The sequence below is a fragment of the Clostridium amazonense genome, from assembly GCF_056431285.1.
The window spans coordinates 1-57,671 of sequence record NZ_JBWKMH010000023.1 but is presented as its reverse complement, the minus strand read 5'-3'; the positions used below and the strand labels follow the sequence as shown (position 1 = coordinate 57,671).

The following is a 57,671-nucleotide window of genomic DNA, read 5'->3' as shown; positions in this document are numbered from 1 at the left end:
CAATTAAATAATTTAATTATTTTTTAATAGCAGTGAGTGCTCCATGTTGCCATATTACCACCTTTATTTTCTTTGTGTTTCACTTCAATAGTTAATTTTGTAGTATGACAATTTTTATTATCTGCTTGAATATCTAAGTTAAAATCGTTATATTTAGGCATTGTATCTCCTCCCTTCTAGTAGATTATACTAACTAATTTTTCTCTTTATTCTTATTAACTTATAAAATTCAAACAATATTTATAATTTTGAGTATCAAAGCAAAATTTGAATTAATTTTTATCTTAATTATTTTTATAAACTATTTAATCATTATATGTCTCATCCAATAATCTCTATTAGGTTCTAAATATGTCATTAATGCTAAGACCGTACCTAATGAACCTTCAAGAAAAGTATGATCATCTTGATAAGTTAATTGTAGATTTTCTTCATTAAAAGGTTTATCTCTTTCTATAGTGTAATTATAAAAACCAAATAATGAATTATTATCAAAGGAATCTATAATGATATCAGTTAACTTTTCAATGCAACTTTCATATTTTTTATTTTTATTATCCTTATTCATAGCCTCCATTATAGCTAATGCTCCACCATATCCATGACAAATATGTGAACATTGTAGCATCCATGAATCTATGTTCATTTCTGATATTCCTTCTAAAATTTCATTTGAAAACTTTAAAATATCCTGATTTTTAATTGCATTTCCTGCTATATAAAGTGATCTAGCAATGCCGATTGTTCCATAACACCAACTTTGTCTATTTGTATTAATTTCATTTTCTTCACCTGTTATATAATCATCAAAGCTTATTATTCCAGTCCAATATATATTTTCAAATTCATCTTTATGGCTAAACCTTAATAATTCATCTATAATATTTTTAATAGCTTCTTTTTGTCCTTCAATCTCTATTCCTTCATTTAATGATAATGACATAAATACTAATGGACCACATATTCCATGAGATAACGCCTCATTAAAATTGCCATTTTTATATTGCTCTTTACTTTTATCATCAAATAATTTTTCTGCTGGAATATACCATCCTGGTACCTTATAACCTTTGACTTCTATATTCATAGTCATATTTACAAATAATTTTATAATTCTTTTTAAAGCATTTAGAATATTTTCATCTTCTTTAAACATTAAAAGATATCCACCAATTCCTGCAAAACCATAAATAGTATCATAGTCTGTTGAATACATATTTCCTACATTATTCTCAGCTATATCTAATAAATTATTTAATTCTTCTACTATATAACTATTTAATGTATTTAAAAATTTGCCATAATATCCTGTTTTCTTGTATACACTATAGATGCTATATCCAATGTCACTTAGCCCATTAAATAGTGATATTGATATATTAGGTAAATACTTTTCCACACCATCTTTTATCCTCATCATATATTCATATATAATATCATCCCAATTTTCATTTTTAGGAAGTATTTCATAAAACTCACCTAAGATTAAAAGCGGTCCAACATATTCTAAAAACATCTCATCATTTCTTGCTTTAAAAACTAACTTTACTCGTTTCTGAAATTCTTCAGGACTTTTACATACATTTATAAATTTATCAAAACATTTTAATATTTCTTTTTTCTTAGATTCACATATTTCCATTTTTATCATCTCCTAAATAGCACTTTTAGTTATTATAAATTTATTTATAAATTCAATATGTATTTGTAATCATACATAACTAAATTTATTTTATATAAAATTACAAATGCATACTGAGAAAGGAACTGTACTAATTTTGCTTTTTATTTATAAAAATATACTACAGTTTCTTTCTCTCTTATTATGCTTTGGATAATATAAATTCCCAGATTTATTTTTTCTGTTTTAGTATAAATTTCAACTTACAATTCTATTGACAATCTTCAATATTCTCTGAAAGTCTACATATATATTGACAACTCTTTACTGGTCCATATGTCCTAGCTATATTAGCTTGTATTGTTTTGTCCTTAATCTCATTAGTTATAACTTTCTTATTTGTCAAATCTAAATCAAAATCTTTGTAATTTGGCATTACCTCACCTCCTTTCATAAAAATATTTTATATCTTTTTTAGATATCATTTATAAGTTTGAAATGCTTTCATCTAAATTTTGCATGTTATATAAGTAAGCATAATATCCATCTTTATTCATAAGCTTTTCATGAGTTCCATTTTCTACTATTTCTCCATTTTTTAATACTACTATTTCTGCTGCCATTCTTTTAATACTAAAAAGCCTGTGAGTTATAAATATTCCCATCTTATCTTTTATAAGCTCACAACATTTACAAAGCATATTGTATTCAGATATAGGATCTAACGCTGAACTAGGCTCGTCCAATATATAGATATCCGAATCCCTAAAAAAAGCTCTACTTAGTGCAAGTTTTTGCCATTGTCCTCCTGAAAGTTGAACACCATCATCAAACCATACTCCTAATTGGCTATCTAATCCTTCTGATACATTTTCTAAGATATCACTGCCATCTGAATTTTCTATAGCATTCACTATTTTTAAATCCTCATTTATTTTCTCTATATCTCCAGATGCTATATTTTCTCTTAATGATAATTCATACCTACTATAATCTTGAAATACTATTCCCATTTTTCTTCTATAGCTTTCTAAGTCTAGTTCTTTTAAATTTATACCATTAATTAAAATATCACCTTCATAATTATCATAAAAACCACATATTATTTTAATTAATGTTGTTTTTCCTGAACCATTATGACCGACTAAAGCTATTTTGCTATCTTTATCTAATTTCAAATTTATATTTTTTATAGCATAACTACTTCTTTTTTCATACTTGTAACTTACATTTATAAGCTCTATATTCTCTATTTTTTCAATTTTTCTTCCTTCATAAATTTTCTTATGTTTAACCTCTAAATTTATAAATTCAAAAAACATATTTATATAAAGATTATTTTGATATAAACTTACTAAGCTCCATAATAGTGCTGATGTATTGCTTTGAACATTAGATATACACCTTATATAAGCAATTACATTTCCTATAAGAATCTCTCCTACGTATCCTGCTCTTATTATTAGAAACATAACGAACGCCCCAATAACTTGATCTAATACTTCAAATATAAAATTCATTTTTGTTCTTCTATTTAATATATTTTTATCTTGTTTTATAAATATTTTATTTATAAATTTAAATTTATCTAAAAAATAAGATGATAAACTATATAATTTTATTTCCTTAAATGAAATGTCATTAGTCAATAAATAGGTCAAATACCATGATTTTCTGGAATCTTGAGCTCTTTCTTTTTGAATCTTGTATTGCAAATTTCCTATTTTAATTGAGTATATAGACGATAATATAGGAACTATTAATATTATTATTACAATCCACCATTTCCACATTATTAAAAGTGCTGCTGTTGAAACTAGTGTTATAATTTGAGCAAGCAACTCTAACATTTTAGAAAATACTTCATAAAGTCTATCACCATTTTCCCCTTGTGCTCTCCTTATCATGTCATATATATCTGAATTTTCAAAATGTTCAAGTTCTAAAGTAGTTGATTTTTCTAAAACTATTACACTAGTTTTATAAGAAAGCTTTAACCTAAATACAGACTCTAAGTATCCTTTTACTTGTCCAATTATAGATGCTAAAAAATTTATACCAATAAAGAATAAAAATGTAGCTACTAAACCCTTCTGTTTTTGAGTCATTTTAAACTGAATTTCATTAATTAAATTTTGAGTAGCAACTATAGTAATACTAGGTAAAAATCCTTGCACTATACTTAAAAAAAATATTATAACTAAATATTTATTGTCTATACTTTTTATAAACTTAAAAACTTGAGGCCAACACTTGAAAGAAGAAAATATTTCTTTTATCGAAATTTTTTCATATTCATTATCCATTATTTCTAATCTCCACTATTTTTCTTTCTTAAATATTCTATTGCATGTAACGAATGTCTTATAAGATGCATGATTTCTTCTTCTATCATATTGTTTCCTATAAGTCTATTACAGTGCATATGTGTTAAACTAAATAAAATACTATCCTTTGAGTTCCAAAGTTGTTTTTTACTGTCTAACTCTTCTAATTTTGTTTTAAAATTTTCTAATGCTTCTCTATTTATTTCAAATAAATTATATAAAGTTTCTCCATTTTCTATTTTTCTTAAGCTTTCCCAGTTATTTTGTGAATTAATTAAAGACATAAATTTTTTTCTATCTTTTTTAAATATATCTCTATACTTACTTTGATCAAATCTATTTTCAAATACTTGCTTTTGTAATTCATAATCTAGCCCTAAGCCTTCTAATATATTAACAATGTTAACCATAGCTATATGAACTATATCCATATCTAATTTTCCTACTCTAAGCAAGTTAATTAAATTTAGAATTAGTAAACTATCTTTATAAAAAACATCTTCTGCTAGTTCTATAAGTTCTTCTCCACCATATCTTTCAACTTCTTTAAAGTAAGTATCAAAAACTACTTTAGTTAAAAGTCCCTCGTCCCTTAAATGTTTAAACCACTTGTTCAATATATTTATAAAATCTTCATCTACTTTTTTACACTTTAATCTAAGTCTTATATGACTTTGAGGATCTGCATATCTTAAAAAGAAAAACTTATCTATTAAATTTTCTTCTTTTAAACTATTGCAAAAATCTAAAAGTTCAAATCCTAAAAATTCATCTATTCTCTTGTAATTGCCATAAAGTTTAAGATATATCCATTCATCACCTATAAATACTTGTCTTTTATCATTTAATGTATTTAATTTAGCATGATTTTTAACATAATCATATTTTGTAGTTAATACATCTTCTTTACTTGATTTATTTTCAATATATTTTTCTTTATTTAAAATAAGTGGAAATACAAACTCAGAAAAATATCCTCCATTCTCACCTTTTAATAAAAGATTATCTATATCTACTTCAACTTCATTTAAAATTACATAAGCATTTCCCCTAGCTTTTAATATATTAAATAATTCCTCTACATGAAGTGGATTATTTAAATTTAAAAGCAATCTATTATCACTATCCTTTTCATATACATAACTAGGAACATTATACTCTTTTCGCCAATTCTCTATAATAATTTTGAATTTTTCTAGTGAACTTGTTTTAGTAATGCCTAATCCATCTAAAGATATCCTCCAAGTTGCTGGCATAATAATTGTTCTATTATATACAATCCTTGGTATATAACTAAAATTTTCTAGTCCATTTTCATATATTCTTTGAAAAACTTCTATAGTGTCGTACTGAGATATTTCTCTAAGAAATCTGTAAATATTACTACCTGACATAATATTTAACATATGACTTGATGCTGCTATAATTCGTTTGTTTAAGCTCTTGCTCCTTATATAAAATTTATTAGTAATTCCATCTATACCTATATATAAATCTTTTATTTCTAATTTCTTTTTATTTTCGCTGTAATTATCAGCTATGACCATCTCATAATCTTTAGTATTCCAGTTTAATGTTACATTAGAAACTCTTCCGCTTTGAGGTAACTCAACAATTTCTGCTATAACATAGTCATTTCCTAATAATTTTTTTTCTTCTTCATTTATTATTTTCATATTTTCATGTATATCATCACCTAATATATCAATAAACCTACCAAAAGTTCTTCCTGCTCCAGCAATACCTGGATTAGGACTTATAGACATTCTAAAATTTCCACTATTAAGCTCCTCATAATTTTTAGCACTTAAAAATGTATAATAGTCTATTGACTTAGGCATTTCATGAAATTTTATGTCTTCTATATTTCTGCCACCCATAAGCTTTAAATTTTCTTTTTTAAGTACAACTTCTTTATCTCCTTTTAAAATACACCTTTCTACTTCTCTAATAATAAATTTATAAAATTTCTCATCTTCTTGAAGTTTTCTTGTCTTTTGTACTTGCTTTGAACTAAACGGTGTTGTATAAGTAGCTGGAGCACCTAATCCTTTATCTTCATCAAGAAGTTCTAATACTGGAACTTCTCTATCCATTCCATAAAACTCCATAAATTCTTCTTTATAAGATTTTATATATTCTTGTTCTCCATTTAAAGTAGACATACTTATTAAAAATTCTATAGTATCAATTATTTCTTCTTTAATTTTTTCACATAAAACTATATTTTCTTTATCTATAGCTAAATCTACTTGTAAGTAATTATCACATTCAAATATTTCTTTCATTAACTTAGTTAAATCTTTATATTCATTTATTCCTTTTCCAATAGGTAGCTTATTGTAATTATCTATTAATGTTTTTATGTTTAAAAGTTTATTGTATATTTCACTAGCTTGTTCAATATTTTTAATTTTTTCTATTACGTAACTTAAGGGATCTTTGTTTATAAGTGGTGTTCTTATATCAGTTATTAAATATTCATTTTCTAATAACTGATTAATAAAGTTTTCTACAATGTTTTCATTTATTCCAGGATTGGCTTCTAAAATTTTTTTAAATAGCTTTTCAAATGGTATTAATTCCTTTGCTTCATTCATAACTAGTTTAACAGGAGATGTAAATCTTATAGATGCACTAAGACTACTTTCTTCTAAATCTTTTTTTATTTGTCCATAATTACTTATATAAGGCATGTCCAATCTTATTCCATTATCTAAACAAAGTGTATTTGATTTAAGTTTCAATTTACGAAGAATACTTTGATTTTGTTCTATGATCTTCATTATTCCATAAAGCCACTCCATATCTGGTCTTGCTCTCTTTTTATGAAATATTACATTATTTATTTTAAGACTTGTCCTATCTCCAAAAGTTCCTGTAGTTACCCCTGAAAATAATCCATATGGAGTTGTTCTTGATGTCATTCTTATAAAATATTTTAAAATTGAACTTATTATTTGTTCTTTCTTAGCTATATTTTTCTCACTATTTAATCTATCTATAGCCTCATTTAATGATGTGCTTGAAATAAGAATTGCTTCATGAATTATAGGATCTTTAGAAATTGAAATTAATTTTTCTATAAATTCTTCTCTTGATATATCAGCACAAAATATATCTTTATAATTTTCAAAAGATAAAATTGGATTTCTCATCATAAAAAAATCTAAACTTTTATAATAGGCTTTATTCATTTTAATTACCTCTCCAATAATTATAGCTACAACTTTAGACACATATTGTAACTGTAGCTTGTATTTATTGTAAAAAATTTACTTGTATCATTCAATAGTTTTTCCTATATTTTACAATTACTTAATATAAAATTAATTTATTATCAGATATAAAAAAGAATTTTTCTATGAGATTTACAGATTTTAAAATAGCATTAAAATGGTATGATACTTATAATATATTATCTTCTACACATCTATGCTAAACAAAAAGATGGCTAGTAATATTAAAACTTCTATCCATCTGCGTTAATTTTTATCTTTTTATATTCATAATGCATCTTTTTCCTGGGGTGTTATAACACATATTACAAGATACACATTTAGGTTTCTTTTTATTATCTGTGTTTTTCCATTTATTTATTAAGTCAGGTTCTGCTGTTAGTGGTCTTGATAATGTAAAATATTCTATTTTAGTTTCATTTAATAATTCTTCCATCACTTCAAAGTGTCTATTCCCACCGACTAATATTACTGGTACATTTACTTTTTCCGCAAGTTCAGTAGCATAGTCTTTAAAATAGGATTCCCTCTCTTTAGAAGTAACTACTTTAGTTCTTGCCGCCCCTAGATTATTATCTACAACTTCTTTAATAGATTCATTTCCACCTGTAACTTCTATGGCATCTATACCCATTTCTGAAAGTTTTGTAGCTACAAACAAGCTATCTTCTTTAGTTAAACCACCTTCTTTTACATAATCTGAAGAATTTAACTTTATAAGTATCGGAAAATCTTTTCCCACTTTTTTTCTTATAGCCTCATATATTTCAAATATAATTCTTCCTCTATTTTCAATACAACCACCATATTCATCAGTTCTTTTATTATAATATGGTGATAAGAATTGGCTTAGTAAATATCCATGACCACTATGAATTTCTACTCCATCAAAGCCTGACCTTTTCACTCTATTTGCTGCTTCTGCATAAGCATCCACTAAGTATTTTATTTCATCTTTTGTCATCTCCTTTGCTAAAGTTTTAGTAACTTCATTTTGCATAGTAGATGGTCCCCATATAGTTCTTTTTCCCACATTATAATTTGTCATAAAACCACCGTAAACTATTTGCATTATGATATTAGCACCATAGGAATGTATCTTATCTGTAAAGCATTTATATTCTTCTATAAAAGAATCATCATATATTCCCATCATTCCTTCATTAGGTTGTTCACCCTTTGTTACAAATGCATATCCTGTAATTATAGTTCCTACTCCTCCTTTAGCTAATTCTTCATATACATCTGATAATTCCTTTGTCAAATGACCATCATTAGATGCCAATGCTTCCCATAATGCCCCTCTTATAAATCTATTTTTCATTTCCATATCTAGTAATTTTGTTTTATCAAAAAGTGATTTCATAAAATACCTCCAAAGTTTATCTAATTTTTATGTTAACTTAATGCTATTTTCTTTTATGAACATAGTATATTCTTTAAAATCTTTCATAACAATTATGCACTTTTTAGTAACTGGCTTTAAAACTTTTAGTATTGCTTTTTCGTATGTGAATATTGTTGTACTATAAAGATTAATACTATAATAAATCTATAATTTATGATCTGTTTACAAGGTAGGTGCAATTTATGGTCACTAATAAAGGAAAAACTTATGTATGTTTATTGGATTTAGCAATGGACTTAATTCGTGGAAAATGGAAAGCTGTTTTGTTATGCCATATGTATGATGGTCCTCAAAGATTTTTAGAACTTCAACGTATAACTAATGGCGTAAGTCATAAAGTTTTAACTGAAAAATTAAAAGAGCTTGAAGATGACAATCTTATTGTACGAACTGATTATTTTGAAAATCCACCTAGAGTAGAATATTCTTTAACAACCATGGGCAAAGAATTAACTTCAACAATAAAAGAAATAGAAAATTGGGCAAAAAAGTACTTTTAATTAATAAATTACTACAGGTTTTCAAGTTCTATTTTGCAAATAATGTTAAGTAGTTGCCTAAAAAAGGGTGTTTTTCAGATATACTGAAAAACACATATATTCCCATAGAATTTATATATTTTAAAACAATGTGTAATTCTAATAATGATATTAAAGATTAGTTAAATAAAAAGAATGCTGTATAAATACATTTTACCTTATTTATATAGCATTCTTTTTATTAATTTAAATTATATATGTAATTCTAAAAATTTATTTATCATCTTTCTATGACTTTTTACAACATTATCTGGTAATTCGCTAATATGAAAATAATTAAATCCTAATGATTCACTTTCATCAATATTTAAAATTCCTTTTACTTCTTTTGTATAATATGCAACAGTAACTGAATGAAATTCATCACCATTGGCAATTTTTATAAAATTTCCTGGTCCTGAAAACACATCTATAAGATTTAACTTTCCAACTTTTAACCCTGTTTCTTCAAATACTTCTCTTCTAGCTGTGTCTTCTATAGATTCACCTAATTCCATGAGTCCTCCTGGTAATCCCCATCTTCCATATGCTGTAGTTTTACGTTTTTGCAATAATATTTTATTCTCATCATTTATAATAATTGTAGTAGCTCCCACTAAAATAAGTGGTCTATGTCCAACTAACTTTCTTAATTCTGATACATAATTACTCATATTTTCTTCCCTTTCTAACAATTATTTTATAACTTAAGTAGCAATAAAATAATTGAAGACAAACTTAAACATATGCTTATTAATGATATAAATACAACAACTTGCTTTGGCTTTAATCCAGTTGCTAATAATCTATGGTGAATCTGACTTGCATCTGCTGCATAAATAGGTTTGCCCTTCAAAGCTCTTTTTATAACTACATATATATTATCAAATATAGGAACACCTAAAACTAAAATAGGTATGCCAATTGATATTACTGTAGCTTGTTTGAATGCACCATCAAGAGCAATTATTGCTAATATAAACCCTGTAAAATTAGCTCCTGAATCACCCATATAAATCTTGGCTGGATATTTATTATATTTTAAAAATCCAATTAATGATCCAACTAATAGTATAGACATCATTGCAGAATCAGTCTGATTTTTTGCAAGTGCAACTATAAATAATGTTGTACCTGCAATAGATGATAATGTTCCCGCAAGTCCATCTACTCCATCTGACCAATTTATAACAGTTGTTACTCCTAAAATCCAAGTAATAGTCAAAATAAAGCTTATTTCTTTAGGAAGCATACTGTATTCATTTCTAAATGGGTCTGTATATCCTTTAAATGCAATTCCCCCATAATATATAATAATAGCTGCTACAATTTGAATTATTAACCTAGGTAAAACGCCAAATTCTTTACCCTTGGTTTTATACCAATCATCAATTATTCCAATTCCAAAAATCAACAATGATGCTATTAAAATATGTATTACTTCCTTTTCTAATGGTCTTATAAATATAAAACACCCACAAAAGAAAGCTATATAAAATCCAACACCTCCTAATAAAGGAACTGCTTTTTCTTGTTTTTTTCTTTTTGTTGGTTTATCTAAAAAATCAATTTTATTTGCAAGCTTTATTAAAATAGGTGTCAATACATATACTATAAAAAATACTGTTAACGCAGCATAAAAATAGTTCATAACCTATCCTCCTTTTTGTACTAATATGATTAAATAATTATATTTTTATAATGTTTTATAAAATCATCTATTATACATCTTATAGGTGGACTTATTTTTTTAGGTATATTATCTATTTCAAAAAACCTCGCATCCTTTCCTTCACTTTTATCAACTACAATTTCCCCCTCAAAATCTTTACATATATATGTAGCTGTTACATTATATACTTCATTTCCATCTGGATATTTATAATAAAGCTTCTTACCAGAATAAATATTGAAAATATTTAGCCCTTTGCATAAGAGTCCAACTTCTTCTTTTACTTCTCGTATAGCTGTATCTTCTAATGATTCTTTAAGTTCCATTGCACCACCAGGCAATCCCCACATATCATTGTCAATTCTATTATGTAATAATATTCTATTATTTTTATCTAATATAATTACATTTGCTCCACACATTATTATAGGTCTTGTTCCTATTATTTTTCTTAAATCTTCAATATAATTAGGCATAATTCTTCTCCTTCGTCTACTGAATTTTGCGAATTATTTATTATTTCTACATAACTAACTAAATCCCTTTAATTTAGCAATACAAAAAAAGATGACTAGTAATATTAGAATTTCTATCCATCTTCTTTTTATATTATACTTTTTATTTTTCAAATTAGCTTTTATCTATTCTAATACATTATTACCTAATATGTTTAATAACATTGCCTTAGCTTCTTCCGGTAACTCACCATATGTTATTACTTTACTTTCACCTAAATTCATTACTTCTACTTTTTCATATGATTTTTCTTTTTCTTTTATTTCATCGATTTTCTTACTACTTTCATTTAGTAATTCTATAAGTGTTTTTTGTTTTTTAGGTTTTTCATTTTCTGCTAATGGTGTTTCATATCTAACACCATCTATTACAATCCACCTACATCTCTCATCTTTTCCTAACTCCATTACATTATTAGATAATGGAGGCGTTAAAGCCGCTGATTGTATTTTATTAAAATCACCTCGTCCTACTTTAACCATGCCTTTTAAAACTGGAGTAAGTCCACCAGTTCCATTGCTTACCCAATTATTCTTATCTTGTGCATAACTACTCGCCTCTGAACTTATCTCTATAATATCTTTATATTCCTTACTTAAATCAACTTTAGAATCATTTTCAGTATTATTTATTTTATTAAAATTATCACTTATTTTATTAACTTGAAAATTATTTCCAATTTTATCTATCATATCTACCACCTCTATTAAATAACATCGTGATTTATCTAATAAACTATATAGCGATTTTAAATTAGATACCCTTTCTTAATAAAATATGATTATAAAATGCTATATTTTTATAATCCTCTATTTCTGAAACTTTCATTTCCAGTTGAAACATTTTTTCTTTCCAACTCTCTTCATACTTTATTTCATTATTTTGACCTAATCCAAAAAACGTCCTAATTCCAAATGTTTTTTCAACGTTAATATCCATGTCAGAACACCAATTTTTTATGTCATTTACATTATAATAATTTATATTTCCAAAATAAGCAGCATTAGCTTCTTCACCATTAAATATTGAAATCGCCTCATCTATATTATTTTCAAAAATTGCCTTTTGCATTATACGTCCATTATGATTATGTTTTACAATAGATATTAATCCATTTGGTTTAAGTATCCTATAAAATTCTTTAAATATATCTTCTCTTTCTTTTGCATACTCAAAAACATTATGACATAATATAACATCAAAATAATTATCAGATTGGTTTGTAAGTTTTTCTATACCACCAATAATTTGGTTATAATTATTCTCACACAATCGTGTCTTTACCATATCCATATCCGGTTCAATTGCCATTACATCATTATTAATTGCTAAATAATTTGAAGTAATTCCAAGCCCACTTCCAAAATCAAGCACCTTGCAATTCTCTATTTTAGGTAACTGCTCCCAAAGCATTTTATAGAACAATTCATTCCACGGTTTTTTTGTATTTTCCACGTATATTTTAAAATCATTATTCATTTCTCCATCCCCCAAATTTTTATAAGAATATAAATTAAAATTATTCATATTTCAATTAAGAATTTAAATCTAGATTTTCTAAATTGACATATTACAATATAGGGTTCCAAGTTCATCTTCATAATTATTAGTTCCAAAACTTGGATACCCTTAAGAGTGAGACTAGCTCGGAATCATTTTATAGTAAGTATTTCTTTTGAAAGCAATATATTTACAACTTAAAAAATAGTTTTAAATTCGAGCTTGTTTCCCTATAATATTGTAAAAAATCGAAACCCCAATTACACTATTTTAAACTCTTAATTTATATATAATCGAATATTGATAATTGAACATTTTCTGATTGATTTAATTTTTCTTTCATTGGTTTTGTATAGCTACTTGAAAGATTATATTTATCCCTTAACTCATTTATCATTAAATACAAGTCATTTTTGTATTCTTTATTAGCTCCTCCATTTTTATATAACGCCCCAAAATCATCATATAATTCAGAAAACTCTTCTTTTATAAAATTAAAAAACAATACTCTTGTATTCCCTCTTAAATACAGTGTTCCTGGAAGTACATAGTCCACTTTGCATTCACTTGCAATTTTAAACATCTCATCAAAATTCTCATACTTATCTGTTATATATGGAATTATGGGCATAACATGTAATCCAGTACTTACATTAGTCTTTCTAAATTCTTGTAAAACTTCAAACCTTTCTAAGCTTTTAGCACCAAATGGCTCTATCTTTTTTCTAATATTTTCATCCATAGTGGTTATTGTTTCTGCCACATTAACATAAGTTAACCTTGATAATTCATCTATTAAATCATAATCTCTTAAAATAAGTTTTGATTTAGTAGAAATTATAGCAGGTGTTTTATATTTTATAAGTAATTTTAATATTTCTGGCATAATTTTATATTTGTTTTCAATTGGTTGATAACTATCTGTTACACCTCCAATATTTATAATCTCTCTCTTCCAACTATTACTTTTAAGTTCCTTTTCAAGCTCATCTACTATATTAGTTTTTATATGAATATCATTAAAAAATTCTGATGAATTCATGTATTTATGTGAATACATAGCAAAACAGTATTTACAGCCATGCTGACATCCCCTATAAATATTTAAATCCCAGCCATAAGGATTTTTTCTTTTCAATTTATTTAAAGCATTTTTGCACATCTCTTCCGTAATCTTTATATCATTCATCGTATATTTCCTTTTATTAAATTATTATTTTTACAAAAATTAAAATGGTAGCATAACTTATACTACCATTTTAATTCCTATTTAGATAATACCACAATTAGCTAATGAAGTTCCTATTATACATATACTCTCCATTACTAACATAAATAAAGCCAAAATGCTTCCACCTTTAGCTAGGTAATCATCTTTATGTTTAAATCCTAAAATTACTGCAGCAATTAAAAAAATTGTTGATATAATAACATGAGGAAATGGTATTCCTATAAATTCGAAAAAATATCGTCCTATTTCTTTACCACCTATGCTACTAAATGAAAATAAAATAGCAAATAAGGAAAATGGCACTGTCAAACTCCCGATTCCCCATTTCTTAGTATTTAATGCTTTTTCCATAACATCACCACCTAAATTTTAAACTTTTCTTTGTAATTATATAACAAAAATTAACATTATTCAAATTTATTTCATTTTTTAGATAATTATAGGATAAAAATTAAAAATATCTACTTACATTATTCAAAACTTTATTTGAATTATATACTACATGATTTATAAATACTATAATAGCAATTTCTATTTTCATATTATTAACTATATTTCTTTATAATATTTTCAATTCCTTTAAAATAGAAAAATCATATCAAAATAGTATAAATTATTTTGATATGATTTATATTTTATTCTATACTTTTAAATATTTTCTAATTGATATTAAACTTCCAAGAATCCCAATTCCACTACCTATTAAAATCATTATAGGTACTAATAGAATTAAAAGACTGCTTAAACTTGGCATAACGAATCCACTTATCATTTGACTAAGAACATTGGTTATAGTTCCTGTTGCACTATAGTATATTATGGATATTACTCCTGCACTTAAAAGCGCTCCTATAGTTCCAATTAAAAATCCTTCCATTATAAATGGCAATCGTATGTAATTATTAGTTGCTCCTATGTACTTAATTATACTAATTTCTTTTTTTCTCACAAAAATTGCTACTTTAATACTATTAGATATTAAAAGTACTGATGCAACAACTAATCCAATTATAAAAGCTCCACCTATAATCTTAGTATACTTACTAAACTTTTGTAAAAAGCTTGTTATTACACTACTATCATTAACCTTATATATAGCTTCCAAGGAATCTACATTTTCCTTTACTTCCTCATTTTTAGTAGGCTCTACAGTTTTTATAGAAAAACTTGCTGGTATTGGATTTTTGGTTTCTTCCACTACTTCATTAAGAATTTGAGCCATTTCTGTGTCACCTTGTGTAGATAAGCTTTCATTGTATTCTTTAAGTCCCTCTTCTGATGAAACATATTCTACACTTTTAACATTATCCATATTCTCTATTTCTTTTTGCAATGATGCTACTTCACTTTTTTCTATATTTTCATCTAAAAAAGCAACTACTTCAACTTCACCTTGCATATTATTAATGTTTTCATTAACTATATTTATAAACATGTATACTATTCCAAATATACTTAATGATATAAAAACTGTACTAATAGCTACAATAGAAACTAGCCTATTTTTTAGCATATTATAAAATCCTTCTTTAAATAATCCTGTTGCAGTTTTAAGCTTCAATTATATACTCACCATCCTCATTATCACTAATAATTACTCCTTTGCTCATACTAATTACTCTCTTTTTCAAAGAGTTAACAATATTAGTATCATGGGTAGCCATAATTACAGTTGTACCACGATTATTTATATCAACTAATAAATCCACAATTTCTTTTGCTGTAATTGGATCTAAATTTCCTGTAGGCTCATCTGCAAGTAATATTTTAGGTTCATTTATAATTGCCCTTGCTACTGCAACTCTTTGTTGTTCTCCACCCGATAATTCATGAGGATAACAATTTGCTTTCTTATGAAGTCCTACTAATTTTAATATTTGAGGAACTTTTTTATTTATATCATTTTCCTCTGCTTCAACTACTTTCATTGCATATTCAACATTTTGATATACTGTTTTTTGTGGTAGTAATCTAAAATCTTGAAATACTACACCAATTTTTCTTCTAAAATAAGGCATGTCCTTTTCTTTAATTGAAAAAATATTACAATTATCAACATTAATTATACCTTTTGTTGCTTTTGTTTCTCCTAATATCATTTTTATTACAGAAGATTTCCCTGAACCAGATAATCCAACTAAAAAAACAAACTCTCCTGAACTAACTTTCATATTTATATTATTTACTGCTACATTTTTATCATTATAATTTTTTGTAACATTTTTAAAGTTTATCATTAATAAGCCTCCATTTACTTTTGTAAATAACCCATTGGATCCACAAATGAACCATTTAATTGCACTCCAAAATGACTATGATTACCTGTAGAATTTCCTGTTGTTCCTACAGTTGCTATATTTTGTCCTTTTGAAACCTTTTGACCTACACTAACTAAAAGTGAAGTATTATGTGCATAATAAGTAAGTAATCCGCCACCATGATCTATTATAACTAAATTTCCATAAGATGAGCTGTAACTAGATGTAATTACAGTTCCTCCATTAGCTGCAACTACTGGTGTTCCAGCTGGTGCTGGTATATCTATTGCATTATGATACTTAGTTTCTCCAGTAAATGGATCTGCTCTATATCCAAAATAAGAAGAAATATTGTAGTATCCCACAACTGGCCACATCATTTGACCGCCTTCATATTTTCCTCCACTAGCCATACTTGCTGCTTCTTTTTCTAATGTTTTAATTTCTTCTTCTAGGTCACTTTGAATTTTTGATAACTTTTTCTTTTCTTCAGTTTGTTTACTCTTCAAGCCTTCAAGTTTTACTTTTTCAGTTTCTGCAACTTTTTTCTTTTCTTCAATTTCTTTTATTTGATTTTCTAATTTAGTTTTCTTTTCTTTTAAGTTGCTTTCAAGTTCATTAATTTCATCTACTAATGAATTATTATTTTTTATTAAATTGCTTACCATTTCAAATCTCATTATAAAATTATTTAAATCTTTAGATTGCAATAATAACGCTAAATAACCTGTAGCATTTTGTTCATATTGAATCTTCATAACAGATCTTATAAGTTCATATTTTTCTTTTTTAGAAACTTCAGCAGCTTCTATATCTTTTTTTATTTTCTCATTTTCTTTTTCTAATTTAGCATTTTCACTTTCTATATTAGCAATATTTTTTTTAGTACTATTTATTTGACTTTGTAATTTTTCAGTTTCTTTCTCTAAGTTTCTTAAATTTTCAATTACCTTATCTAATTCCGCATTTGCATCTTCTATTGTTTTTTCAGCACCATAAACTACTGAAAAACTACTGCTGTAAAAAGCTATATTTATAGCGCCTACCATTGCTAAAATTAAAGCTATACTTTTCTTTCTCATAATAAAACATCTCCTCTTTCCACACAAAGTTATAATATTTTAAATACACCTTGTGGCTTGTCTTGTTTAATTTCAAGTTTTGGAATGAATAAGTTAATAAGGAAACTTGAAATTTTTCACTTTATTTGTGAATATATTGCCTATATTTTCTAATTAATATATTTTTTTATAAAATATGAATTATTTAGGAATATTTGAACACATATTCATGTAAGCGTTTTTTATTTTACTTTATTATTAAACAAATGTCAATAAAACACCCCTTACCATAAAATTTTATAATCACAAAAACGTTAGAGGCAACTGATTTTAAATCAGTTGCCTCTATTTATAGGGTTCCAAATTCAAATTTTAAATAACATCTTTATGAAATGATATTATTAAGCTTACAATTTTTTCTATTTTTATATTTGGAACCAAGTAAGAGTTTGGAAATCCAAATTTTACATTCATTTTCAATTAAACTAATTAGATTTCTCAACTGAACCATTAATGACATTACCTTTATTTGATACTTAAATAATCTTATTTTCAAATTTGAAATCTTATAGAAATTTCATTTAAAATTTACTTTGAATATTATAGAGTTTTTCTAATGCAACTAAATTATGCTTCCATTTTAAATATTTTTTTGCTTCATCATATGAACACCATTTATATTCTTCATGCTCATTTGATATTTTTATGTCTACAATATTTTTAATTTTAACTGCAAAGCAATAGTCTTTCATCTCCATTAATTCACCATTCTTTGGTTCTTCATATTCAAATGTATAATTTAAATCTATAATATCATCTACATTAACTATTCCTGTTTCTTCAAAAACTTCACGAATTACTGTGTCTCTTAATTCTTCTTTGTTTTCAACACCTCCTGAAACAGGCTGCCAATAACCACTTCTTTCTGGTGTACGTTTTAAAATTAAAACATTAAAATATGGATTTAAACAAAAAACAAATGCTTGTACATTAGTTCTCTTTTTCATAATTATTTATCCTCACTATTATAATATTCTTCTTTAAGTATTGAATAATAACTACAATCAACTAAATTTCCTTCATTATTTCTAGCAATTTTTCTTAGTGTACCTTCATAAGTTAAATTGCACTTTTTCATAACTTTTTCTGATGCAATATTGTTTACATCAAATCTAGCTGCTATACGCTTAAATCCTATTTCATTGAATCCAAAGTCAATTACTTTTAATAATGCTTCTGTCATAATCCCTCTATTCCAAAATGCCTCTCCAATACAATATCCTACCTCGCAATTTTCAGTATCATCATCAATCTCTAATAAAGTGATATTCCCAATAACACCCTTATATTCTTTTAACTCAATAGCCCAATTATACTGTTTTTCATTTTTATAACCATTTACCCAAAAGTCCACAAGTTTTTTACTTGTTTCTATATTATTATGAGGTGTCCAAGATAAGTATTTTGTTACCTCACTATGCGATGACCAATTATTAAACATATCTATTGCATCATCTTCTCTAAATCTTCTTAAAGTAAGTCTCTTAGTTTCTAAATTTTCTGTTCCCTTATGATTTAACATATCAAACACATCCCTCTAATTTTTTCACAATATCAATTTATATATACAATATCTACATATTCCATCATACCATGCAAAATACTCCTTAGGCACATCAGTTATTTCTTTTAAAATTCCACCTAATCTTTCAATTATTCTTCTTGATGCATAATTAGATTCATTACATGTTATATAAATAAAATCCATACCATGTTCTTTTGCTATGTTTAAAACTAATTTAGACGCATGAAATGAATATGAATGCCCTCTAAAACTTTTATCAATTTCATATCCAATATTTCCGTTATAGTATGAATCATAATTCTCTCCTATTCTTATACTTATTTTACCAATATTTTTATTTGATTTATTTTCATATATATCATAATAATAAAATGGCAATAAATTTTTATCTCCTTTAGACTTTTCAATTATTTTTAAATGAACTATATCATTTTCTAATTCATCAAACTTAGATATAAATTCAAACACTCTACTTTCCCCTAATCTTCTACATAATCTGTTTTGAAAGGATATCTTGAATATGCTGTTTTATGTTTTTTAAAACTTAATTTCTTATAAAATTCTTCATTTCCAAAAGTTGAAGTTAAGTGAATTGGAATATTATCATTACCTTTTAATAATTCATTCATTACTCCTCTTCCTATACCTTTTTTTTGATATTCAGGTAATACCCCCACATCAAATATAGCACCATAGCATACTCCGTCTGATATCATTCTTCCAGCACCAACTAATTTTTCTTTATCCCAAGCAGTTACAACCTTATAACTGCTTTCAAATGCAATTTTAATTTTTTCATATTCATTATTGTTTATAAATCTTTTTAACAATCCTACTCTCTCATACAATTCACAAAGTTTATCCCACTGAATTTCATCTAATGATACTTTATAAATAATCATGAAATACTCCTTATACATATTTATTATTAAATTCTGTTTAAGACAGCTTGTTCTACAGCCCATTTTTGATGTTCTAAATACATTTTACTATTCAAATCACTTATAGAAATCCATTCAAACTTATGATTTTTTTCTATAGGATCTTTTATTTTTTCTTTCAAATTTGCACTATAAAAATATCCTATTGGGTGAAAATAATCTCCTTTATCCTCTGACAAACAATATTTATCTGCTTTACATAAAATTTCTTTTACTTCTACATCATAACCAGTTTCTTCAATGCACTCTCTTTTAAGACATTCTTCATGATTTTCTTTATACTTTATTCCACCACCAATAAGAAAATTACCCTTATTTGTTCTTACTGTTGCTACATTTCCTTCATTATTAAAAATAATGGCATAAACACCCTCTCTGTCTCTATACACTTCATTTTCTAACTTAATTCCAAAGGTTTTTGTTAACATAACCCTCATCTCCAATGCCTATGATACTTTTTATAAATAAATTTTTTTGATTGTTTACTAGTTCTTATTCATATCTTATTTCTTTTTAAAATTATGCTATAGAGTTCCAAATTTAAAGTAATGTCTTTCTCAATTGAAAAACTTTTTTCTTTTATCAAGAAACAGGAATTATTTAAATTAGTATTTCTTTAAAAATTGATTTAGAAACCCTTATTAATTTGTGTTTTATTTTCAAGACCTGAACCCAAGGACGGGTTCAGCGACTGCCTAGACAGGATGTCGTGTGAACTAAATTTAGAAATATGTAATTGAAAATTCAATGTATATTTTTTATAAATCAAGGAAGTAATTCACATCAATAATGGCATTTTATTAATGTGAATTGCTGACGAAGAGTTATGAAAAATAGACTAGAATTTAATTACATAGCTCTTAATTTAGTTCACTTATAGCCGTTTAGTCTTGGAAATAAAATAACAAATTCATTAGAGTTTCTTTGAAATTTTTATGAATAACATTTTAAATAATTCCTATTTCTTAGAATACTACCATTCTCATTTAATATTTGAATAATTTCATTTTTCACCTTGGAACCCTATATAGGGTTTCAAGTTCATCTTTAAAATTATTGCTTCAAAAATTTGGACACCCTCAAGAGTGAGACTAGCTCCGAATCATTTTAAAGTAAGCATTTCTTTTAAAAGCGATATATTTACAGCTTTAAAAATAGTTTTGAATTCGAGCTTGTTTCCCTATATCCTCTTTCTTTTTAAAATTATACTAAAGAACACTTTTAATTCCTGTTAAAAGTGTTCTTTGATAAATAACTTATTTTCTACTTAAATGTATTTTCCTTCACATTTGGTAGTACATCATAAATTGATTTTCTCATCTTGTTTTCTAAATATTCTTTATTTTCAAAAGTTGATTTCCATCTTGGTATTGTATATTCATTAAACCCACCTCTAAGTGTGGTATCTACAAGTCTTTTTTCAATTAGACAATGCCCACTTGGTAATGATATATAATCACATAACTTTATCAATTTATCATAATCTGATTCTTTCTCTCTACTTAAATATTCAGTTACAAACTTATGTTCTTCTTCTGTTCCATCCCATCTTCCAACAATAATAACTTCATTATCAAGCTCAAAAGATGTATGGCTTAAACAAATTTTTCCTGCCATTTCATATCCATTTTCTTTTAAATATTTAAATCCATCAAATCCATGCCTCATGCCATGTATACCCTCTCTTCTACCTATATCATGTAGAAGTCCTAAAATATAAGCAAGTTCTGAATCTAATTCTTCTATTTCCTCTGCTATAAGCCTTGCGGCCTCTGCTACATTAATAGAATGTTCAAACCATGGACCTGGATTTAAATCCTTAGCTTCATTTAACATACTCATTGCTTCTTCCTTTGTTGGTACCCCATTAATACAATAATTCATAATAAATTCTCCCTAATTTATATAAATACTTAATACTTATTTAGTTATATTTCATATATTGATTCTTATAATTTTAAAATAAACAATTATCTTCAAATCAACATGTTTAAAGCTAAAAAGTATTTTAAAATTCACTACTATTAATTTAAATTTTTATGTTTCACATATTTCCTTTTCCTGAAATATGTTCAATATCTATTTTAATAACTCTTGTTTTAGCACAAGAGTTTATAATATATTCTTTTCCTTTTTCTACATAATCTTCAGCATATTTTTTTATTAATTCTAGAAGCACTTCATTTTTTTCATTATCATTAACTTCACTTGCTATTCCAAACACTATAACGCTTTCATATTTGAAAGTAAATTTCTCTGGAATAAGCTTAGTGTCTCCAACAACACAAAATGATACTTTATCATTACATAATATGTTTTCTAGTTTCTTCCCTTCTATTGCACAATGAAAATATATTGAATCATTCTTATATACATAACTTATAGGCACTCCATATGGATATCCATTACTATCAACTGTAGATAGAACACCATGGTCACACTTTTTTAATAACTCCATGGCTTCTTTATTTTTTATTTCTTTATCTTTTCTTCTCATTTTTTTTAACACAATACATCCTTTCTTTTTATAATAATTACAGTATATAACTATTTTTTAGTTTCTATAACTTTCAATGTATTTATTTATGATATTTTTCAACTTTTGAATTTATAGTTACATACATTATATTACCTTTATATTCTATTTATTTCAATATTTTTACATAAAATCTTTCTTTTTTATCTTATAATTGAAAATACGCTATAATTATTATTAATATATTATTTAAGAATAAGATAGAAATAACATGTACTTTTAGTAGTATCATTTAATACATATATTATTTATATTTAAAACCAATTAAAAATTAATAAGTAAGAGTGAATAGTGAAAAGTTTTAGATCTCCAATTTTGAAGAATGATTTTTTATTAAATTTGCAGAGCAAATTAGTTGAAAACAATATAAAAACGTAGTTTTTAAGCATTTCTATTTTTAGATATTAAAACCGAAGTGAGTAATATCAACTATAACTTTTCACTTTTCACTCTTAACTCTTACTTGGTTCCAAATATAAAAATAGAAATAAACTGTAAGCTTAATAATATCATTTGATAAAGAGATTATTTTGAATTTAAACTTGGAACCCTATAATAATTATCTTTTAAATAATAAAATTATGCTTTTCACAAAATTTAAAAAATAATTATACTACCTAATATTAACACATTAAATGAAAAAAGAGCCATTTAAAATAGCTCTTTTTTAGCTTACTTTATTTTAAAGTTATCTAGTTCTTCTCTCATTTTATCAGTCATTTCTACTAAAACATTGGAAGAATTGGTAACATCATTACTTAATATACTTACTTGTTCTGTTGCAGATGCTATTTCTTCAGATGAAGCTGTTACTTCTTCTGATATAGATAATAACTCATCTACCCCTACTAATATACCTTTCTTTTCATTATTAACTTCACTAGCTTTCTCTGAAACCTCACTTATCATAGGCTGTATTTTTTCTATAGATGAGGATATATTTTCAAAAGATGAAATAACTTTATTTATAAAATCAACTTGCTCATTAATGTATTTACTCATATCTTCTGATTCATTAATCATTATTTTTATTTCACCTACTATATCTGTTATTTCAGCATCTATTTTTTTAGCTGAATTTCCACTCTCTGTAGCTAATTTTCTTATTTCTTCTGCAACTATACTGAAGCCCTTTCCAGCTTCTCCAGCTCTTGCAGATTCAATAGCTGCATTTAATGAAAGTAAATTTGTATTTTCTGATATATCCTGAATTAGAGAAACTATACTAGTTATTCCTTCAAATCTACTTCCCATTTCATTTATCATACTAATAAACATGTTAAACTTCACTGTAAGATCCTTTATAGCTTTAGTTACAATTATCATATCACTATTGCTTTCTTTTGCATTTAAATTGATCTCATCTGCAACATTACTAATAGAATCAATACATTCATTCATATTATTTAATAATAAATTAAATGAATCTAATTTAACAGTTATATCTGAAAGATTTTGTGTTTGTACAGAATTTCCCTTCGCTACATCATTTATTGCATGAGATATGTTTTCATTATTAGTGTTTAATGTCTCATGAATATTATTTAATTCATTAGATGAAGAATCAATATTTACTGACATATCCTTTATATTTCTTATCATACTAGATATGTTTACATTTATTTTTTCAATATCATTAGCTATTTCACCAAATTCATCATTTCTCTTTTTTAAACTTTCATCTATATTATTATCAAAATTACCTAATGCTATTTCATTTATAGACTCTTTAAGTTTTCCTACACTATTAGAAATACTTTTAGATGTTTTTAAGACTATAATTGTAGCAAATACCATCAATATACATGATAATATTATTAAAAATGTTCTTACTTGTATTGATCCTTTTAAAATTGCATTTTCATTTACTACAATTCCTAAGATCCAATAATCTGATAATATACCTGTGTGTACAATTAATTTTTTTTCACCATCTACTTCATATCTTGATATACCTTTAATATTATTTATCATATTATCTGCTGCTTTACCAAATGACTCATACTTTTTATCACTAGCTACTAAATCATTTAAAATAGTTAAATTTTTAATAATTTCATCATCTGGATATGCAAGTATTTGTCTACTTACTTTATCTAAAATAATAGAATGACCATCGTACCCTACTTCTATAGAGTTTGCAATATTACTATACTCTAATCCATCTTTTGTACCAACTAATGCACCTATTATTTCTTCGCCTATTTTTACTGGTGCACAATAAGCAACTTCTATCTCTCCATCAATTGGAGATACATAAAGCTCAGATGCTGCACGTGATCCCCCTATTGCCATTTCAAAATGTGAAGTGCTTTTTATATTAGCTGTTTTGCCGTTAATATCTATATAATTACCTTGTTTATCTGCAAAAGCTAATGTTTTATATTTAGTATCTTTAATTCTAACTTTAAGTTCTTCCATTATATTTTTTACTTCTGTAATATTCTTAAGAGATATATAACTTGCAATTTCTTCTGCCAAATTTGCATTAGCCATAATATCTTTCTCTACTATACTAGCAGTATCTTTTGCAACCTGCGTTAATAAATTCTCTGATAAGTCAATCATTTCATTTTTAGTTTGAAAATAAGAAAAAGTCGTAAATAAAATACTCATACTTAGCATTATAGGCATTATTATAGAAAAAATTTTAAATCCTATACTTCTTTTTTTAATATTAAATTTTTTCATTTGTTATCTCCTTTATTTTAATCTTTTGTTGATATTTACTTTTTGTTAATAATTATTATTCTATTTCATTATCGTTCAAAATAAATAAAATTTAATATTTTTTAGTATAATTGTTAATATTTATATAATAAAATAGTCGTTTAACTTTATATTGTAAAATTGTATAATTTATGTAATAGTTTATTACTTAATGAGGTGATTATTATAAATAATAGTAGATTATTTAATTTTATAAACATTGACTTAAAATTAGCACAACAATTATTTTCAAGTTATGATGAAGATTTAAAGTTAAAAAACTTAACATTAATTGAAGATGGCTTAAGTACAAGTAATTATATAGTGGCATTGAAAAATTGTAATAAAAAGTACTTTTTAAAACTATATCCCAATAATGGAGGAAATAGCGAGGTTGAATTTTCATCTTATAAGTATGCAAGCCAATATGTAAATGTCCCCAAAATTCATGTATTTGATAATAGTAAAAAACTTATAAAATCAGACTATATGATAATAGATTATATTTCTAGCATTACTTTAAAAGAATATATCTTAAAAAATAAAGAATTTCCAACTAAGTTTGCTTATGCCATAGGAAAAAGTTTAGCTCTTCTTCACAATAAATCATATTCATCTATGTGCCTTATAGACAATAACTTAGATACAAAAAAAGTATTACTCCCAATATCTATGTTAAATAAACACTATTTAACTGGATTTGCAGGAAAACATATTAATGAAAGTTTAAAGTGTAACATTAATAAATGCATATTATCTAATAAAAATTTATTAAATAAATTAAATAATAATTTTGTTTATTCCCATGGTGATTTTAATTCAAATAATATACTAATAAATACTTTAGATAATAGTGTTTGGTTTATAGACTTTGAATATAGCTTAGCTGCACCTATATATTATGACATTGGAAAATTCTTTCGAGAAAATGTTTTTCTTGATAAATATAGAACCAATGATGTATATTTATCTTTTTATAATGGTTACAATTCACATGCTAAAATTAAATTAGATGATGAATGGATAAAACTTTCAAAACTTATGGATATTTCCACTATGTTAGCATTAATAAACAATGAAAATCCACCTAAAGATTGGGTGGAAGATATTGAAATATCAATTTATAATTCAATTAATTATATAAATTCAATATAGTTAATTTGATTTTGAATCATATGAATTTCATATAGAAATTTATAAATTAAAATAACCAAACTTAATAATAACTTTCTTAATAAGTTTGGTTCTTCTTAATTAATTTCATTTTTTATCAATTTTTGTATTTGTAACAATTGGTTTCCCATTAGAATCAAAAAGCACAGACAGTCCTCCTGAAGTTCCATTACTAACATATAAATAATTAACACCTGTTTTATTATCTACGATAACTCTAAAAGATTCTATCATACCTTCAATTTCAGTTACACTAAATCTCTTTTTATTCACCATATCACCATCCTATAAATTCTATCATTCAGCTATAAATCAATTTATGATTTATAGCTTAAGTTTATTCATATAAAACTATATTAAAGTCTATCTAAAATTTATATTCTTACAATGATATATACCTTTTAAGTACAATTTACGCACCATTCTTCACAATTCCATACACTATTTGCTAATCCATCATAAAATTCAGGTTCATGACATACTAAAAGCACAGTTCCTTCATATTCTTTTAATGCTCTCTTCAATTCTTCTTTAGCAATTATATCTAGATGATTAGTAGGTTCATCTAAGATTAAAATATTTGTTTGTTTATTCAAAAGCTTACATAGTCTTACTTTAGCTTGTTCCCCACCACTTAACACTGTCATTTCACTTCTAATATGCTCTTCAGTAAGGCCACATTTAGCAAGTGCACTTCTCATTTCATATTTCGTACTATTTGGATATTCATTCCACATTTCTTCCAAAGCAGTATTTCTATTTGAACCTTTAACTTCTTGTTCAAAATATCCCCAAAAACCATATTCACCATATTCTATTTTTCCACTTAATGAATCTATAAGACCCATAAGACTTTTCAAAAGTGTAGTTTTTCCTATTCCATTAGCACCTATCAGTGCAATTTTATCACCTCTCTCAACCTTTAAATTTAACTTCTTAGTAAGTGGTTTATCATAACCAATAACTAAATCTTTAGTTTCTAAAATTAACCTTCCTGAAGTCCTTGCAGGTTTAAAATAAAAGTGTGGCTTAGGTAAATTTTTCTTTATCTCTATTCGCTCTATTTTGTTTAATTTTTTTTCTCTAGAATGAGCCATTTGTGCAGTTGACGCTCTAACTTTATTCCTTCTTATATAATCTTCAAGCTTTTCAATTTCTCTTTGTTGTTTATTATAATTAGATATTAATTGTTTTCTCCGTTCATCATGAAGTTTTAAAAATTTATCATAATTTCCACTATATCTATCCATTTTTCTGTTTTCTATATGCCATATTACATTGACTACATTATTTAAAAACTCCATTTCATGGGATATTAAGATAAATGCATTTTCATAATTTTTAAGATATGCGGTTAAAAAATCAATATGCTCTTTATCAAGATAGTTAGTTGGTTCATCTAAAAGAAGAATATCTGGCTTTTCTAAAAGCAATTTTGCAAGAAGTACCTTAGTTCTTTGTCCTCCACTTAATTTATTTACATTTCTATTTAACAATTCATCAATTCCTAAACCTTTAGCAGTTCCTTCCACTCTAGAATTTATTGAATAAAAATCGTTTTTTTCTAAATATTCTTGAATTTTTGTTGCTTTTTCTATATTCTTTATCATATCATTTTCATTCATTTTTTCTAAATTATTATATAAACTATTCATTTCTTCTTCAATTTTATAAAACCTATTAAACGCTTCTTTTAATACTTCCCTTACAACTTTTCCTTCTTTAAGGTTTGTATGCTGATCCATATATCCTACACTAACTTTTTTGCTCCATTCAACATTCCCATTATCGGGCAAAAGCTTATTAGTTATAATATTCATAAAAGTTGTTTTTCCTTCACCATTTGCTCCTATTAATCCAACATGTTCACCTTTTAAAAGTCTAAAAGAAACTTTATCAAAAACTGTTTTTTCTCCAAATCCATGTGTCATATTTTCTACATTTAAAATACTCATTTTTCTCATTCCTTACATGCTTAAAATTCTTTTTCTATAATTAATGTTATCATTTCATAACTTCACTTCTCAAGAACACAAATACTTCTGTATTAAACATGTTTTCTAAAAAAAATAAAGACAATATCTCAATTATTGAAATATTGTCTTTAAAAATTTTTATTTATAAACTACTTACCATAAGATAAATTATAAACTATTCCTAATACCTTATAATATATTTAATTATGGGTCATATGATTTTTGTTCTCTTATAATCCTTCTAATACTAGTTTCGGTTAAATAATATATTTCTGATAATTCCTTAATAGATTTTCCAGCATTATATTTATTATATATTTCCATATTTCTTATTTTTAGTTCATCTTTAACTCCAGTATTATCTCCCCAACTTTTCTTATTCTTATCTTTTCTTGGTATATATAAATATCCACCATCCATATATTCTTGTATAAGTTCAATCATATCTTCTGGTAATATATTTTGTGCTTTTTCATATCTCATAAAATCCTCGCTCCTCTATCTACAAATTTATGTTGTAAATAAAAAGCAAAGACTGCACAAAACTATAGCCTTATTTTACTTCGGCTCCGAACAAACTGTTCTTTGTCTCCTACAGTCTTTGCACGGAGCCTACTAGGGCAACTTGATTTAAACTTCTCATAATAATAATCCTCCCAATAATTACATTTTATTATTATTATATCACTATATACATATTATACTAACTTTTTTTAAATATATTACTAAAAGCTTAATTAAATGTACTAATTTAATTAAAACAATTTTAAAGTAAATTTAAAAGCTAAGTCTATTAATATAACATATATTTTACTCTATACAACTATGTTTCCATTTTCCACTTCTTATATATATAAATGATATTATAACTGAAATACTTGTTGCAATTGGTGCTGCAAGCCCTATTCCTAGTAAACTTTCAGGTATATAAATACTTAATACATATGCAAGTGGAACACGAATTAAAAGTGATGCTAAAATACCATTAGCCATGGTAAACCTTGTTTTTCCGCATCCATTTAAAAATCCATTTTGACAAAATCCAAAAGCAACTAACATGAAGTCAATACTAAAAGTCCTCATATACTGAACCCCTGCTAAAGTTACTTCAGCATCTGCTTTAAACATATGCATAATAGATTCAGCACTTACTTGAGCCCATATAAAAAATCCTATAGAACATAAAAATGAAAGTAACATACTAGCATTAAGAGCTTTTCTAGCTCGTTCCGGCTTATTAGCTCCAATGTTTTGTGCAGCAATTGATGCTATAGCTCCAGAAAATGCAATAGCTGGAAGCATTGCAAACATATCAAATTTACCTGCTATTCCAACAGCTGCCGCTGGAACTACACCTAATGTGTTTATTATTGCTGTTATAAATAAAAATGATAATGAAAGCATCGTTTCTTGAAGTGAAACAGGTATTCCTAAATTTATAAGTTTCTTAGCTTTATCTTTATAAATTCTAAAATTTTTAAATCTAAATTTAAAAATAAAATCCTTTTTGGTTAAATAGAAAATAGCTAAAAACATACTCACACCTTGAGATGCTATAGTTGCTATTGCTGCTCCTTTAGGTCCTAATTTAAATCCTCCAACTAAAATTAAATCTAATACTATATTTGTAATACAAGCAACTAATATAAAAATCATTGGACTTTTTGAATCACCAATTCCTCTTAACATTGCACTAATCCCATTGTATCCAAAAATAAATAATATTCCGCTTGAACAAATCATTACATACTCTTTTGCACCACTAAACGCTTCTATAGGAGTTTTTAACGCTTTTAAAAATGGTGTTGTTAAAAACATCATAAAAATAGTAAAACCCACTGCAAATAAAACAAATAAAGTAAGCATTGTACTTATTGTTTCTACAGTTTCTTTTTCCTTCTCTGCACCAAAATATTGAGCAATCAAAATAGTGCCTCCCATAGTTAAGCCTGATATTAAGCTATTAAGAATTTGCATAACCTGTGTTCCTATAGATACTGCTGAAATACTTGCAGAATTTCCAAACCATCCAACAATAGCCATATCAACAGCTCCGTATAAGGCTTGTATAAAGTTTGCAACTAGAAATGGTATTGCAAAAACTAATAATGATTTATAAATATTTCCTTCTGTTAAACTTTTATTAGTAGTCTCCATTTTATCCTCCTCTTAATTAATTTATATATACTTTGTTACCAAAAAAGCCGGATAAGTCAGTTAACAACAGTTAACCATCTTATCCGGCATATATTACAAAATATATCCTCCGATGAACAAATAAATAATATCATATTTTAAAAATTATTGTCAATATATATATGGAAACAAGCTTGAATTCAAAACTATTTTTTAAGCTGTAAATATATTGCTTTCAAAAGAAATACTTACTATAAAATGATTCCGAGCTAGTCTCACTCTTAAGGGTATCCAAGTTTTGGAACCAGTTGATAATTGACATTTGACAATTGATAGTTATGGTTAATATTATTCATTTCATTCCTAATATTTAAAATAGAAATACATAAAACTACATTTTTATATTGTTTTCAACTAATTTGCTGTGCAAATTTAATAAAAAATCATTCTTTAAAATTGGAAATCCAATTTTTACATTCACTTTCAATTTTCAATTTTTAATTAAATTAATTAGAATTCTCAACTGAAACATGAATAACTTAAAGTTTTAACTTGGAACCCCTCAATGGTGAAACAAATCTATATTCAAATTTGTATATAATTTGAATATTCTATCAAAAGTATGATTATCTTAACTGAATACGTTTACTTGAATTTTTTTCCTATTTATTAGTCTATTAACTTATTTTTATCAATTTAACAATTTTATAATATATTTGTATAATATTGGTATAATTTTAATTGGGAGTGATTTTACATGAAAAAATTTTTATTAACCTTTCTTATAGGAACAATTTTAGTTTCTTCAACAGTTGTTCCTGTTTCTGCAAAGAATTTAGTACAAACTAATAAAACTAAAATACATTCTAGTGAAAATGTATCTGAAAAATTAAAAATTTCATCTAATGGAGTAGACTCTAATGGTTCTAGTGTTATCAATGTATTATTTGATAAATTCTACTCAAATACCAAATTAGTAATCTTAGATAATGGAAAAATATTATGTGAAAAAAAAATTACTAATCCATGTAAAGATGTAAATGTAAATGTTACTTTAACATATTACTTAAGTCATGAACTAACAGCATTTCTAGCCAATGATTCAGAATTATTTGATCCATATGTTAGAAGTAATTCTATAAACTTAGGCTATTTTGATCCACAAGTAAAGGAACAAATTCAATTAAGTTATGTTTCATTAAATAATATTGACACTAACTTTAATGTAATCTTGCCTTATAAAGATCAAAATCCTTGGCTTTATGTTTATGACAATGGCGTTTTAATGTATAAAGCTAAATTAACTAATCCAACTGATAAAATTAATTTTACAGCACCTTTAAAAGGATTTGGACGACATGATATTAAAGCTTATTTAGGTGCAAATACTGTTGGTGTTTATAAATATGAACCTTTTATGTCAAGCAACACTGTAACAATTTTCAACTAAAAATAAGATAGAAAGTGGGTATAATTATGAAAAAAATTTTTTTAACTCTTCTAATAGGAGCAATTTTGACATCTTCTTGTTTTATATCAGCTAGTGCTATAACAATGGACAATAATGACACATACAAAATTAATTCAATTTACAATAATGATGAATCCTTTAAAATTTCTTCTACTTCTGTTGATCAAACTACTGGAAAAACAACTATAAATATAAAATTTGATAAAGAAATATCTAATACTACTCTTCTTATTCGTGGTGACAGTCAAACTATATATCAAAAAGATATTGTATCTCCAACTAAAGAATTAAGTGTTGATGTACAATTACCTTATTATGGTGGAGTCTCTGTCACAGCATATTTAGGAGATTTCTCTAAACCTTATGATAAATTTGATTATTCCGTAAAAAGTAACTCTTTAAAACTTGGATACTTTAATCCACAAAGGAATGAAAATATTGCATTAACTTATTCAAATTCACCAAATCAAGATACTAACTTCAAAGCTATTTTACCAATTAAAGATTATAATACTTTTTTCAAAGTATATGATAATGGTGTATTAGTGTATTCTATAAAGCTTATAAGACCAACAGATATTGTAGAATTTTCACTTCCTATAACTTCAAAGGGTAAACATGATATCAGAGCTTATGTTGGACTTTCTCAAGGCGAGTATCAATTTGATCCTTATCAATCAAGTAATGCTGTAACAATTTTTAAATAATAATAGATAAAGTGCTACTTAAATCTAAGTAACACTTTATCTATTTAATTTTTAAATTATAAATCTATATTATTTTCTATATTCAAATCCTTTTTCAGGCGCCCATTCACAACTTTCTGAAAATATGTACTTACAATTACAATAGTCATCTCCATCTCCTAATGTTTTTGTTCTATTAAAACCTATACCAATATAATGAGCAAATAAATAATCCATTCTACAAAGGTAAGGTAATAATCCTTCTACATTAAAGTTTTTACACATTTTAACTATTGCACATTCATATATCTCAAAAGAAATTATATTTTTTTCTAATTTTACACCTCTTATTTTCCAATCCATTTCGTGAAGTTCCTCTTTTATTGCTTTTCTCTCTGCATCTAATGCAGCTTTTCTAAATTTTCCTATAAAAACTTTTTTTGCTATAAACTTTACTATTATTTGTGGATAAGATTTTAGTAGTGTTTCATTTATATCCCATATTAATAAGTTTGCATCTTTTTCACTTATATTCATATCCAGTAATGTTTTATACCAAGCTATATAGCATGGACACATATAATAACTAATTTTAAATGCACTATCTCCTATGTTAGGAATATCCTTTATTATATTTTCAAAATGCTTATTTGCAATTTTAATAAAATCTAAACTAAAATCATTACCATATTTATAAGACAATATCATTTTTGCTTTTTTTGTAGTGAATTTAAATATTCTTTTAATTCTAATTTTCATTTTTATTCCCCCTCAGCTCAATAATACTCCCTAATACCTCGCCTATTTTACCACAATATTTTGATTATTGATAAAATCAAAATATATAAACAATTTTCTTTATAATATAAAATTATTGATTTATGAAAATAATTAATAATTTTATTATATCACATTTTTTCTTATTTTTTTCACAACTTATATTATAAATCTATATTTTGCTATTTTATCTATAAATTAAAATAAGATTTATAATACACATATATTAAATTTATTGCATATTTTAATATTATGTAATATTTTACATAATATATATTTTCAAAACATATTTACATCAATTGAAAGTTAGGTGATGGTATGACTGGATTTATATTATATTTTATTTCATTTATATTACTTTTTATATCATTTTTAAAAGATAAATCAAAAACAAAAATAGCTATTAAAACAGCCTTAAAATCTTTTGAAAATATCATGCCTCAATTTTTAGGAATTATTATCACTATAGGCATAATTCTTTCATTTTTAAACCCATCTACAATATCTAAACTCATTGGCAACAATTCTGGTTTTTTAGGTGTTTTTATATCTTCGATTATTGGTTCTATAACTATGATGCCTACTTTTGTAGCATTTTCAACAGGAAATATCCTTTTAGAAAATGGTGCTGGTTACTCTCAAGTTGCTGCATTAGTATCAACACTTACTTTAGTTGGAATTATGACATTCTCATTAGAATCAAAATATATTGGAAAAAAAGCTGCATTTCTTAGAAATTTTATAGCTTTTCTTTTTTCTTTTATAGTAGCTTTTATTTTAGGAAAGGTTATGATGATTGTATGAAAATATTAAAAAAGCTAATTAAAAGGTATTCATTTTTTGTTTTTTCTCTTTTTTTATTAATTATTATATTTTTTATAGCTCCTAACATTGGATTTAAAGCACTATCTAGCGCTAACTCTAGTTTTATTCAAATGCTAGGTGTCCTACCACCTATAATGGTACTTCTAGGTCTTATGGATGTATGGTTACCTCGTGAAGTATTAATAAAATATATGGGTAATAACTCAGGTTTATTAGGTGTGTTTTTTGCTATGTTAATAGGCTCTCTAGCTGCTGGACCTATGTATGCAGCATTTCCTTTTACTACTGTTTTACTTAAAAAGGGTGCAAAATTTAGTAACATAATTATTTTTATGAATGCATGGTGTGTAACTAAAATATCTACCCTATTATTTGAAATTTCTTCTCTTGGTTATAAATTTACTGTAATTAGACTTTTAATTGATATACCTGGAGTAGTACTTATGGGTTATCTTGTGAATTATCTTATGAAAAAAAATGATCTAGATGAACTTTATAGTAATGCCTGTAAATAAAATTTTAAAATTCATAAAAAAAGATAGCATAAGCTATCTTTTGAGGTGTGTGATCTTAAAGTTAATATATTTAGGATTTTGGATTTATTAAACTAAGGGGGACTTAATTTAAAAATCATATTATTTACTTTCATAGTTATTGGCATTAACTTTATATTTATATAATAATAAAGTTTTATGTCAAATAAATGTCGACTTTATGTCATTTATATGTCACTTACATATCAATTTAATGACATAAGTCGTATTTTGTATAAATTTAGAACCTTGCATTACTTTTTTATCGTTATTCTTGAAGGTGTACATATAACTTCATCTGGAATATTTAAGTAACCATTTTTATCTAATTTATATTTTACATTATCGATTATAAATTCAGATTTATCATTGTATCCGCTTTTAAATAAATTTTTATTTGTGTATGCTTTTTTTATTTTATCTAATTCATCATTGGTATATATCATACCATCTGTATCTAAAAATAATTTATCTTCACAGCCTCTAACTTGAAAATATTTTCCACATTGACAGCCCATATTTTGAAGTCTTATTCCAGCTTCTTTGAAGTCTTTAAAATTACTTCTTATATCATTAACTATTTCTGTGCTACTCTTACCTGATGTTAGACATTTTATTAATCTACTAGTCTTTAAAACATCTTCGTATCTACAAGAATCTTTCTTATCCACATTTAAAACATTCTCTTTATTTGTAATATTTATTTTGGTATATCCATGCATTAAAGTCTTGACCTTGTATTTACCATGATTTTTTACATCTAATACATTATTTTTAAATGAAATCTCTTCTAAATTTCTTTCTTCTATATTTTCCTTCAATTTATCTATACTTTGATTTTTAGGCGAGAAGTTATTATTTACACCCATATTTTTCATAATGCTTCTATTCTTTATTTTTCGTTCACATTCCATATATTTGTTTCTTAATGCTTTATTCTTATCACTTTCACTTTTATATACAGTTCTGTTATCTAGCAACTTATTAATACTTCCATATCCCATTAAATCATTATTTTGCTTTTTATATGTTTCTCTTGAAATGCTTGAACCTATTCTTAAAAGATTATCTATACCAAAGCTCATAAATCTCATCTCCTTTTATACTTATATATTATTATTCGGCATGAATATATATATATTTACATTTAAGGAAATTATCATTACAAATTTTTTATTTTTTCCAACATATATTTTGCAAATTTTCTTAATTCTCCCCCTTCATAATCATCAAAATGTCCTAAATTTCTATATGAATATAAAGCTTCTCCAACAATTTCTTTGTATTCCTCTTCTATATTTAAATATGCCCATTCTCCGCCTTCAATTTTAGATGATACCTTATTTTCAGTTAAAAAATATAAAACTCTGCATAAATTTAATATATAATATACAGGATTATTTTCTATCTCCTTATCAGAATTTAAAATATCTGCTTTAATAGATTTAATATAATACTCTTTTGGAATATTATAAAACATATCTTCTATACTTTCTCCATATAACAAGATTCCACGTTCTTTTATTACATTCATATGTGCTGCTAAATCTATATCTTCACCATCTCTACAAATATAATTAGAATCTTTCAAGTATCTTTCTTTATAATAATTAGAGTAGTGCAATAAAAAAGGTGTAGGATATTTAAAGTCTTTTACATCATTTTCTAAAATCACACTCATTTCAAATCCCTTTTTAGGCGCAACATTTGATAAATCTAATAATACTTTTATAAGACTTTTCATCTTATCGTTTTCAATTCTATCTTTTACAATTACTAAAAAATCAATATCACTTACATTAGGATTAAAACAATTCATTGCTAATGAGCCATGAAGATACATACCTACAAGATTATCACATAGTATATTTTTATAAGACTTTACTATATTATTTATAAGTCTATTTATAACTACTCCAACCTTTAAATCTACATTATTTTCTATATCACTTATTGTCACAATATCCCCCCTTTAAAAACTATTCTAATGTAATTATTGTTTGAATTTTCTTGATTTTGTAAAGGTTATCACAGAACATTAAAATATAACCTTCTAGATAAATGGTATCATTTTACATATTTAAATTCAATACAAATATAATTATATTTGTAAGGTTCCAAATTAATATTTTAGTCTATACAATTATTTTTTGAATTTTAATCTATATTTTTTAATAGGCAATTTACATTCAACTGTAGACATTGAATGTAAACATTGGATTTCCAATTTTAAATAATGATTTTTTATTAAATTTGCACAGCAAATTAGTTGAAAATAATGTAAAAACATAGTTTTTAGATATTAGAAACAAAGTGATTAATATCTATCATAACTTTTCACTATTCACTCTTACTTCTTACTTGGTTCCAAGAATGATAATAGAATAAATTATAAGATTAATAGTATCATTTGAGAAAAAGATTACTTTGAAATTGAGCTTGGAACCCTATATTAAGGGTTATTTATTTTTAACTACCATATATGTTTTTTTTACTTTTCTATTATTTTCTTGAGTTTTTCTGTATCTATAACTTTAATTTCTCCTCTTGATAATTCTACAATATTTTCACTTGCAAAGTATTTAAGCATTCTAGTTACAACTTCTCTTGCACTACCTATATATTTTGATATTTGCTCATGTGTAAGTTTTATAATTTCTTTTTTATTTTTATCCATTTCACTAATAAGAAAGCTGGCAAGTCGTTTATCAAAACTCATAAATAAAATCTGTTCCATAGCCCACATAACATCTGAAAATTTGTCTACAGCACTCTTATATGAAAAGTTTTCTACATATATATTATTACTAACAATTTTTGAAAATGCATTAGCATTTATCATTAAAACTTCACTATCTTCTTCTGAATCAATATGCACATCAAAAGTAATATTTTTTAAAATACATGATGCAGAAAGAATACAAACATCTCCCTTATAAAGTCTATATAAAGTTACTTCTTTACCTTCTTCTGAAAGAATGTATGTTCTTAACATCCCTTTTTTTAAAATTAAAACACCAATACAATCATTTTTGCCGTTATGTATATTTTCACCTTTATTATATTTAACTAACTTTATATTATTTAATAAAAATTCCTTTTCACTTTGTAATAAATTTTCCCAAACTGGAAAATATTTTGTTAGATATTCAATATACTCATCTTTATTCATACGATAGAAAATTCCTTTCAATATTAATTTAATTTTATATTATGCTTAACTTTATATTACACTTAATATATTAATATTAAAACAAAAAAGTCATGAAATAATTTTTCTATTTCATGACTTTTCTTATTTTATTTTTCTTTAACCATATTTACAAAATACTCATGGAAACTTGTATCTTTAGTTAGTTCTGGATGAAAAGCTGTAGCTAACATATTTTTTTCTCTACATGCTACAATTTTATCATCTATTTTAGCAAGAACTTTAGTGTCTCCCCACACCTTCTTAACATATGGTGCACGAATAAATACAAGTTTAACTGGATTTTTAGATACCTCATCTATTTTTATCTCTGTAGAAAAACTATCTAGTTGACTACCATAACCATTTCTCATAACTTCTATATCCATTGCTGAAATATGACGTCTTGAATCATTGTCTATTTCTTTTGCTAAAAGTATCATACCAGCACATGTTCCCCATACTGGCATACCATTTTCAATTCTTTCTTTTAATGGGTTCATAAGGTTGAAATCATTTAAAAGTTTTCCTATTGCAGTGCTTTCTCCACCTGGAATTATAAGTCCATCTATAGAATTTAACTCTTCTAAAGTTCTAACCTTTATAGCTTTAACTTCATCTATTTTCTCAAGGCTATTTATATGTTCTCTAACTGCACCTTGAATTCCTAGAACTCCTATTGTTGTCATTTTACCATCCTCTACTTGCATATAAGTTGTTTTCTGGAATTTCACGAATATCTAAACTATCCATAGCTAAGCCTAAATCTTCTGATATTTCTGCAAGTATTTCTGGCTTATCAAAATAAGTAGCTGCTTTTACTATTGCTTTAGCTCTCTTTTCTGGATTAGCAGATTTAAATATTCCTGAACCAACAAATACCCCATCACAACCAAGTTGCATCATAAGTGCTGCATCTGCTGGTGTTGCTATTCCACCTGCTGCAAAGTTTACAACTGGTAATTTACCATTTTCATAAACATATTCTATTAAATTAAATGGAGCTCCCATTTCTTTAGCTATTGTCATAAGTTGCTCTCTTCCAGCATTTTTTACTTGTCTTATATCATCATTCATTTGTCTCATATGTCTTACTGCTTCTACTACATTTCCTGTTCCTGCTTCTCCTTTTGTTCTTATCATTGAAGCTCCTTCTCCTATTCTTCTTAAAGCTTCACCAAGATTTCTTGCACCACAAACAAATGGAACATTAAAAGCACCTTTATCAATGTGGAAAGCTTCATCTGCTGGTGTTAAAACTTCACTTTCATCTATGTAATCAACTTTGATAGCTTCTAATATTTGTGCTTCTACAAAATGACCTATTCTAACTTTTGCCATTACTGGAATTGAAACTGCCTCTTGAATTTCCTTTATCATTTTTGGATCAGACATTCTTGCAACTCCACCTTGTTTTCTTATATCTGATGGAACTCTTTCAAGTGCCATTACTGCAACTGCTCCTGCTGCTTCTGCTATTTTAGCTTGTTCAGCATTTACAACATCCATTATTACTCCACCTTTTAACATCTCAGCAAGGTTTTTGTTTAATTCATAATTTTCTCTCATAACTACTCTCTCCTTTACAAAAAATAAATATTATTATATAATAATTGCAACGATACAATTATTGTGTTTTTTTCTTTTTATTATTTAAAATTACATTTTGTACCGTTAATACAATTAAATTATTGCATACAATTTTGAATGTGTCAATACAATTTTGAAAGGAATGTTTAAAATGGATACTGTTTCGATACAATTAGATAAGACATCTAATGTCCCATTATATCTTCAAATAGCAAATACATTTGAAGATATGATAAAATCCGACAAATTAAAATCAGAAGAAAAGCTTCCACCTATAAGAAAGCTTGCAAAAGAATTAGATGTTAATAATGTTACAGTGGTAAATGCATACAAACAATTAGAATTAATTGGATATATATCAGGCATAAAAGGTAGTGGCTATTATGTAAAACAATTTGAATTAGTAGATTCTATAGCTTCTAATAAAAAAATTGATTACTCAGCTCCTATTCATAATGATGATTACGACTACGAATATGAAAATATCAAACTTATGATCAGTGGTCAAATTGAAATTTCTGAGAATACAATAAACTTTGCTAGTGCTACACCAGATCCAAGCATATTTCCTATAGAAACTTTTAAAAATGCCTTAAATGAGGTTTTAGATCGTGATAAGGGCTATGCTTTTGGTTATCAAGAAAGTAATGGCTATGAACCGCTACGTGAGTCTTTGTCATATTATCTATTAAGAGAAAATAATATTAAAGTGGATTCAGAAACAATACAAATAGTTTCTGGTGCACAGCAAGGTATAGATATTATTGGAAAAGCCTTATTGAATTCTGGTGATTATGTCATAACAGAAAACCCAACTTATACTGGTGCTGTTTCTGTTTTTAATTCTCGTGGTGCTAATGTAATAGGCGTTCCTATTGATACTGATGGTATAAATCTTGAAATTTTAGAAAAGCAAATTAGAACATATAATCCTAAATTATTGTATGTTATGACTAGTTATCAAAATCCAACTACTACATGCTATTCTAAAGAAAAAATACTTAAATTACTGGAACTTGCAAATAAGTATAACTTTTTTATAGTTGAAGATGATTCCTTATCTGGTCTTTCTTTTAGTATGACATCTAAAAATCTAACTTTAAAATCATTGGATACACAAGATAAAGTTATTTATGTAAAAAGTTTTTCAAAACTATTAATGCCAGGCCTTAGAATAGGTTTTATAATTTCTCCAGAAAGTATGTTAACTAAACTTACAGAAGCAAAACATACAACTGATATTTCTTCATCTGGATTAATTCAAAGAGCTCTTAATATTTATTTTGAAAATGGCCATTGGCAACATAATCTAGAATATATGAGACAAATTTATAAAAACAAATATAATTGCATGATTGAAGAACTGAACAAACTAAAAAAATATGACATTGAATTTAATGAGCCAAAAGGTGGACTTAATTTTTGGATTACACTTCCAAGCAACGTTAGTGCATCTAAGCTTTATTTAGAATGTGCTAAAAAAGATGTTTTATTAGTTCCATGTAGTGTTTTTTATATAAACAATGGTAATAAACTTGATAATAGCATACGAATAAGTTATGCTGGAACAAATATTGAGGATATAAAAAAAGGTATGTCTATATTAGGTGAATGTCTAGAAAAAATTATAAATAAGAAAAGTAATAAAACTTATATTGCACCAATGCTTTAAAAATTATACTAGTTCAATTTCTTTTAAATTAAAATTGAACTAGTACAATTTTATTTTAATTTTCATTACTTTAAGTCTCCACAAATACTTACATTATTAACTTTAACATATGGCATTATAGCAAATCCCATATTCAAAACATTTTTTGATATACTTTCTATACTGTTAAACATCTTGTATAAATTTCCAATTATTTTTGCACCAATTATAGGATACTTTACTTCTCCATTTTCTACATAGTAACTATTTTTTGCTATTCCTGAAAAATCACCATTAATTTCTGGCTCTATTGAAGAAAAGTTATTTAAAATTATTCCTCTATGAGTACTTTTAATCATATCATCTAAATCACTTTCGCCATTTTCTACTATTATTATTTCTGTTGATGGTGTAAATCCATATCCTGTTTTTTTACCACCATATATATTTAACAAATATGATTTTAATATACCTTTATCTATATACATTAAATTTTTAGTTTTTATTCCATCATCAGTTATAAAGCATTTATCACAGATTCTGGAATCTACAGGACTGCAACTAATACTTAACTTTTCACTTGCAATCTTTTCATTTAATTTTCCTTGTAAAATACTTTTCCCACAAATTAATGAATGTTCTCTTAGAAAAATATAGTTATATATTTTTACAAATTCAAGTAAGCATTGTGGAGATATTATTAAATCTCCATTGAATTTGCCTTCTATAACTTTATATTCTAACTGATCTACACTAGCTTTCAATTTTTGTTTTATATTTCCATATTCAAATAATGATACTGGTAATTTACTAAATTTAAAGTGTATTTCACTTAATGAAGATGAAGTATTACATCCCTTGGCAAAATAATTTATTTTTAATTCATATATTCGTTTAATTGTATTAAAATCAACACCATTAGAATTTATAAATCTCATTGTTGTTACATTAAAGTCTATATGACCACTACTAATTATAATCTTTGGAAAAAATGTTTTTATATCATATAATAATCTTTCCACTTTTTTATACATATCATTTATATCAAATTCTTCTTCACCCGAATAGAAGTTTTCAACAAATTGATACTCTGAAATATCATTATTTTCATCTTCCTCTGATATATTACAGCAATCTATAAGGGCATCTATACTCTTCTTTATTGAATTTCTATCAGTTTTATTTATTATAATAGATGACTTTTTGTAATTTTTTATAACTGTCAATTTTATTTTCTTATCTATATTAGTTTGTAGCATCTTTATCTCATCTGTAAATTTTAATTTAGTAGTTTGATCTTCACGAAAAATGTACTTACATTTATCAACCCCTCTTTTCATTATATATCTAATACATTCTTCCCCCAAATTGTAATCAATCATATATTACACCCCCCCTATATTTACAGTACATTTTATAGATGGAGACCCCATTCCAACTCTCATCTGAATTTTTTTAGTACATATTCCACCATTTAACCATTTAAAATCATCTCCTATCATGGATATACTATTTAAAAAAGTTTTTACATCTCCAGATATTGATGTATTTAAAATTGCACTTCCTATTTTCCCATTCTTTATTTCATATCCACATTTAATTCCTGTTATGAATTGACTATTTATATCAACTTGTGCTGATGTTGGAATTATTAGATAGTAACCATCTTCTATAGATGCTATCATATCTCCAACTTTATCATCACTTGGCATTATACACGTGTTTCTCATAGAAATTACCGGATCATTAGAGAAACTTTCTAATCTTGCATTTCCTTTAGGTTTTATTCCTAAAACATTTGCCATTTCTTTATTACACATAAACTCTTTCAATATTCCATTTTCAATTGCAATAACATCTTCACATTTAGTACCTTCATCATCAACATAAATTGGTATTGGACAATTTTTACCAAAAGCAGTATGAGCAAAATCAACTAAAGTTAACTTTGAGTTTGCTATTTTTTTACCTATTGAATCAAATTTAAAAGGACCATTCATAATAGTATCTGCTTCTAACATATGTCCAATTGCTTCATGTGCCATAAGTCCAGATACATATGAAGATAATACACATTGCTTTTCACCTGATTTTGCATATACACCATTCTTTTTATCAATAAGATACTTACATAAAACATCAATATCTTTATATAGTTTATCAAATTCATTAAAATTATCTTGTATATTACCAAGCCCGCCAAACTTTTTACTAATCTCTATAGGTTTACCATCTTTTTCAGTAATTAATGAAATATTCATAGTAGTTCTTGGCAGAATACCATACCAATAAGTATTATCAGAACATATTATTTCCTTTTCAGTATTTTCATATAACATATCTATAATTACATTTCCTATATCTCTATATTTACTTTTTATATATGCACAAATATTTTTTCCAAAATCCGTGCATTGTTTTTTATTTACTACATTTTGAGACACTTTTAAACTACTTTGACACTTAAAATTATCATTACAATATGGTTTTGGGTCAAATTTTTCAACTTTTCTAGGTGTTTTTAACTTTAAGAATAATGCATTACTTTCAGCTTTTCTTATTACATTTTGTATACTTTCTTCACTTACATCCCAATTTGCAGCAAATCCCCATACACCACTATCGTAAACTCTTGCATTAACACCTGAATTAATATTTTTATAATTTATCATGACTATACCATTTACTATTGATATCTTATATTGAGAATTCTTTTCAATCCTAACTTCTGTATATTTTGAAAAATTTGACTTTATATTATCTATGTTTACTCCATACATATCATTTACCACCTTAAAATAATTCAGTAATAACATAATTTTTTATTGTGAAATTTTCATTTAAAGAAATTTCATCTTTCATATATTATTATAAATACTTTAAATAGCAATTTGTACTATTTTATCCAATTATATGTACATTTTTTAGCAATTTATGTGATTTATTTGCTATATTTAATTTAATCTACTATTATGTGCTAAAGAATATTTTTGGTTATATGTCTTAATACTTTTTTCTTGTTTTTCAAACACAAAAAAACAAGATGTTGTTTTTTTATCACTTGAAAACTAACATCTTGTCTTATTTTTTATCAATATAGTTGAAATTTGTATATTGATTTACATATTTTGATATTCTATTTTATTTTAAATAAATCTAATAATTCATCCTCACTAAGAGATATTAGATTTTCTCCATTTGAAAGTTCCTGACCAATTAATTTTGATATTAAAAGCCTTTTTTCATCTTGAAGATTTACTATCTTTTCTTCTATAGTTCCTTTAGCTATCATTTTTATAACTTCTACTACATTTTTCTGACCTATTCTATGAGCTCTATCTGTAGCTTGATCTTCTACTGCTGGATTCCACCATGGATCAAAGTGAATTACTATATCAGCTGAAGTTAAGTTTAGTCCTGTTCCACCAGCTTTTAAACTAATTAAAAATACGCTATTCGCTCCTTCATTAAACTCTTTAACCATATTCATTCTTTTTTCTGAACTTATGGATCCATCTAAATAACTAAATGTAATTTTTTCTTTTTTTAGTCTCTTACTAATATTTTTAAGCACAGATGTAAACTGAGAAAAGACTAAAATTTTATGATTATTTTCTATAGCTTCACCTAATATCTCTATTAATGCTTCTATTTTTCCACTCTCTCCTATATAATTATCCATTACAATTGATGGATCTAAGCATAATTGACGTAATTTAGTAATGTATGAAAGTATCTCTATTTTACTATTTTTAAACTCATCATCTTTAACTTTTTTCTCAATTAATTCCACTGCATATTTTGCATAACTAGCATATACTTTTTCTTGTTCCTCTCCTAAAGAAACTATTAAATTTTTCTCTATTTTATTTGGTAATTCATGTGCTACATCTTTTTTATATCTTCTTAATATAAATGGTTTTATAAGTTTATTTAATTCATCTAATACCTCAGGACTTTCATTTAACTTCTTATGATATCTTACAGAAAATCTTTTCTCGTCATATAAATAAGATGGCATTATAAAATCAAATATAGACCAAAGTTCCATAAGTGAATTTTCTATAGGTGTACCTGTTAATGCAAACTTAGTTTTAGATTTTATATCTTTTACGGCCAATGCATTTTTACAGTGAGAATTTTTTATATATTGTGCTTCATCTAATATACAACATTTAAATTCTGTATTTTTATACATCTCTAAATCTATTTTCAATAAATTATATGTAGTAATTATTACATCATAACTTTTAATATTATTAAGCAACTTTTCTCTTTCATCTCTTACTCCATTAGCTATACCAATTTTTAAATTTGGTGCAAACTTTTCAAACTCACATTTCCAATTATAAATTAAAGATGTAGGTACAACTACTAATGAAATATCTCCTTGATTAGATGCTATATAACTTATTGTTTGAAGCGTTTTCCCAAGTCCCATCTCATCAGCTAAAATTCCACCACAATTTAAATATTCTAGTGTTTTAAACCAATTATATCCAACTTTTTGATATGATCTAAGACTTGCATTTATATTTTCTGGTTCTTTAAATGATAGTTTTTCTATATTTTTAAATTTATCTCTTATTTCTTTTAATTGTGATTTTCCCTTGATATATCTTATATTATTTTCTTTCATATAATTATCAAGAAAAATCCCCTTATTCTTAGAAACTTCTATGTAATTATCATTAATATCATCTGGAGAAATTGCATTTAAAAGATTTAAAAATGTTTTAAGCTCCACTTCTTCTAAGTCAATATATTCCCCACTTCTAAGTTTATAATATTTTGTGTTATTTCTAAAAGCCCTTAAAATCTCAGCTGTTTCTTGTGAATCTAAATCACCTATCTTAAAGCTCATTTCAAAATAATTATACTTTCCGCTTTTTATATCACCTTTTATTGCATTGCTCCCAAGATGTTTTATACCTTTAAATTTTTCTGAATAATATACCTCACCAATTTCTTGTAATATATGTATTTTATTCTTAAAAAAATCAAATTTAAATTCATCTCCATATAGAAGGTAAAATTTTTCATTTATTGCTTCAAAACCTAAACTTCTAAGTACAGATTTTACATTTTGTTCAGCCTTCTTATCTCTATATATAACTTTTTCATCACAATCATTAAAGATGCTAAATTCATAATCACCATACTTCACTTTCAAATTTAAAATTACTTCTTCATTTTCTCTATCGAAATAAAATTTAAATTTTGCATCCTCCATAACGATTTTATTTTTTATATTTTTACTTAATTTAATATCTCTTGAAAGAAGTTGTAAATCTGGTATTAACCTTCGTAATATTGTATCTTCTTCACTTTTAGGCATAGATACACTTTTTGATTCGTTAAACACCTGAATATATGGTCCTATTTTATAGCAAAATTCATGCTGTGGTAAGTATATAGAAGTTCCAAACAAAAATACATCATTATTGCTACTCAGTGTTTTTGGTGTTCCATCTTTTAAAGTTAATATATATTCTTTATTTAAACTTTTCAATTCAAAATCTAATGGTGGTTCTATAGATAAAATTTCTGATTCTGTTGGTCTATAAAAAAATCCTTCATTTAAAAATACTCTATGTCCCTTAACTCTTTCTAAAAAATCCCTAATTAAATAGCTTGGAATATTAATATATTTACCATCTATATACTTATCTCTTCTTTTACTAAAAGCTTTCATGGGCTCATCCATGTTTTTTAGTATTTCTATAAATTCAACAATCCTTTTATCTTTTGCTGAAAAACATTGTTTCTGAAAATTCAAAGTAAAATTTTTCCCATAATTTATAGGAATATTATTATAATAAGCTGTTAAAAACTGTTCTATATCTTTTAAAACATAAAGACTATTGCTACTTACTGATTTTAGCCCTATTTTAAACTCTGCTGATATAGTATCCTTCCACTCTATTTTATTAAGATAAACATCCATTTTAATTTCTTCTTTTGTATTATTTTCAAGTAATACATTTAAAATATTATTTTCTTTTTTAAATATTGGTTCGTTTTCTCTAGTATCCCCTACTAAAGAAGTATTCTTTGAAAGGTCATCTAAAGCTTTATAAAATGTAGCCATCAAATGTTTACAACAATAATTTTTCTTTGAAAACTCCTTTTTTTCATAATCTCTACAAGTACAATAAGTTGATAATACCATTTTACTTTCAGTATCTATCTCTATATTAGTACTATACTCATTAAAAAGAGATTCTGAAATCACCTTACCATCTATTACGATTAAACCATCCTCATTATTTATGTTAATTGAAGATACAAGGTCATTTTCCAATATTCTTTTTCCACTGACATGATTTTTCCCACTAATATCTTCATTAAATCTTTGTAATAAAATTTCTCTTTTCAACATAATTGCTCCTTATGATTAACAAATTATATTATAATTACAGCATGTTCTTAAAAATAATAAGTAAATCTAATTTCTAATTTTGTGTAATACATTTCTTTAAAACCAACTTAATAATCCAATTATTTAATGAAAGTAAAAGTAATATATACAGTAAAATTTTTCAATAAATTGTCTTATCATTCTCTTTCGTATGCTTAATATCTCATATCTTTTTATTATAACACAAATCTTTTATTAAATTTTCATATAAATTTAGTAAATTAAACATATTAAAAAGCTAACCTTTTAAGTACAATATTTAAGAAGGTTAGCCATAAAATAATATTTTAAACTTCATCTATATACTTTTTAGGTATAAAATCTATTAATCTACTTTTTTCTTTTGTGCCTCTTTCAGATTTTTTACAATAACTTAAAAATAATTGTTTTTTAGCTCTCGTTATAGCTACATAAAATACTCTTTTTTCTTCTTCTAAATCATCACTTCTTATAGACTGATAGCTTGGAAATGTATAATCCTGCATACCAGCTAAAAATACATAATCAAATTCTGCTCCTTTAGCTTGATGCACTGTTATTATAGGTATTCTTGGATATTTTTTAAGCATTCTATCCATTTCACTATTAGATAATGCTGAAACCTTTAAAATTTCTATAAGTGAATCTATACAATTTAAATCTTCATCATCCATATTTTTTGCCATCATGTAAAATTCCCTTAGATTACTTATTCTAATTTGTTCTTCATTATAAAAATCTAATATTCCACAGGTTTTAACTATATATGATATTAAATCTTGCGGTCTTAAATTCTCACTTTTATTTCTTAAGTCACTTATATATTCAAATACTTCGTAAAATTTACCAGAATATTTATTATATATAGATAATCTTTCTAAAGTCATAGGCTTTATATTTTCTTCCACAAACTTTATAAGTATATCTTTAGTTGACAAAATATCATCCATAGCATTGTGACTTGATTTTACTTCTGTATTAAATAAGTTACTAAGAGTTTCTAGTTTATGATTCTTTAAATTTGGATAGAATTTACGTGCTAAGTCTAATGTATCATAATAATCTATTATCTCAGCCCTTGGTAATTTTTTTCTTTGAAGCTCACTATTTAATATGCTTAAGTCATAGCTTACATTGTGACCAACTACTAAAGTATTTTTAATAAAATTCAGGAAATCTTTTAACACACTTTTACTGTCTTCTCCGTTTTTCTCTAAGAATTCATTACTAAATCCATGAACAAGTTCTGAATTTCCAACAGATTTTGTAGGAATTAGAAATTTTTCAAACTTTTCAATAACACTACCAAACTTATTTATTTTTATTGCTGCTATTTGAACAATTTCATCTTCTACAGTATTTATACCTGTGCTTTCCACATCAAAAACTACCACATTGTCCTTCTCTATTTCTCTTAATAATAACTGATATGGATCTCCATAAGTTTGTGTACTATAGTCCATAAAATCATATAATTTTATTCCCAATTCTCTAAAATCATTATTCTCAATCTTCTCTATAGTTTTTTCTCCAATCCCTTTAGAAAACTTCTTTAAAATTCTTTTAAGACTATTATTATCATATTTATTAGTAATTAGCTTCAAATAAGCTATAATATCTTTTATCTCCTGTCTTCTAAAAAATTTAAACTCATCAACTAATAAGAAATATAATTTTTCTTCATCTTTTTTTAATCTATTCACATTAATTAATGCATTACTTAATGCTATATTTATTTTGTTATTTCTAGTCAATATAGCTACTTTTGATACATCTTTAATTTTTAAATCATTTATTCTATTGAAAATCCATGTAGCTTCTTCTTCTATATCATATGCTGTTTTAAACTCTATATTTTCTCCATAACAATCTGAATTTGCTTTGAAATCAAATTCATATATATCATTTATTTCACTTTCAAAAGCATTTTTTAAATAATCATAAGATGCATTTAATAATGTCTTCGTAGAACGATAATTTTTATCAAAAATTATTGTTATTGGAGTATATTGATTTTCAAATTTATTTAATACATTTTTAGGGTTAGATCCTCTCCATTCATATATAGTTTGGAAATAATCTCCACAAATCATAATATTATTTTCATAAAATAACTTAGAAATAATACTATATTCAAATATGCTAGTATCTTGAACCTCATCTATATGTATATATTTAAATTTTTTTCTCCATTTACTTGCAATATTTTCATCTTCAAATAATTCATAAACTTTGAGTAATAAATCATTAAAGTCTAAACCATGCCTCTCATGTAAAGTTCTATCGTAAATTCCCACCAACTTATGACCATAGTTTGCTATAAATTTAAACAATTCATTATTAAATCTTTTATTTTCATCTATACATATTTTTTTTAATTCATCACATTTATATTCTAAATTATATTTTAATATATCTATATAATCTTTATTTCTAAATTTCAATTTTTCATTTTTCATGAAATCAATAAAATTTTGAAGAGAATTTAAGTTAAACTTTTGAACATTAAATTCTTTAATTATTTCTTTACAGTCTTCTTCATCATAAATTATAAAATCAAAAGATACATCTGTATTTTTCTTTGATTCCTCTTTTATTATGCTAAAGCAAAAGCTATGAAAAGTATTTATGCAAATACTTAATCCATCTTTTCCAACTACAGATATAATTCTTTCCTTCATTTCCTTACAAGCTCTATTAGTAAATGTTAAGCATAATATTTCTTTTGGATTTGATTTTTTCTTTTCAATAATATTTGCAATTCTTAATGCTAACGAATTTGTTTTTCCCGTGCCTGCTGCTGCAAGAAGCAATATGTTTTTATCTATTTCATTTACAACTTGTCTCTGCTTTTCATTTAATTTTAAAATTTCATTTTCCAAATCAAACATATTTCTACTCTCACTTTCAACATAAAATACCTCTTAATTAGATTTTATATAATTTAATTATACACATATTAAATATACTTTATCAAATTTTCTAAAATAAAAAATCATGATTTTACATATATAAAAATCATGATTTTTGAATTTAACAACACTGTTCTATTTTTAATAAATCACTATATTTATTGCTTTTTATCTTACCATTTAATACACCATTAAATTTTGTATATTTAAATAATTCCTCAAAATCTAATCCAATAAATCTAGTCTTATTTCTTTTTATATTTTCATAAAATTTAGGCATTGTTTTTTTTAATTTTTTTTGCAAAATATTATGTGTTTTTACCTGATCTTTTTTATCTTTTAACTCATTTAAATAATTGTAATGATTTTTAATTTTATCATATTCATAGTTGTCCATATAAATACATAATTTTTCAGTACATCTACAACTAAAAAATAACCTTTTTAATTTACACAAATACTTTTCTAGAAGCTGTATCATTACCAATTTATCTAATAATAATAAATTTTTAATTTTTGAAATTTGATCTAATGGTAAGTCTTCACACACATATTCTCTAAAATCACTTATTAAAAATGTTCTGTAATTTTCATTAAATTTAATTATTTCTTTTAGATATTTTAGTTCTCCTTCTATAAAAGTTATACTTTCTATATCTATTTTATTTAGTTTTTTCAAATCACACTTGTTAGCATAATTATTCCAAATAGATAAAATTTCATTTTCTAAAATCTTTAAATTTATATAATCATATACACTATTTATGTCTGCTCCTTCACATAAATTTATACCATTTACTTTACACTTTTTTAAAACGCTATATTTAAATGTATTTTTCAACTTAAATATAATTTTTTTAAATTTTATAGTAGAATTTGATTTTAAAAATATATCAAAATCACATTTTAATTTTAGCAAATCTATATTATCAGGTATTTCTATGTTTTTAAAATACACATTATTAGTTAATATCCAAGCTTCTTTTACCATAAATTCTAATTTACTGCATACATTTTTTGTTATATCATGAAAATACTTATTATTATCAACGCAATATAATACTTTTTCAAATCCATTGTTTTTAAATTTTGATATATTGGATTTTAATATTTCTATATTTTCTTTAGCTTTTACCAGTTGCTCATAAGAATATTTATGCAATGGAACTTTCCCTATAATATTCACAATTTCATTATCCTTAAATAAAGCTTCGTATTGACTTAATGCATCTATTAAAACATGCTCATTAGGAATTTTATTATAAATTTTCATTAAATCACTAACATTACAAATGTCATCATCACTTAAACTATTTATCGATTTAATAAATTTATTATACTCATCATTACTTAAAGGAATATCTTCACTAAAATCTATACTGTCCTCAACAAATGAATACTTTTCATTTCTTTCCTTAACCCAATTTGTCATTGCCTTAAGTGTAATCTTCTCATTAACAGCATCAATACTCATCTATAGTTCCCCCATCTTTTACAATTTCGTTTTATTAATAGATACTATGCTGTTAATTTGAAGTTTATTCCAAAATAATAATCACTATACTATTTTATAATATTTTATTCTATTATTAATTCTACTGGACAATGATCTGATCCTAATATTTCAGTGTGTATATTTGCAGCTTTTAGTCTATCTTTTAAACACTCTGATACACAAAAATAATCAATTCTCCATCCTGCATTATTTTTTCTTGCATTAAATCTATAAGACCACCATGAATACATTCCTTCTTCATTTGGATAAAAATATCTATATGTATCTATAAAGCCAGCTTCTAAAAGTTCTGTAAATTTTCCTCTTTCCTCATCTGTAAACCCTGCATTCTTTCTATTGTTTTTAGGATTTTTAAGATCTATTTCTTTATGTGCAACATTTAAATCTCCACATACTATAACTGGTTTATTTTTTTCTAATTCTTTTAAATATTTTCTAAACTCATTTTCCCATATCATTCTATAATCTAATCTTTCAAGTTCACTTTTGGAATTTGGAGTGTAAACTGTAACAACATAATACTCATCAAATTCAAGTGTTATAATCCTTCCTTCTTTATCATGCTCTTCAATTCCTAATCCATTTACTACTGATATAGGCTTGATTTTCGTAAAAATTGCTGTACCTGAATACCCTTTTTTCTCTGCATAATTCCAATATTGATAATATCCATCTAACTTCAAATCTATTTGCCCTTCTTGAAGTTTACTTTCTTGAATACAAAATATATCTGCATCTACATCATTAAAAAAGTCTAAAAATCCTTTTTGTACACATGCTCTAATTCCATTAACATTCCATGATATTAACTTAATCATTTAAAATCACTCCATTTCTACATAAAAATCATTTATGTCTACTAATTCATTATTCTTATTTTAATTAATTTTATACAAAAAAACTACCCTAATCATAAAAGGATAGTTTTAAAGTTTAATAATATTTTTTGTATAAGCAAAATCTTAATACAAATACATACTCAAAATAATACTTATTGAAAATTTTTATCGGGAATACTTTATTGAAATTATCTTAATTTGAGCATGTATTTTTTAGACATCTAAATTAATGTCTTTCTTATCTATGGGATAAAATTTAAAGCTTAAACTTTAAATAGACTTTAACATGCTCATTTTATGCAACCAACTTTTTTGCCTTATTGGATTTAAATTTTTTATCTAGCTTTAATGCCTTTAATATAGGATAAGTTATAACACCATCAGCCACATGATGCAGTATGGTACCTATGCCAACTACAATTAGTGCATCTTTAAAAGTAAATCCAAACGGAATAACTATAAGTGCTTCTAATATTCCATGAAGTGGAGCAGTTATTAAAACTACTTTATTATAGCTAAATCCATTTTCTACACACTTTGCTCCTATTGAACCTACAACTACATGCATAAACGCTCTTGTTGCAACTATTGGATCTGGAAATGCAAATAGAAAACCTATAGCTGATCCAGCACCTACAACAGCTGATGCTTTAACCCCTAAATACATTGCTAAAAACATTGGTACATGAGATGCAAGTGTTGCCGTAAACGGTGGTATGTATACCCTTAAACTATTTCCAAAAACTACTGGAATTATAATTGCTATAGCCATTAATAGCGATGCTTGCACCATTTTTTTTATATTCATAATAAGCCCCCTAATAATTATATATACTACTGTATATACATTAGTATATATAATTATTTCTTTTTTGTAAATAGGTTATTTATTATTTTCCAAAAAATTAAAAATATTAAGTATAAAAGTCTTTTTATACTTAATATTTCCATATACATTTTGTATTAATTTCTAAAGTAAAATCAATTATACGTTTCTTTAAATATTTTTATAGCTTTTTCCCTCATTTCATCTAAAAATTCTCTGTCATAATTAGAATTTTTATTTTCCTCTACTGTAAAGCTATTTATAACTTTTTTTAATATATCCTTGTAAAAATTATATTTATACTTATCTACTATGATCTTTAAAAAATATATTTTTTCTTGGCCTCTTATAACATATATTATATTTATAGTTCCACTTAAATTTTCTATTTCAAATTTTATTCCTTCATTTCCATTTACAATACATTCTTTTCCATCTAGTGCTCCCAAATCATTAAAATATTTTCTTAAATTTATATCATAAATACTTGGCATTTCTATATGTGAAATTATCAGTTTTACATCGTTTATTTCCAATTCCTTATTGTATTTATATATAAGTATTTCTTTTCCAATTAGCTTTATGTTCATATTCCAACTTTCAGGTATATTAATGCTATACCCCATACTACTTCTATACATTTTAAATTTTTCATTATTAAAACTTAATTTTTCATCATATTGATTTTTATTAATGTTTCTTAACATATTTTCAGCTTGTTTAGACCCATTGTTTATAGCTATTTTTAGGTACTTCTCTGCCTCTTTAATATTTATATCTACGCCAATACCATTCATATAGCAAATTGCTATCTCATAACTTGCATCTACATCACCATCATTAGCAGCTTTTAGAAACCATTTTACAGCCTCTTTTTCATCTTTTTCTGTACCCTTTCCATCTTGATAATTACATGCTACATTATATTCTGCTTCTGCTTTTCCTTTTTTTGCAGAATTTAAATATAAATTAAATGCTTTATATGGATCTTTCTCTACACCTAATCCTTTACTATATATAACACCTAAATTTAATTCAGCAGATGCACTACCTAAAATTGCAGCTTTTTCATACCAATATTTAGATTTTTTATAATTTCTGTCTATATCATCAATACCACTCCAATAAATAGCTCCTAATAATTCCTGTGCTTCCAAATTTCCAAGTTCGCCTGCCATTGAAAAATATTCTATTGCCTTTTTATAATTTGTTTCTACACCTATCCCCTTTATATAAAACTCACCCATCTTATATAAACTTTTATTATCACCATTAATTATTCCATTAAATATTTTTTTCATCTCTTCCCTTATATTTAAAACTTCTCCATTTTCATTGTACAAATTAGGCAAAATACTTATAGCAATTCCATTTCCAGCATTCGCAGCTTTTTTAAGCCACTTTTCTGCCTTAATGTAATTCATATTTACACCTATTCCTTTATAGTATAATTGTCCTAAGTTACTTTGAGCTTCCACATACCCATTTTCTGCTGATAATCCAAACCATTTTATGGCATTTTCATAATCCTTATAAACATTCAAATATATAGTTGCTAAATTATTTTGTGCTACTACATCTCCATTTTTAGCAGAAATATATAAATATTTCTTAGCCTTTTCATAATCAAAAAAATCATAGCTTTCATCTAAATAAATAGATGCTAAATAGTAAGGTGCTTTTAAATTTCCATATTTTATAGACTTATTTAAATATATTATAGCCATATGAAAATTTTCATTTTTCATCTCAATAAGTCCTTTTTTTAAATATTTATCTTGTATAACTTTCAACTTATTTTTTAAAAATATACCTTTACGTATGTTCCTAATAAAACTTTTAATTTCTTTTAATTCAACTAGCAAATTATTTTTTACTGTAATTATTGGAATCTTATTCAAAATTTTCTCTCCCTTTTTAGCGCTAAGATAAATTTATTATATCTTAAATAAATTTATCTTCTTTATATATTTTAATTTACTAGTTGAATTTATATTACTCAATTTATAAAATTAATTTATAAATAAAACTTAGTTCACTTTGAAAAAGAAGTATTTACATACCCATTTTTTATTTCATTCACACCTAAGATTTCATTCTTTGAGATAATGTATACTTAATGAATTTTATTATTTTTTAAAGTTCAAATTTCTAAAGAAAGAACTAAGTTACTATAGGGTTCCAAGTTCAAATTTAAAATAATGTCTTTCTCAAATGATAGTACTATTCTTACAGTTTATTGCTATATTTATATTTTGAACCAGTTGACAATTTACAGTTATAGTAAATATTACTCATTTCATTTCCTAATATTTAAAATAGAAATACATAAAAACTACGTTTTTATATTGTTTTCAACTAATTTGCTTAGCAAATTTAATAAAAAATCATTCTTTAAAATTGGAAATCCAATTTTCACCTTCACTGTCCACTGTCAATTGTCAATTTTTTAAAATATAGATTAAAACTTAGCATTAAAATTCTCAACTTAAACATGAATACCTTAAAGTTTAAACTTGAATTCCTATAACTTAGTTCTCATTAAGTATGTATTGTTAATCAATTTTAATTATAGTACTTTCTTCACATATATTAGATAAAACCAATAATTTTAAATGATTTTAAATTATTTCTTAGACACATATTTATTATCTTTTATATAATATCTCCATAAAAAATCTCTAGCCTCTTCTGCATAATCTATACCTATTCTCTTACTTTCTACTATTTCAAAATTTTCATTAATATTAATTGATTCTATATATAGATCCTCGCTTTTTGTCATATCTTCATAATTATTAATTTTAGTTATATTCATTGCCATACATAATTTAGATGGTCCATCAGTTAAAGATTTTATTTGTAACTTAGTTAATTCATTATATTTTTTATGAAATCTTATCTGGCTCAAATAATCAAATTCATTTAATGGTTCTATGGCTCTTATAAGAACACCTTCTGCTTCATCTTTTTTATTAGTTATTACATTAAAGCAATGATAAAGTCCATATATAAAATATACATATGCAATTCCTGCTTCTCCATAAAGAGGTTCTGTTCTTTCTGTTCTCCTATTTCCATATGCATGTGATGCTTTATCTATCTTTCCTATATATGCTTCTGTTTCTACAATTTTCCCTTTCAAAACTATATTATTTACTTTTCTTACTAAAATTTTACCTAAAAGTTCTTTCGCCACAACTCTTGCATCTCTAGCATAAAAATCCTTAGTTATTTTCAAATTTACTCCCTCTTTCTAAATATAATATAATATTATTTATTATATCAAAACTTAAAGTAAAATATATCACATTAATTTGAAAGTCTAGCATATAAATTATGCTAGACTAAATTATTATGCTATTCTTACTATAGTTATAGATGATACTATAGTTTCATTGTATCCATCTATTGGATTAAGTGTAATCTCATGACCTGAATAATTTATAAATGCAAATTTTTCATTAACTCTTGCTTCTATCACTGTAGATCCAGTTACTACAGCTCCTTGATTTCCAAATTGTGGTGAACCTGACAATGCTAATATATGAGAACTTTGATTAATTTCCTTAATTAATGAAATAACTGTTCCTCTATCACATTGACATCTAATATCATTTACATTTATTGTCCAAATAATAAGATAAGTGCCATCATCATCAAATGTGAAGTAATTGTTTCGATTTAAATTTATTCCTCCTGAAATCCTTCTAAAATTTCCTAATGGTATTCTTTCTAAATTTGATATTAAATCTGTGCTTATACTTCTATTTTCTGAATAAGCATATTCATTAAATGCTGGGCCTGTTGGACCTTGTGGACCTTCTGGGCCCTCTGGTCCTATTGGACCTTCTGGACCTTGTTCTCCTTGTTCTCCTCTTGGTCCCCTTGCGCCTGTTGCTCCAGTTGCTCCTTGTGGTCCTCTTGCACCGGTTGCTCCAGTTGCTCCTTGTGGGCCTTCTGGTCCTATTGGACCTTCTGGGCCTTGTTCTCCTCTTGGTCCTCTTGCGCCTGTTGCTCCAGTTACTCCTTGTGGGCCTTCTGGTCC

50 protein-coding genes and 1 pseudogene are annotated in these 57,671 nt (G+C 25.4%); 7 read left to right on the top strand and 44 right to left on the bottom strand.

Annotated elements, in window-relative coordinates; translation table 11 throughout:
• Positions 1 to 23: 23 nt before the first annotated feature.
• From AC07E4_RS08490 to AC07E4_RS08465, 6 genes are all read right to left on the bottom strand, one after another.
• Positions 24 to 161 (bottom strand): hypothetical protein, encoded by a 138-nt coding sequence (locus AC07E4_RS08490; RefSeq protein WP_430828685.1) that lies wholly within the window; start codon positions 159 to 161, stop codon positions 24 to 26.
• Between the two features lie 140 nt (positions 162 to 301).
• Entirely contained in the window at positions 302 to 1,642 is a 1,341-nt protein-coding gene (locus AC07E4_RS08485; RefSeq protein WP_478216117.1) for a lanthionine synthetase C family protein, read from the bottom strand.
• Between the two features lie 250 nt (positions 1,643 to 1,892).
• Positions 1,893 to 2,057, bottom strand: a complete 165-nt coding sequence (locus AC07E4_RS08480) for a hypothetical protein (protein WP_158644457.1) — start codon at positions 2,055 to 2,057, stop codon at positions 1,893 to 1,895.
• 49 nt (positions 2,058 to 2,106) lie between these two features.
• A complete protein-coding gene (locus AC07E4_RS08475; RefSeq protein WP_430828683.1) occupies positions 2,107 to 3,927 on the bottom strand; it encodes an ABC transporter ATP-binding protein in 1,821 nt (606 codons plus the stop codon).
• 5 nt (positions 3,928 to 3,932) lie between these two features.
• The gene (locus AC07E4_RS08470) at positions 3,933 to 7,145 is read right to left on the bottom strand and encodes a lantibiotic dehydratase (RefSeq protein WP_478216116.1); all 3,213 of its coding nucleotides are present in this window, start codon (positions 7,143 to 7,145) and stop codon (positions 3,933 to 3,935) included.
• Positions 7,146 to 7,440: 295 nt separating this feature from the next.
• Entirely contained in the window at positions 7,441 to 8,553 is a 1,113-nt protein-coding gene (locus AC07E4_RS08465) for an NADH:flavin oxidoreductase (protein ID WP_034440411.1), read from the bottom strand.
• 224 nt (positions 8,554 to 8,777) lie between these two features.
• Between AC07E4_RS08465 and AC07E4_RS08460 the strand changes: the two genes are divergently transcribed.
• Complete coding sequence (locus AC07E4_RS08460; RefSeq protein WP_034440413.1) at positions 8,778 to 9,095, top strand: winged helix-turn-helix transcriptional regulator; 318 nt, start codon at positions 8,778 to 8,780, stop codon at positions 9,093 to 9,095.
• Between the two features lie 230 nt (positions 9,096 to 9,325).
• Here AC07E4_RS08460 and AC07E4_RS08455 read toward each other — a convergent pair whose 3' ends face one another.
• The 18 genes from AC07E4_RS08455 to AC07E4_RS08370 form a co-directional block, all read right to left on the bottom strand.
• Positions 9,326 to 9,787 (bottom strand): NUDIX hydrolase, encoded by a 462-nt coding sequence (locus AC07E4_RS08455; RefSeq protein ID WP_430828679.1) that lies wholly within the window; start codon positions 9,785 to 9,787, stop codon positions 9,326 to 9,328.
• 26 nt (positions 9,788 to 9,813) lie between these two features.
• On the bottom strand, positions 9,814 to 10,764 hold the full coding sequence (locus tag AC07E4_RS08450; RefSeq protein WP_478216115.1) for an MraY family glycosyltransferase: 951 nt from the start codon (positions 10,762 to 10,764) through the stop codon (positions 9,814 to 9,816).
• A 29-nt stretch (positions 10,765 to 10,793) separates the two neighbouring features.
• Entirely contained in the window at positions 10,794 to 11,261 is a 468-nt protein-coding gene (locus tag AC07E4_RS08445) for an NUDIX hydrolase (RefSeq protein WP_478216114.1), read from the bottom strand.
• A 165-nt stretch (positions 11,262 to 11,426) separates the two neighbouring features.
• On the bottom strand, positions 11,427 to 11,993 hold the full coding sequence (locus tag AC07E4_RS08440; protein ID WP_034440421.1) for a hypothetical protein: 567 nt from the start codon (positions 11,991 to 11,993) through the stop codon (positions 11,427 to 11,429).
• A 61-nt stretch (positions 11,994 to 12,054) separates the two neighbouring features.
• Entirely contained in the window at positions 12,055 to 12,780 is a 726-nt protein-coding gene (locus AC07E4_RS08435; RefSeq protein ID WP_034440424.1) for a class I SAM-dependent methyltransferase, read from the bottom strand.
• A gap of 304 nt (positions 12,781 to 13,084) precedes the next feature.
• Entirely contained in the window at positions 13,085 to 13,990 is a 906-nt protein-coding gene (locus AC07E4_RS08430; RefSeq protein ID WP_478216113.1) for an SPL family radical SAM protein, read from the bottom strand.
• 81 nt (positions 13,991 to 14,071) lie between these two features.
• The gene (locus AC07E4_RS08425; RefSeq protein WP_478216112.1) at positions 14,072 to 14,383 is read right to left on the bottom strand and encodes a hypothetical protein; all 312 of its coding nucleotides are present in this window, start codon (positions 14,381 to 14,383) and stop codon (positions 14,072 to 14,074) included.
• A 289-nt stretch (positions 14,384 to 14,672) separates the two neighbouring features.
• Complete coding sequence (ftsX, locus tag AC07E4_RS08420) at positions 14,673 to 15,593, bottom strand: permease-like cell division protein FtsX (RefSeq protein WP_034440430.1); 921 nt, start codon at positions 15,591 to 15,593, stop codon at positions 14,673 to 14,675.
• Complete coding sequence (gene ftsE, locus AC07E4_RS08415; protein ID WP_034440432.1) at positions 15,583 to 16,269, bottom strand: cell division ATP-binding protein FtsE; 687 nt, start codon at positions 16,267 to 16,269, stop codon at positions 15,583 to 15,585. Before ftsE ends, ftsX begins: the two co-directional genes overlap by 11 nt.
• Before the next feature lie 14 nt (positions 16,270 to 16,283).
• A complete protein-coding gene (locus AC07E4_RS08410) occupies positions 16,284 to 17,372 on the bottom strand; it encodes a murein hydrolase activator EnvC family protein (protein ID WP_478216111.1) in 1,089 nt (362 codons plus the stop codon).
• Between the two features lie 560 nt (positions 17,373 to 17,932).
• Positions 17,933 to 18,358 carry an NUDIX hydrolase gene (locus tag AC07E4_RS08405; RefSeq protein ID WP_034440434.1) on the bottom strand — a complete coding sequence of 142 codons (426 nt, stop codon included), beginning with the start codon at positions 18,356 to 18,358 and terminating at the stop codon, positions 17,933 to 17,935.
• Positions 18,359 to 18,360: 2 nt separating this feature from the next.
• Entirely contained in the window at positions 18,361 to 18,933 is a 573-nt protein-coding gene (locus AC07E4_RS08400; protein WP_034440436.1) for a GNAT family N-acetyltransferase, read from the bottom strand.
• Positions 18,934 to 18,957: 24 nt separating this feature from the next.
• Positions 18,958 to 19,404 carry a GNAT family N-acetyltransferase gene (locus tag AC07E4_RS08395; RefSeq protein WP_430828672.1) on the bottom strand — a complete coding sequence of 149 codons (447 nt, stop codon included), beginning with the start codon at positions 19,402 to 19,404 and terminating at the stop codon, positions 18,958 to 18,960.
• A gap of 11 nt (positions 19,405 to 19,415) precedes the next feature.
• A complete protein-coding gene (locus AC07E4_RS08390) occupies positions 19,416 to 19,838 on the bottom strand; it encodes a GNAT family N-acetyltransferase (RefSeq protein ID WP_034440440.1) in 423 nt (140 codons plus the stop codon).
• A gap of 26 nt (positions 19,839 to 19,864) precedes the next feature.
• On the bottom strand, positions 19,865 to 20,305 hold the full coding sequence (locus tag AC07E4_RS08385; protein ID WP_034440442.1) for an NUDIX domain-containing protein: 441 nt from the start codon (positions 20,303 to 20,305) through the stop codon (positions 19,865 to 19,867).
• 835 nt (positions 20,306 to 21,140) lie between these two features.
• Positions 21,141 to 21,761: an HD domain-containing protein gene (locus tag AC07E4_RS08380; RefSeq protein ID WP_430828671.1), complete on the bottom strand. Its 621-nt coding sequence runs from the start codon at positions 21,759 to 21,761 to the stop codon at positions 21,141 to 21,143.
• Between the two features lie 160 nt (positions 21,762 to 21,921).
• Positions 21,922 to 22,386, bottom strand: coding sequence for a pyridoxamine 5'-phosphate oxidase family protein (locus tag AC07E4_RS08375; RefSeq protein WP_034440446.1), 465 nt, complete (start codon positions 22,384 to 22,386; stop codon positions 21,922 to 21,924).
• A 699-nt stretch (positions 22,387 to 23,085) separates the two neighbouring features.
• Complete coding sequence (locus AC07E4_RS08370; protein WP_478216110.1) at positions 23,086 to 25,104, bottom strand: methyl-accepting chemotaxis protein; 2,019 nt, start codon at positions 25,102 to 25,104, stop codon at positions 23,086 to 23,088.
• 159 nt (positions 25,105 to 25,263) lie between these two features.
• Between AC07E4_RS08370 and AC07E4_RS08365 the strand changes: the two genes are divergently transcribed.
• Positions 25,264 to 26,277, top strand: coding sequence for a phosphotransferase (locus AC07E4_RS08365; protein WP_478216109.1), 1,014 nt, complete (start codon positions 25,264 to 25,266; stop codon positions 26,275 to 26,277).
• 105 nt (positions 26,278 to 26,382) lie between these two features.
• Here the strand turns inward: AC07E4_RS08365 and AC07E4_RS08360 are convergent, their stop codons facing one another.
• From AC07E4_RS08360 to AC07E4_RS08345, 4 genes are all read right to left on the bottom strand, one after another.
• On the bottom strand, positions 26,383 to 26,571 hold the full coding sequence (locus AC07E4_RS08360) for a DUF6440 family protein (RefSeq protein WP_034440451.1): 189 nt from the start codon (positions 26,569 to 26,571) through the stop codon (positions 26,383 to 26,385).
• 125 nt (positions 26,572 to 26,696) lie between these two features.
• On the bottom strand, positions 26,697 to 28,250 hold the full coding sequence (locus AC07E4_RS08355; protein WP_478216108.1) for an ABC-F family ATP-binding cassette domain-containing protein: 1,554 nt from the start codon (positions 28,248 to 28,250) through the stop codon (positions 26,697 to 26,699).
• Positions 28,251 to 28,475: 225 nt separating this feature from the next.
• Complete coding sequence (locus AC07E4_RS08350; RefSeq protein ID WP_034440456.1) at positions 28,476 to 28,754, bottom strand: CD3324 family protein; 279 nt, start codon at positions 28,752 to 28,754, stop codon at positions 28,476 to 28,478.
• A 327-nt stretch (positions 28,755 to 29,081) separates the two neighbouring features.
• The gene (locus tag AC07E4_RS08345; RefSeq protein ID WP_430828667.1) at positions 29,082 to 30,428 is read right to left on the bottom strand and encodes an MATE family efflux transporter; all 1,347 of its coding nucleotides are present in this window, start codon (positions 30,426 to 30,428) and stop codon (positions 29,082 to 29,084) included.
• A 736-nt stretch (positions 30,429 to 31,164) separates the two neighbouring features.
• On the opposite strand from AC07E4_RS08345, the gene AC07E4_RS08340 reads away from it, so the two are divergent.
• Positions 31,165 to 31,857 carry a hypothetical protein gene (locus AC07E4_RS08340; RefSeq protein ID WP_478216107.1) on the top strand — a complete coding sequence of 231 codons (693 nt, stop codon included), beginning with the start codon at positions 31,165 to 31,167 and terminating at the stop codon, positions 31,855 to 31,857.
• A gap of 26 nt (positions 31,858 to 31,883) precedes the next feature.
• On the top strand, positions 31,884 to 32,585 hold the full coding sequence (locus tag AC07E4_RS08335; RefSeq protein WP_430828664.1) for a hypothetical protein: 702 nt from the start codon (positions 31,884 to 31,886) through the stop codon (positions 32,583 to 32,585).
• A 69-nt stretch (positions 32,586 to 32,654) separates the two neighbouring features.
• On the opposite strand, the gene AC07E4_RS08330 is transcribed toward AC07E4_RS08335, so the two are convergent.
• Positions 32,655 to 33,323, bottom strand: coding sequence for an L-2-amino-thiazoline-4-carboxylic acid hydrolase (locus tag AC07E4_RS08330; protein ID WP_040328641.1), 669 nt, complete (start codon positions 33,321 to 33,323; stop codon positions 32,655 to 32,657).
• 336 nt (positions 33,324 to 33,659) lie between these two features.
• Here AC07E4_RS08330 and AC07E4_RS08325 point away from each other — a divergent pair, with 336 nt between their 5' ends.
• On the top strand, positions 33,660 to 34,145 hold the full coding sequence (locus tag AC07E4_RS08325) for a hypothetical protein (protein ID WP_040328642.1): 486 nt from the start codon (positions 33,660 to 33,662) through the stop codon (positions 34,143 to 34,145).
• On the top strand, positions 34,142 to 34,681 hold the full coding sequence (locus AC07E4_RS08320) for a permease (protein WP_040328643.1): 540 nt from the start codon (positions 34,142 to 34,144) through the stop codon (positions 34,679 to 34,681). Before AC07E4_RS08325 ends, AC07E4_RS08320 begins: the two co-directional genes overlap by 4 nt.
• Before the next feature lie 272 nt (positions 34,682 to 34,953).
• On the opposite strand, the gene AC07E4_RS08315 is transcribed toward AC07E4_RS08320, so the two are convergent.
• The 5 genes from AC07E4_RS08315 to pdxS form a co-directional block, all read right to left on the bottom strand.
• On the bottom strand, positions 34,954 to 35,784 hold the full coding sequence (locus AC07E4_RS08315; RefSeq protein WP_051540321.1) for a hypothetical protein: 831 nt from the start codon (positions 35,782 to 35,784) through the stop codon (positions 34,954 to 34,956).
• Between the two features lie 77 nt (positions 35,785 to 35,861).
• The gene (locus AC07E4_RS08310) at positions 35,862 to 36,659 is read right to left on the bottom strand and encodes an aminoglycoside adenylyltransferase domain-containing protein (RefSeq protein ID WP_051540323.1); all 798 of its coding nucleotides are present in this window, start codon (positions 36,657 to 36,659) and stop codon (positions 35,862 to 35,864) included.
• Between the two features lie 531 nt (positions 36,660 to 37,190).
• A complete protein-coding gene (locus tag AC07E4_RS08305) occupies positions 37,191 to 37,871 on the bottom strand; it encodes a Crp/Fnr family transcriptional regulator (RefSeq protein ID WP_040328644.1) in 681 nt (226 codons plus the stop codon).
• Positions 37,872 to 37,999: 128 nt separating this feature from the next.
• Positions 38,000 to 38,578, bottom strand: coding sequence for a pyridoxal 5'-phosphate synthase glutaminase subunit PdxT (pdxT, locus tag AC07E4_RS08300; RefSeq protein WP_040328646.1), 579 nt, complete (start codon positions 38,576 to 38,578; stop codon positions 38,000 to 38,002).
• 1 nt (position 38,579) lies between these two features.
• Positions 38,580 to 39,458, bottom strand: a complete 879-nt coding sequence (gene pdxS, locus AC07E4_RS08295; RefSeq protein WP_040328647.1) for a pyridoxal 5'-phosphate synthase lyase subunit PdxS — start codon at positions 39,456 to 39,458, stop codon at positions 38,580 to 38,582.
• A 172-nt stretch (positions 39,459 to 39,630) separates the two neighbouring features.
• Here pdxS and pdxR point away from each other — a divergent pair, with 172 nt between their 5' ends.
• Positions 39,631 to 41,151, top strand: a complete 1,521-nt coding sequence (gene pdxR, locus AC07E4_RS08290; RefSeq protein ID WP_040328649.1) for a MocR-like pyridoxine biosynthesis transcription factor PdxR — start codon at positions 39,631 to 39,633, stop codon at positions 41,149 to 41,151.
• 65 nt (positions 41,152 to 41,216) lie between these two features.
• On the opposite strand, the gene AC07E4_RS08285 is transcribed toward pdxR, so the two are convergent.
• From AC07E4_RS08285 to AC07E4_RS08240, 10 genes and pseudogenes are all read right to left on the bottom strand, one after another.
• Positions 41,217 to 42,512 (bottom strand): TldD/PmbA family protein, encoded by a 1,296-nt coding sequence (locus tag AC07E4_RS08285; RefSeq protein ID WP_040328650.1) that lies wholly within the window; start codon positions 42,510 to 42,512, stop codon positions 41,217 to 41,219.
• Between the two features lie 3 nt (positions 42,513 to 42,515).
• Positions 42,516 to 43,910, bottom strand: a complete 1,395-nt coding sequence (locus AC07E4_RS08280; protein ID WP_051540325.1) for a TldD/PmbA family protein — start codon at positions 43,908 to 43,910, stop codon at positions 42,516 to 42,518.
• A 356-nt stretch (positions 43,911 to 44,266) separates the two neighbouring features.
• Entirely contained in the window at positions 44,267 to 47,512 is a 3,246-nt protein-coding gene (locus AC07E4_RS08275) for a DEAD/DEAH box helicase (protein ID WP_478216106.1), read from the bottom strand.
• A gap of 326 nt (positions 47,513 to 47,838) precedes the next feature.
• Positions 47,839 to 50,421, bottom strand: a complete 2,583-nt coding sequence (locus tag AC07E4_RS08270; RefSeq protein WP_040328652.1) for a 3'-5' exonuclease — start codon at positions 50,419 to 50,421, stop codon at positions 47,839 to 47,841.
• Positions 50,422 to 50,563: 142 nt separating this feature from the next.
• Positions 50,564 to 51,916 (bottom strand): hypothetical protein, encoded by a 1,353-nt coding sequence (locus tag AC07E4_RS08265; RefSeq protein ID WP_478216105.1) that lies wholly within the window; start codon positions 51,914 to 51,916, stop codon positions 50,564 to 50,566.
• Positions 51,917 to 52,020: 104 nt separating this feature from the next.
• Positions 52,021 to 52,776, bottom strand: a complete 756-nt coding sequence (locus AC07E4_RS08260) for an exodeoxyribonuclease III (RefSeq protein ID WP_478216104.1) — start codon at positions 52,774 to 52,776, stop codon at positions 52,021 to 52,023.
• 316 nt (positions 52,777 to 53,092) lie between these two features.
• Entirely contained in the window at positions 53,093 to 53,608 is a 516-nt protein-coding gene (locus tag AC07E4_RS08255) for an ECF transporter S component (protein ID WP_478216213.1), read from the bottom strand.
• A 170-nt stretch (positions 53,609 to 53,778) separates the two neighbouring features.
• Entirely contained in the window at positions 53,779 to 55,524 is a 1,746-nt protein-coding gene (locus AC07E4_RS08250; protein WP_478216103.1) for a tetratricopeptide repeat protein, read from the bottom strand.
• A 725-nt stretch (positions 55,525 to 56,249) separates the two neighbouring features.
• Complete coding sequence (locus AC07E4_RS08245; RefSeq protein ID WP_430828656.1) at positions 56,250 to 56,864, bottom strand: DNA-3-methyladenine glycosylase; 615 nt, start codon at positions 56,862 to 56,864, stop codon at positions 56,250 to 56,252.
• A 114-nt stretch (positions 56,865 to 56,978) separates the two neighbouring features.
• Positions 56,979 to 57,671: pseudogene (locus AC07E4_RS08240) on the bottom strand (hypothetical protein); the annotation flags it as partial.

Coding starts and splice junctions, on each gene's coding strand:
- AC07E4_RS08490 (WP_430828685.1), bottom strand. CDS start 161: ATGCCTAAATATAACGATTTTAACTTAGATATTCAAGCAGATAATAAA.
- AC07E4_RS08485 (WP_478216117.1), bottom strand. CDS start 1,642: ATGGAAATATGTGAATCTAAGAAAAAAGAAATATTAAAATGTTTTGAT.
- AC07E4_RS08480 (WP_158644457.1), bottom strand. CDS start 2,057: ATGCCAAATTACAAAGATTTTGATTTAGATTTGACAAATAAGAAAGTT.
- AC07E4_RS08475 (WP_430828683.1), bottom strand. CDS start 3,927: ATGGATAATGAATATGAAAAAATTTCGATAAAAGAAATATTTTCTTCT.
- AC07E4_RS08470 (WP_478216116.1), bottom strand. CDS start 7,145: ATGAATAAAGCCTATTATAAAAGTTTAGATTTTTTTATGATGAGAAAT.
- AC07E4_RS08465 (WP_034440411.1), bottom strand. CDS start 8,553: ATGAAATCACTTTTTGATAAAACAAAATTACTAGATATGGAAATGAAA.
- AC07E4_RS08460 (WP_034440413.1), top strand. CDS start 8,778: ATGGTCACTAATAAAGGAAAAACTTATGTATGTTTATTGGATTTAGCA.
- AC07E4_RS08455 (WP_430828679.1), bottom strand. CDS start 9,787: ATGAGTAATTATGTATCAGAATTAAGAAAGTTAGTTGGACATAGACCA.
- AC07E4_RS08450 (WP_478216115.1), bottom strand. CDS start 10,764: ATGAACTATTTTTATGCTGCGTTAACAGTATTTTTTATAGTATATGTA.
- AC07E4_RS08445 (WP_478216114.1), bottom strand. CDS start 11,261: ATGCCTAATTATATTGAAGATTTAAGAAAAATAATAGGAACAAGACCT.
- AC07E4_RS08440 (WP_034440421.1), bottom strand. CDS start 11,993: ATGATAGATAAAATTGGAAATAATTTTCAAGTTAATAAAATAAGTGAT.
- AC07E4_RS08435 (WP_034440424.1), bottom strand. CDS start 12,780: ATGAATAATGATTTTAAAATATACGTGGAAAATACAAAAAAACCGTGG.
- AC07E4_RS08430 (WP_478216113.1), bottom strand. CDS start 13,990: ATGAATGATATAAAGATTACGGAAGAGATGTGCAAAAATGCTTTAAAT.
- AC07E4_RS08425 (WP_478216112.1), bottom strand. CDS start 14,383: ATGGAAAAAGCATTAAATACTAAGAAATGGGGAATCGGGAGTTTGACA.
- ftsE (WP_034440432.1), bottom strand. CDS start 16,269: ATGATAAACTTTAAAAATGTTACAAAAAATTATAATGATAAAAATGTA.
- AC07E4_RS08410 (WP_478216111.1), bottom strand. CDS start 17,372: ATGAGAAAGAAAAGTATAGCTTTAATTTTAGCAATGGTAGGCGCTATA.
- AC07E4_RS08405 (WP_034440434.1), bottom strand. CDS start 18,358: ATGAAAAAGAGAACTAATGTACAAGCATTTGTTTTTTGTTTAAATCCA.
- AC07E4_RS08400 (WP_034440436.1), bottom strand. CDS start 18,933: ATGTTAAATCATAAGGGAACAGAAAATTTAGAAACTAAGAGACTTACT.
- AC07E4_RS08390 (WP_034440440.1), bottom strand. CDS start 19,838: ATGATTATTTATAAAGTATCATTAGATGAAATTCAGTGGGATAAACTT.
- AC07E4_RS08385 (WP_034440442.1), bottom strand. CDS start 20,305: ATGTTAACAAAAACCTTTGGAATTAAGTTAGAAAATGAAGTGTATAGA.
- AC07E4_RS08380 (WP_430828671.1), bottom strand. CDS start 21,761: ATGAATTATTGTATTAATGGGGTACCAACAAAGGAAGAAGCAATGAGT.
- AC07E4_RS08370 (WP_478216110.1), bottom strand. CDS start 25,104: ATGAAAAAATTTAATATTAAAAAAAGAAGTATAGGATTTAAAATTTTT.
- AC07E4_RS08360 (WP_034440451.1), bottom strand. CDS start 26,571: ATGGTGAATAAAAAGAGATTTAGTGTAACTGAAATTGAAGGTATGATA.
- AC07E4_RS08355 (WP_478216108.1), bottom strand. CDS start 28,250: ATGAGTATTTTAAATGTAGAAAATATGACACATGGATTTGGAGAAAAA.
- AC07E4_RS08350 (WP_034440456.1), bottom strand. CDS start 28,754: ATGAGATATGAAAAAGCACAAAATATATTACCAGAAGATATGATTGAA.
- AC07E4_RS08345 (WP_430828667.1), bottom strand. CDS start 30,428: ATGGAGACTACTAATAAAAGTTTAACAGAAGGAAATATTTATAAATCA.
- AC07E4_RS08340 (WP_478216107.1), top strand. CDS start 31,165: ATGAAAAAATTTTTATTAACCTTTCTTATAGGAACAATTTTAGTTTCT.
- AC07E4_RS08335 (WP_430828664.1), top strand. CDS start 31,884: ATGAAAAAAATTTTTTTAACTCTTCTAATAGGAGCAATTTTGACATCT.
- AC07E4_RS08330 (WP_040328641.1), bottom strand. CDS start 33,323: ATGAAAATTAGAATTAAAAGAATATTTAAATTCACTACAAAAAAAGCA.
- AC07E4_RS08325 (WP_040328642.1), top strand. CDS start 33,660: ATGACTGGATTTATATTATATTTTATTTCATTTATATTACTTTTTATA.
- AC07E4_RS08320 (WP_040328643.1), top strand. CDS start 34,142: ATGAAAATATTAAAAAAGCTAATTAAAAGGTATTCATTTTTTGTTTTT.
- AC07E4_RS08315 (WP_051540321.1), bottom strand. CDS start 35,784: ATGAGCTTTGGTATAGATAATCTTTTAAGAATAGGTTCAAGCATTTCA.
- AC07E4_RS08305 (WP_040328644.1), bottom strand. CDS start 37,871: ATGAATAAAGATGAGTATATTGAATATCTAACAAAATATTTTCCAGTT.
- pdxT (WP_040328646.1), bottom strand. CDS start 38,578: ATGACAACAATAGGAGTTCTAGGAATTCAAGGTGCAGTTAGAGAACAT.
- pdxS (WP_040328647.1), bottom strand. CDS start 39,458: ATGAGAGAAAATTATGAATTAAACAAAAACCTTGCTGAGATGTTAAAA.
- pdxR (WP_040328649.1), top strand. CDS start 39,631: ATGGATACTGTTTCGATACAATTAGATAAGACATCTAATGTCCCATTA.
- AC07E4_RS08285 (WP_040328650.1), bottom strand. CDS start 42,512: ATGATTGATTACAATTTGGGGGAAGAATGTATTAGATATATAATGAAA.
- AC07E4_RS08280 (WP_051540325.1), bottom strand. CDS start 43,910: ATGTATGGAGTAAACATAGATAATATAAAGTCAAATTTTTCAAAATAT.
- AC07E4_RS08275 (WP_478216106.1), bottom strand. CDS start 47,512: ATGTTGAAAAGAGAAATTTTATTACAAAGATTTAATGAAGATATTAGT.
- AC07E4_RS08270 (WP_040328652.1), bottom strand. CDS start 50,421: ATGTTTGATTTGGAAAATGAAATTTTAAAATTAAATGAAAAGCAGAGA.
- AC07E4_RS08265 (WP_478216105.1), bottom strand. CDS start 51,916: ATGAGTATTGATGCTGTTAATGAGAAGATTACACTTAAGGCAATGACA.
- AC07E4_RS08260 (WP_478216104.1), bottom strand. CDS start 52,776: ATGATTAAGTTAATATCATGGAATGTTAATGGAATTAGAGCATGTGTA.